This window comes from Diaphorobacter sp. JS3050 (assembly GCF_013154915.1).
GTDB lineage: Bacteria > Pseudomonadota > Gammaproteobacteria > Burkholderiales > Burkholderiaceae_C > Diaphorobacter > Diaphorobacter nitroreducens.
Genome location: NZ_CP053553.1, coordinates 2,513,706 through 2,568,766, shown reverse-complemented (window position 1 = coordinate 2,568,766; position 55,061 = coordinate 2,513,706). Strand labels below are relative to the sequence as shown.

Annotated in this window: 57 protein-coding genes and 1 tRNA gene (2 of these 58 cut by a window edge); 18 read left to right on the top strand and 40 right to left on the bottom strand. The window is 65.5% G+C overall.

The features are described from left to right. Positions 1–1,285: the 3' portion of an MFS transporter gene (locus HND92_RS12365; protein WP_172207275.1), read on the top strand. 47 nt of this gene lie to the left of the window's left edge; 1,285 of the gene's 1,332 nt are visible here — the last part of the coding sequence; its start codon lies off the left edge, out of view; its stop codon occupies positions 1,283–1,285. A 122-nt stretch (positions 1,286–1,407) separates the two neighbouring features. Here HND92_RS12365 and tolA read toward each other — a convergent pair whose 3' ends face one another. From tolA to HND92_RS12310, 11 genes are all read right to left on the bottom strand, one after another. Continuing rightward, the gene (gene tolA / locus HND92_RS12360) at positions 1,408–2,454 is read right to left on the bottom strand and encodes a cell envelope integrity protein TolA (RefSeq protein ID WP_172207273.1); all 1,047 of its coding nucleotides are present in this window, start codon (positions 2,452–2,454) and stop codon (positions 1,408–1,410) included. 21 nt (positions 2,455–2,475) lie between these two features. Beyond that, positions 2,476–2,901 (bottom strand): biopolymer transporter ExbD, encoded by a 426-nt coding sequence (locus tag HND92_RS12355; protein WP_011805928.1) that lies wholly within the window; start codon positions 2,899–2,901, stop codon positions 2,476–2,478. Between the two features lie 179 nt (positions 2,902–3,080). Then, the gene (gene tolQ, locus HND92_RS12350; protein ID WP_011805927.1) at positions 3,081–3,782 is read right to left on the bottom strand and encodes a protein TolQ; all 702 of its coding nucleotides are present in this window, start codon (positions 3,780–3,782) and stop codon (positions 3,081–3,083) included. Next, a complete protein-coding gene (locus HND92_RS12345; RefSeq protein ID WP_172207271.1) occupies positions 3,779–4,204 on the bottom strand; it encodes a YbgC/FadM family acyl-CoA thioesterase in 426 nt (141 codons plus the stop codon). The genes tolQ and HND92_RS12345 overlap by 4 nt, the downstream gene beginning before the upstream one ends. A 19-nt stretch (positions 4,205–4,223) precedes the next feature. Then, positions 4,224–5,408 carry a pyridoxal phosphate-dependent aminotransferase gene (locus tag HND92_RS12340; protein ID WP_172207269.1) on the bottom strand — a complete coding sequence of 395 codons (1,185 nt, stop codon included), beginning with the start codon at positions 5,406–5,408 and terminating at the stop codon, positions 4,224–4,226. 93 nt (positions 5,409–5,501) lie between these two features. Beyond that, a complete protein-coding gene (nusB, locus tag HND92_RS12335; RefSeq protein WP_011805924.1) occupies positions 5,502–6,035 on the bottom strand; it encodes a transcription antitermination factor NusB in 534 nt (177 codons plus the stop codon). After that, positions 6,032–6,496 carry a 6,7-dimethyl-8-ribityllumazine synthase gene (ribH, locus tag HND92_RS12330; RefSeq protein ID WP_172207267.1) on the bottom strand — a complete coding sequence of 155 codons (465 nt, stop codon included), beginning with the start codon at positions 6,494–6,496 and terminating at the stop codon, positions 6,032–6,034. Before ribH ends, nusB begins: the two co-directional genes overlap by 4 nt. Before the next feature lie 3 nt (positions 6,497–6,499). Continuing rightward, the gene (ribBA, locus tag HND92_RS12325; RefSeq protein ID WP_172207265.1) at positions 6,500–7,621 is read right to left on the bottom strand and encodes a bifunctional 3,4-dihydroxy-2-butanone-4-phosphate synthase/GTP cyclohydrolase II; all 1,122 of its coding nucleotides are present in this window, start codon (positions 7,619–7,621) and stop codon (positions 6,500–6,502) included. Between the two features lie 259 nt (positions 7,622–7,880). Then, positions 7,881–8,174, bottom strand: a complete 294-nt coding sequence (locus HND92_RS12320) for a 2Fe-2S iron-sulfur cluster binding domain-containing protein (protein ID WP_135148413.1) — start codon at positions 8,172–8,174, stop codon at positions 7,881–7,883. Between the two features lie 81 nt (positions 8,175–8,255). Then, the gene (locus HND92_RS12315; protein ID WP_011805920.1) at positions 8,256–9,170 is read right to left on the bottom strand and encodes an SPFH domain-containing protein; all 915 of its coding nucleotides are present in this window, start codon (positions 9,168–9,170) and stop codon (positions 8,256–8,258) included. 78 nt (positions 9,171–9,248) lie between these two features. Next, complete coding sequence (locus HND92_RS12310) at positions 9,249–9,680, bottom strand: NfeD family protein (RefSeq protein WP_172207263.1); 432 nt, start codon at positions 9,678–9,680, stop codon at positions 9,249–9,251. Between the two features lie 170 nt (positions 9,681–9,850). On the opposite strand from HND92_RS12310, the gene HND92_RS12305 reads away from it, so the two are divergent. Continuing rightward, on the top strand, positions 9,851–12,220 hold the full coding sequence (locus tag HND92_RS12305) for an arginine/lysine/ornithine decarboxylase (RefSeq protein WP_172207261.1): 2,370 nt from the start codon (positions 9,851–9,853) through the stop codon (positions 12,218–12,220). A 109-nt stretch (positions 12,221–12,329) separates the two neighbouring features. Here the strand turns inward: HND92_RS12305 and HND92_RS12300 are convergent, their stop codons facing one another. The 6 genes from HND92_RS12300 to HND92_RS12275 all read right to left on the bottom strand — a co-directional run bounded on the left by HND92_RS12300 (position 12,330) and on the right by HND92_RS12275 (position 16,666). Then, positions 12,330–13,319, bottom strand: coding sequence for a DNA ligase (locus HND92_RS12300; RefSeq protein WP_172207259.1), 990 nt, complete (start codon positions 13,317–13,319; stop codon positions 12,330–12,332). A 239-nt stretch (positions 13,320–13,558) separates the two neighbouring features. Continuing rightward, on the bottom strand, positions 13,559–13,720 hold the full coding sequence (locus HND92_RS12295; RefSeq protein WP_172207257.1) for a hypothetical protein: 162 nt from the start codon (positions 13,718–13,720) through the stop codon (positions 13,559–13,561). A gap of 208 nt (positions 13,721–13,928) precedes the next feature. Beyond that, a complete protein-coding gene (locus HND92_RS12290; RefSeq protein WP_172207255.1) occupies positions 13,929–14,144 on the bottom strand; it encodes an AbrB/MazE/SpoVT family DNA-binding domain-containing protein in 216 nt (71 codons plus the stop codon). A 117-nt stretch (positions 14,145–14,261) separates the two neighbouring features. Beyond that, positions 14,262–15,542: a hypothetical protein gene (locus HND92_RS12285; RefSeq protein WP_172207253.1), complete on the bottom strand. Its 1,281-nt coding sequence runs from the start codon at positions 15,540–15,542 to the stop codon at positions 14,262–14,264. 84 nt (positions 15,543–15,626) lie between these two features. Next, positions 15,627–16,121 (bottom strand): hypothetical protein, encoded by a 495-nt coding sequence (locus HND92_RS12280; protein ID WP_172207251.1) that lies wholly within the window; start codon positions 16,119–16,121, stop codon positions 15,627–15,629. Then, entirely contained in the window at positions 16,118–16,666 is a 549-nt protein-coding gene (locus HND92_RS12275) for a hypothetical protein (protein WP_172207249.1), read from the bottom strand. Before HND92_RS12275 ends, HND92_RS12280 begins: the two co-directional genes overlap by 4 nt. Before the next feature lie 509 nt (positions 16,667–17,175). Between HND92_RS12275 and HND92_RS12270 the strand changes: the two genes are divergently transcribed. Beyond that, on the top strand, positions 17,176–18,294 hold the full coding sequence (locus tag HND92_RS12270) for a phospholipase D family protein (protein WP_216662895.1): 1,119 nt from the start codon (positions 17,176–17,178) through the stop codon (positions 18,292–18,294). Position 18,295: 1 nt separating this feature from the next. On the opposite strand, the gene HND92_RS12265 is transcribed toward HND92_RS12270, so the two are convergent. The 5 genes from HND92_RS12265 to HND92_RS12245 all read right to left on the bottom strand — a co-directional run bounded on the left by HND92_RS12265 (position 18,296) and on the right by HND92_RS12245 (position 23,916). Further along, complete coding sequence (locus HND92_RS12265) at positions 18,296–21,274, bottom strand: DNA methyltransferase (protein WP_172207245.1); 2,979 nt, start codon at positions 21,272–21,274, stop codon at positions 18,296–18,298. A gap of 61 nt (positions 21,275–21,335) precedes the next feature. Then, on the bottom strand, positions 21,336–22,250 hold the full coding sequence (locus HND92_RS12260; RefSeq protein ID WP_172207243.1) for a site-specific integrase: 915 nt from the start codon (positions 22,248–22,250) through the stop codon (positions 21,336–21,338). Next, the gene (locus HND92_RS12255; RefSeq protein ID WP_172207241.1) at positions 22,243–22,596 is read right to left on the bottom strand and encodes a hypothetical protein; all 354 of its coding nucleotides are present in this window, start codon (positions 22,594–22,596) and stop codon (positions 22,243–22,245) included. Before HND92_RS12255 ends, HND92_RS12260 begins: the two co-directional genes overlap by 8 nt. A gap of 1 nt (position 22,597) precedes the next feature. After that, positions 22,598–22,957, bottom strand: coding sequence for a hypothetical protein (locus tag HND92_RS12250; RefSeq protein ID WP_253940021.1), 360 nt, complete (start codon positions 22,955–22,957; stop codon positions 22,598–22,600). Positions 22,958–23,220: 263 nt separating this feature from the next. Then, a complete protein-coding gene (locus tag HND92_RS12245) occupies positions 23,221–23,916 on the bottom strand; it encodes an alpha/beta hydrolase (RefSeq protein ID WP_253940150.1) in 696 nt (231 codons plus the stop codon). 76 nt (positions 23,917–23,992) lie between these two features. Between HND92_RS12245 and HND92_RS19605 the strand changes: the two genes are divergently transcribed. Next, positions 23,993–24,079 carry a hypothetical protein gene (locus HND92_RS19605; RefSeq protein ID WP_371814894.1) on the top strand — a complete coding sequence of 29 codons (87 nt, stop codon included), beginning with the start codon at positions 23,993–23,995 and terminating at the stop codon, positions 24,077–24,079. Between the two features lie 124 nt (positions 24,080–24,203). Further along, complete coding sequence (locus HND92_RS12235; protein WP_172207235.1) at positions 24,204–24,494, top strand: helix-turn-helix domain-containing protein; 291 nt, start codon at positions 24,204–24,206, stop codon at positions 24,492–24,494. On the opposite strand, the gene HND92_RS12230 is transcribed toward HND92_RS12235, so the two are convergent. Continuing rightward, a complete protein-coding gene (locus HND92_RS12230; RefSeq protein WP_172207233.1) occupies positions 24,491–24,814 on the bottom strand; it encodes a hypothetical protein in 324 nt (107 codons plus the stop codon). The genes HND92_RS12235 and HND92_RS12230 overlap by 4 nt on opposite strands. 166 nt (positions 24,815–24,980) lie before the next feature. Further along, positions 24,981–25,478 carry a hypothetical protein gene (locus HND92_RS12225; RefSeq protein WP_172207231.1) on the bottom strand — a complete coding sequence of 166 codons (498 nt, stop codon included), beginning with the start codon at positions 25,476–25,478 and terminating at the stop codon, positions 24,981–24,983. 544 nt (positions 25,479–26,022) lie between these two features. Here HND92_RS12225 and HND92_RS12220 point away from each other — a divergent pair. Then, entirely contained in the window at positions 26,023–27,165 is a 1,143-nt protein-coding gene (locus HND92_RS12220; RefSeq protein ID WP_172207229.1) for a site-specific integrase, read from the top strand. An 85-nt stretch (positions 27,166–27,250) separates the two neighbouring features. On the opposite strand, the gene HND92_RS12215 is transcribed toward HND92_RS12220, so the two are convergent. The 6 genes from HND92_RS12215 to HND92_RS12190 all read right to left on the bottom strand — a co-directional run bounded on the left by HND92_RS12215 (position 27,251) and on the right by HND92_RS12190 (position 34,559). After that, positions 27,251–27,326: transfer RNA gene (locus tag HND92_RS12215), tRNA-Thr, on the bottom strand. An 11-nt stretch (positions 27,327–27,337) separates the two neighbouring features. Beyond that, positions 27,338–28,357: a class 1 fructose-bisphosphatase gene (locus HND92_RS12210; protein WP_015913677.1), complete on the bottom strand. Its 1,020-nt coding sequence runs from the start codon at positions 28,355–28,357 to the stop codon at positions 27,338–27,340. Between the two features lie 11 nt (positions 28,358–28,368). Beyond that, positions 28,369–31,068, bottom strand: a complete 2,700-nt coding sequence (pepN, locus tag HND92_RS12205) for an aminopeptidase N (RefSeq protein ID WP_041836338.1) — start codon at positions 31,066–31,068, stop codon at positions 28,369–28,371. Positions 31,069–31,116: 48 nt separating this feature from the next. Beyond that, a protein-coding gene (gene prfB, locus HND92_RS12200) for a peptide chain release factor 2 (RefSeq protein ID WP_172207228.1) occupies positions 31,117–32,221 on the bottom strand; the annotation gives its coding sequence in 2 pieces (ribosomal slippage) (positions 31,117–32,139 and positions 32,141–32,221; 1,104 coding nt in all). A 186-nt stretch (positions 32,222–32,407) separates the two neighbouring features. Further along, positions 32,408–33,415, bottom strand: a complete 1,008-nt coding sequence (locus HND92_RS12195) for a diaminopimelate dehydrogenase (protein ID WP_172207226.1) — start codon at positions 33,413–33,415, stop codon at positions 32,408–32,410. Between the two features lie 208 nt (positions 33,416–33,623). Beyond that, entirely contained in the window at positions 33,624–34,559 is a 936-nt protein-coding gene (locus HND92_RS12190; RefSeq protein WP_172207224.1) for an alpha/beta fold hydrolase, read from the bottom strand. Positions 34,560–34,686: 127 nt separating this feature from the next. On the opposite strand from HND92_RS12190, the gene HND92_RS12185 reads away from it, so the two are divergent. The 3 genes from HND92_RS12185 to plsY all read left to right on the top strand — a co-directional run bounded on the left by HND92_RS12185 (position 34,687) and on the right by plsY (position 36,995). After that, entirely contained in the window at positions 34,687–35,748 is a 1,062-nt protein-coding gene (locus tag HND92_RS12185; RefSeq protein ID WP_011805911.1) for an aldo/keto reductase, read from the top strand. Between the two features lie 65 nt (positions 35,749–35,813). Continuing rightward, a complete protein-coding gene (gene ybaK, locus HND92_RS12180) occupies positions 35,814–36,314 on the top strand; it encodes a Cys-tRNA(Pro) deacylase (protein WP_047350456.1) in 501 nt (166 codons plus the stop codon). Between the two features lie 45 nt (positions 36,315–36,359). Then, the gene (plsY, locus tag HND92_RS12175) at positions 36,360–36,995 is read left to right on the top strand and encodes a glycerol-3-phosphate 1-O-acyltransferase PlsY (RefSeq protein WP_103738426.1); all 636 of its coding nucleotides are present in this window, start codon (positions 36,360–36,362) and stop codon (positions 36,993–36,995) included. A 78-nt stretch (positions 36,996–37,073) separates the two neighbouring features. On the opposite strand, the gene HND92_RS12170 is transcribed toward plsY, so the two are convergent. The 3 genes from HND92_RS12170 to HND92_RS12160 are packed head-to-tail and all read right to left on the bottom strand — an operon-like array spanning position 37,074 to position 39,244. Further along, a complete protein-coding gene (locus HND92_RS12170; RefSeq protein WP_011805908.1) occupies positions 37,074–38,075 on the bottom strand; it encodes an HD-GYP domain-containing protein in 1,002 nt (333 codons plus the stop codon). A 22-nt stretch (positions 38,076–38,097) separates the two neighbouring features. Continuing rightward, entirely contained in the window at positions 38,098–38,742 is a 645-nt protein-coding gene (locus tag HND92_RS12165) for a TIGR02281 family clan AA aspartic protease (RefSeq protein ID WP_011805907.1), read from the bottom strand. Between the two features lie 16 nt (positions 38,743–38,758). Further along, complete coding sequence (locus tag HND92_RS12160) at positions 38,759–39,244, bottom strand: YajQ family cyclic di-GMP-binding protein (protein ID WP_047350459.1); 486 nt, start codon at positions 39,242–39,244, stop codon at positions 38,759–38,761. Between the two features lie 67 nt (positions 39,245–39,311). On the opposite strand from HND92_RS12160, the gene murB reads away from it, so the two are divergent. Further along, on the top strand, positions 39,312–40,388 hold the full coding sequence (murB, locus tag HND92_RS12155) for a UDP-N-acetylmuramate dehydrogenase (protein WP_172207222.1): 1,077 nt from the start codon (positions 39,312–39,314) through the stop codon (positions 40,386–40,388). Between the two features lie 105 nt (positions 40,389–40,493). On the opposite strand, the gene HND92_RS12150 is transcribed toward murB, so the two are convergent. The 3 genes from HND92_RS12150 to HND92_RS12140 all read right to left on the bottom strand — a co-directional run bounded on the left by HND92_RS12150 (position 40,494) and on the right by HND92_RS12140 (position 43,570). Further along, positions 40,494–42,020, bottom strand: a complete 1,527-nt coding sequence (locus HND92_RS12150; protein WP_371814893.1) for a DASS family sodium-coupled anion symporter — start codon at positions 42,018–42,020, stop codon at positions 40,494–40,496. Positions 42,021–42,219: 199 nt separating this feature from the next. Then, on the bottom strand, positions 42,220–42,675 hold the full coding sequence (locus tag HND92_RS12145) for a carboxymuconolactone decarboxylase family protein (protein WP_011805903.1): 456 nt from the start codon (positions 42,673–42,675) through the stop codon (positions 42,220–42,222). A gap of 82 nt (positions 42,676–42,757) precedes the next feature. Then, positions 42,758–43,570 (bottom strand): sigma factor-like helix-turn-helix DNA-binding protein, encoded by an 813-nt coding sequence (locus HND92_RS12140; protein ID WP_172207220.1) that lies wholly within the window; start codon positions 43,568–43,570, stop codon positions 42,758–42,760. A 346-nt stretch (positions 43,571–43,916) separates the two neighbouring features. On the opposite strand from HND92_RS12140, the gene HND92_RS12135 reads away from it, so the two are divergent. Both HND92_RS12135 and queC read left to right on the top strand, forming a co-directional pair. Continuing rightward, positions 43,917–44,585 (top strand): 7-cyano-7-deazaguanine/7-aminomethyl-7-deazaguanine transporter, encoded by a 669-nt coding sequence (locus tag HND92_RS12135; RefSeq protein ID WP_015913664.1) that lies wholly within the window; start codon positions 43,917–43,919, stop codon positions 44,583–44,585. Then, the gene (gene queC, locus HND92_RS12130; protein WP_088886460.1) at positions 44,582–45,301 is read left to right on the top strand and encodes a 7-cyano-7-deazaguanine synthase QueC; all 720 of its coding nucleotides are present in this window, start codon (positions 44,582–44,584) and stop codon (positions 45,299–45,301) included. Before HND92_RS12135 ends, queC begins: the two co-directional genes overlap by 4 nt. A gap of 90 nt (positions 45,302–45,391) precedes the next feature. On the opposite strand, the gene argG is transcribed toward queC, so the two are convergent. The 4 genes from argG to HND92_RS12110 form a co-directional block, all read right to left on the bottom strand. After that, positions 45,392–46,738, bottom strand: coding sequence for an argininosuccinate synthase (gene argG / locus HND92_RS12125; protein ID WP_172207218.1), 1,347 nt, complete (start codon positions 46,736–46,738; stop codon positions 45,392–45,394). Positions 46,739–46,804: 66 nt separating this feature from the next. Further along, complete coding sequence (locus HND92_RS12120; RefSeq protein ID WP_011805898.1) at positions 46,805–47,122, bottom strand: pyrimidine/purine nucleoside phosphorylase; 318 nt, start codon at positions 47,120–47,122, stop codon at positions 46,805–46,807. Between the two features lie 169 nt (positions 47,123–47,291). Next, the gene (locus HND92_RS12115; RefSeq protein ID WP_172207217.1) at positions 47,292–47,972 is read right to left on the bottom strand and encodes a glycine zipper 2TM domain-containing protein; all 681 of its coding nucleotides are present in this window, start codon (positions 47,970–47,972) and stop codon (positions 47,292–47,294) included. A 113-nt stretch (positions 47,973–48,085) separates the two neighbouring features. After that, positions 48,086–48,472: an ArsC family reductase gene (locus HND92_RS12110; RefSeq protein ID WP_015913663.1), complete on the bottom strand. Its 387-nt coding sequence runs from the start codon at positions 48,470–48,472 to the stop codon at positions 48,086–48,088. A 47-nt stretch (positions 48,473–48,519) separates the two neighbouring features. On the opposite strand from HND92_RS12110, the gene folC reads away from it, so the two are divergent. From folC to gltX, 6 genes are all read left to right on the top strand, one after another. Then, positions 48,520–49,845 (top strand): bifunctional tetrahydrofolate synthase/dihydrofolate synthase, encoded by a 1,326-nt coding sequence (gene folC, locus HND92_RS12105; protein ID WP_172207215.1) that lies wholly within the window; start codon positions 48,520–48,522, stop codon positions 49,843–49,845. A 14-nt stretch (positions 49,846–49,859) separates the two neighbouring features. Beyond that, positions 49,860–50,702, top strand: a complete 843-nt coding sequence (locus HND92_RS12100) for an SPOR domain-containing protein (protein ID WP_172207213.1) — start codon at positions 49,860–49,862, stop codon at positions 50,700–50,702. 40 nt (positions 50,703–50,742) lie between these two features. Continuing rightward, positions 50,743–51,231: a CvpA family protein gene (locus tag HND92_RS12095; RefSeq protein WP_011805893.1), complete on the top strand. Its 489-nt coding sequence runs from the start codon at positions 50,743–50,745 to the stop codon at positions 51,229–51,231. 77 nt (positions 51,232–51,308) lie between these two features. After that, on the top strand, positions 51,309–52,817 hold the full coding sequence (purF, locus tag HND92_RS12090) for an amidophosphoribosyltransferase (RefSeq protein ID WP_011805892.1): 1,509 nt from the start codon (positions 51,309–51,311) through the stop codon (positions 52,815–52,817). A gap of 130 nt (positions 52,818–52,947) precedes the next feature. Next, complete coding sequence (locus HND92_RS12085; RefSeq protein ID WP_172207212.1) at positions 52,948–54,162, top strand: O-succinylhomoserine sulfhydrylase; 1,215 nt, start codon at positions 52,948–52,950, stop codon at positions 54,160–54,162. After that, a protein-coding gene (gene gltX, locus HND92_RS12080) for a glutamate--tRNA ligase (RefSeq protein ID WP_088886466.1) crosses the window boundary here: on the top strand, positions 54,159–55,061 show its 5' portion. It continues 507 nt past the right edge of the window; the window shows 903 of its 1,410 coding nt (coding positions 1–903); its start codon is at positions 54,159–54,161; the stop codon falls past the right edge of the window. Before HND92_RS12085 ends, gltX begins: the two co-directional genes overlap by 4 nt.

Here is a 55,061-nt window from a genome sequence, read left to right as displayed (position 1 = left end):
GGCATCGCTGTCGCGCGCGCACACCGACGAAGACGTCACCCCGGGCGAGATCGCCGTGGGCGTGATCATCGGGCGCGCGTCGGAGTATTTCGACTTCTTCGTATTCGGGATCGCCTGCGTGCTGGTCTTCCCGTCGCTGTTGTTCCCCTTCATGTCGCGGCTGGACGGCACGCTCATGGCCTTTGCCATCTTTGCCATCGCCTTCATCGCCCGGCCGCTGGGCACCGCCATCTCCATGGCCGTGCAGCGGCGCTGGGGGCGCGGCACCAAGCTGACGCTGGCGCTGTTCCTGCTGGGCGGCTGTACGGTGAGCATGGCCTTCCTGCCCAGCTACCACGTGGCGGGGCTGGCAGCCGCCGGGGCGCTGGCGGTGCTGCGCTTCGGCCAGGGGCTGGCGCTGGGCGGCTCCTGGGACGGGCTGCCGTCGCTGTTGGCGATGGCTGCACCGCCGGAGCGCCGGGGCTGGTATTCCATGGTGGGGCAACTGGGCGCGCCCGTGGGGTTTGCATTGGCCGCCGGGTTGTTCGCCTACCTGTACGGCAGTCTCTCCAGCGAAGAATTCCTGGCCTGGGGCTGGCGCTACCCGTTCTGCGTGGCCTTTGCGATCAACGTGGTGGCGCTGTTTGCGCGGCTGCGCCTGGTGGTGGGGCAGTCCTATGCCGAATTGCTGCAAGAGAAGGAACTGGAGCCCGTGGGCGTGGCCCGCGTGATGCGCGAAGAGGGGAGCAATGTGGTGCTGGGCGCCTTTGCGGCACTGGCCAGCTTCGCACTCTTTCACGTGGTGACGGTGTTCCCGCTGTCGTGGTTCGCCCTGTTCTCCGACCGCTCCATGGCCGAGGTGCTGTGCGTGCAGATCGCCGGCGCATTCCTGGCCATCGGCGCGGTGGTGGCGTCGGGGCGGTTGGCCGACCGCATGGGCCGGCGCAACCTGCTGGGCTCCATGGCCGTGCTGATTGGCCTGTTCAGCCTGGCCACGCCCTGGCTGCTGGGCGGTGGCGCGGTGGGCGGCACGGTGTTCCTGCTGCTGGGCTTCGTGCTGCTGGGCCTGTCGTACGGCCAGGCATCGGGCACGGTGACGGCCAACTTCTCCACCCAGCACCGCTACACCGGGGCGGCACTGTCGTCCGACCTGGCCTGGCTGATCGGCGCGGCCTTCGCGCCGTTGGTGGCCTTGGGGCTGTCGGCACGTTTCGGGCTGGGGGCGGTGACGCTGTATCTGCTGTCGGGCGTGGTCTGCACACTCGGCGCGTTGCGTATCAATCGCCTCATCGAGCAGCGCAGCTGAGTTCGATTGGCTGTCGGTTGTTATCGAAAATGATAGCTGCCGGCGCTTGACTCAAATAGGTTTCACAGTGTTTTCAATTTGAAACCATTGAGGGACAAGCGCAGGCAGCTCTCTTTTTTGCTTCAGTCGCGCGGGCGGAAGCCGATCACCAGGGACGACGGCACGCGGCCGTCCACGTCGCGCGGCAGGGTTTCCGTGCGGTGCAGCGCACGAATCACCGCGTCGTCCCACGCCTTGTTGCCGCTGGACTGGGTGATGCGCGCGCCGACGATGGTGCCGTCCGGAGCGGCGCGCACCTCGACCTCGGCGCGCGGGTTGCCCGAGATGGTGTCGGGATAGACGATGTTGGGGCGTACCTTGGCGGCCACCTTGCCACCGTAGCTGCCCGAGGGGCCGGAGCTGCGCTGCGCGGTGCCCGTGGCGGTCTCGCCGCCCGTGGCGCCTGGCAGCCCCTGCATCATGCGGCGCAGGTTCTCCTGGCGGAGCGCTTCGGCCTCCTTGGCTTCACGGGCTTCCTCGGCCTTGCGGCGCTTGTCCTCGGCCAGCTTCTTCTGTTTGTCCTGCTCGGCCTTGGCGGCCTTCTCCTTCTCGGCCTTGGCGGCCTTCTCCTTCTCGGCCTTGGCGGCCTTCTCCTTCTCGGCCTTGGCGGCCTTCTCCTTCTCGGCCTTTTCGCGTTCGGCTTTCTCGCGCTCGGCCTTCTGCTGCGCCAGCAGGCGTTCCTTCTTTTCCTGCTCCAGCCGCTCGCGGCGCTCTTCTTCCTTGCGCTCGCGTTCGCGTTTCTCGCGCTCCAGTTGCTGTTCGCGCTTTTTCTTTTCTTCTTCCAGGCGCTTCTTCTGCTGCTGCAGGGCGATGTCGGCCTCGCGCGTGTCGGCTTGCTCCGGACGCGGTGGTGGCGGTGGAGGCGGCGATGCGGGCGCGGGCTCAGGTGCGGGGGTAGGGGCCGGAGCAGGGGGTGGGGGCGCCTCCACGGCGCGCAGCGCCGCTTGCTGGGGGACGGCGGACCAGAGTTCGGCCTCCACCGCCGGTTGGTCGGAACTGCTCTTCCAGTTCACGCCCCAGGTCAGCGCGCCGATCAGCGCGGCATGGGCGAGTACCGCCAGGGCGATGGCCCGCATGCGTCCGGGCGGGCGGGGCGGGGCAAACTGGTCGCGGTCGTTCGTGGCGTGCATTAGATCGTGTGAAAGTTCTCGTCAGCCGCCGCTCTTCACCGCCAGGGCGACGCGTGCCACGCCCGCCTGTTGCAGCGCAGACATGGCCTTCATCACCGCGTCGTACGACACGTTCTTGTCGGCGCTGATGAGCACGGGTGTGTCCTCTGGCTGGTCCTTGAGCCAGTTCTTGGCGGTGGCGCCCAGGTTTTGCAGCGGCACGGTGCGTTCGTTGCCGTCGGCCTTGAAGCGGATGCTGCCGTCCTTGTCGACGATGACGTCCGCGCGCGTCTTGGGCACCTTGGCGCCTTTGCCCACGGAAGGCACGTTCACCGAACTGGGCGTGAGCATGGGCGCGGTCACCATGAAGATGATGAGCAGCACCAGCATCACGTCGATGAACGGCACCATGTTGATTTCGTTCATGGAGCGGCGGCGGGTGCCGCTGCGTGAGGCCATGGCAGGCATTTCAGTTCTCCATTGCGCTGAGCAGTGCGCGCTGTGGATAAAACGGACGTGTCCGATGCCAGCAGACGCCGCGCAAGGGCCGTCCCGCCGCGCTGAGCAATCGATCCCCTTTCCCGCAGTGGGTAGCGCTGCGAGAGAAGGGGGAAGCCGCGCAGCGGCTCAGGGGGATGTCCTTCATCTCAATGCCCCGAGGGGGATGCGGGGTGTGCGCCCAGGTTGCGCTGCAGGATGTTGGAGAACTCCTCGATGAAGGTCTCCTGGTGCGTCGCCACGCGGTCGATGTCGCGTGCGAAGCGGTTGTACGCAATCACGGCGGGAATGGCGGCGAACAGGCCGATGGCGGTGGCCACCAGCGCTTCGGCGATGCCGGGCGCCACCGTGGCGAGCGTTACCTGCTCCATGCCGGCGAAACCGGTAAAGGCGTGCATGATGCCCCAGACGGTGCCGAACAGGCCCACATAGGGCGACACCGAGGCCACCGAGCCGAGGAACGAGAGGCTGGACTCGATCACGTCCATCTCGCGCTGGAAGCTTGCGCGCATGGCGCGGCGCGCGCCGTCCAGCAGTGTGCCGGGGTCGCTGATGCGGCGTTCCCGCAGCTTCTGGTATTCGCGCATGCCGCTGGCGAAGATGCGCTCCATCGGGCCGGCGCTCTTGGCGTTGTGCGTGGCGCTGGCGTACAGGTCGTTCAGGCTGGTGCCCGACCAGAAATCGCGCTCGAAGTCTTCGTTCAGAGCCTTCACGCGCTTGAGCGCGAACAGCTTGCGGAAGATGGCGGCCCAGCTGGCCACGGAAACCGCGAGCAGCAGCAGCATCACCAGCTGCACCACCCAGCTGGCATTGAGCACCAGGCTCAAGATGGACATGTCTTGGGAATTCATGATGAGGAGAGTCGTTCCAAAAGGGACCCCGGAATGCGTGCAGGGCGCATGGTGGCGGCATCCACCCAGCCAATGCGGATGGTGCCTTCGCACAGCAGTGCGGGGGGAGAGTCGGGGATCATCTGCTCTGGTTTCAAGAGCGCCTGCTGCTCGATTGTGAGCGAAGCGCGGCCCCCTACGCGCAGGCTGGCGGTAACAATCAGTTCATCGTCCAGGCGGGCGGGGCGCAGGTAGCGCAGGCGTGCGTCGGTTACGACAAACATGCCGCCCGTGAGTTCCCGCAATCGTTGCTGGCCCAGGTCCCGCGAGCGCAGCCACTCGGTGCGCGCGCGCTCGAAGAACTTGAGATAGTTGGCATAGAACACGATGCCGCCGGCATCGGTGTCTTCCCAGTAAATGCGAACGGGCCACTCGAAAGCCATGCTGGCACGCCTGGAGGGGTCAGCCGATCAGGCGCTGCAGGCGCGCCACCGCTTCCTGCAACTGCGCCATGGAGTTGGCCGTGGAAAAGCGCACGAAGCGTTGGGTGTCGGCCGTGCCGAAGTCGCGCCCCGGCGTGATGGCCAGGTGGGCACGGCGCATCAGCTCGTAGGCGAAGTCCCAGCTGCCGGCGACGCCCAGGCGCTCGGCGGCCTGCGTGCAGTCGGCCCAGGCGTAGAAGGCGCCATCGGGCTGCACCGGCACCGTGAGGCCCAGGGCATCGAGTGCGGGGATGAAGTAGTCTCGCCGCGCCTTGAACTCCGCGCGGCGGCGTTCGTACTCGGCGATGCTGTCCGGCTCGAAGCAGGCCAGCGCCGCATGCTGCGACACCGTGCTGGCGCAGATGAACAGGTTCTGCGCCAGACGCTCCACCACGGGCACCATGGCTTCGGGCACCACCATCCAGCCCAGGCGCCAGCCGGTCATGTTGAAGTACTTGCTGAAGCTGTTGATGCTGATGATGTCCTCGCCCAGCGCCAGCGCCGTCTGGCCGAAGGCGTCGTCATAGGACAGGCCGAGGTAGATCTCGTCGATGATCGTGAGCCCACCCTTGCCGCGCACCACATCATGGATGCGGCGCAGTTCGTTCGGCGCAATCGAGGTGCCCGTGGGGTTGGAGGGCGATGCCAGCAGCACGCCGCGTGTCTTGGTACCCCATGCGGCCTCGACCTTGGCGGCGCTGAGCTGGAAGCGCTCCTCGGCCGTGGTGGGGATCAGCACCGCTTTGCCTTCCGCCGCGCTCACGAAGTGGCGGTTGCATGGGTAGCTGGGGTCGGGCATCAGGATCTCGTCACCCGCGTCGATCAGCGCCAGGCAGGCCAGCTGCAGCGCGGCCGATGCGCCGGCCGTGACCACGATGCGCCGCGCCGGCACATCCACGCCAAAGCGCTCGGCATACCAGCCGCTGATGCGCTCGCGCAGCGCCTCCAGGCCCAGGGCGTTGGTGTACTGCGTGACCCCGCTGCGCACCGCGCGGTCGGCCGCCTCCACCACCAGCGGGGGCGCGGTGAAGTCGGGCTCGCCGATGTTCAGGAAGATCATCGGCTCGCGGGTGCCGGCGACCTCGCGCGCCAGGGCCTGGGCGGCCTTGGCCACTTCCATCACGTAAAAGGGTTCGATGCGCTCGGCGCGGGTGGAAAACTTCATGGCGATGCAACGTGCAGGCACCCGCCGGCTGAGGCCAGCGGCGGGTGCGCTGAGGGAACGAACAATGCGAAGAGGCGCAAGAGGGCGGGGCCTTCAGCCGCGGGCGGCGGCCTTGTCGGCCGCGACCTCGGTGGCGCGCAATTGCGGCGCCAGGCCGTTGAGCACGCCGTTGACGTACTTGTGGCCGTCGGTGCCGCCGAACTCCTTGGCCAGCTCGATGCACTCGTTGATGACCACGCGCCAGGGCACGTCCTGGCAATGTTGGAATTCGTATACGCCGATCCACATCACCGCATGCTCGATGGGCGAGATCTCGCTCATCTTGCGGTCCAGCTGGGGCGCGATCAGCTCGTCCATGTACTGGGCGGTGGTGATGCAGCCGTGCAGGAGCGCGTCGTAGTGCGCCGCGTCGGCCTTGTGAAAGCCCGACAGGTCGCGCGTGAACACGTCGATGGCGGTGGCGTCGTTGCCTCCCACCAGGTGCTGGTAGAGCGCCTGCAGGGCGAATTCGCGCGCGCGGCTGCGGCCCGACTTGGAGCCGGCCTTGCGCGCGCCGGTGCCGGTGGTGCCGGTGCGCGGCTGGCGCGGCGGCCGCGCGGATGGCGTGGGGTGGGTGGAATCGGTCACGACAGCTCCTCCAGCAAGTTGGCCATTTCCACGGCCACGCGGGCCGCGTCCACGCCCTTTTCTGTCTGGCGGGCGAGGGCCTGTTCCAGGTTTTCGGTGGTGATGATGGCGTTGGCGATCGGTACCTGGTAGTCCAGGGCCAGGCGGGTCACGCCCGCGCCGGATTCGTTGGCCACCAGCTCGAAGTGGTAGGTCTCGCCGCGGATGATGCAGCCCAGCGCGATCAGCGCGTCGTACTCGTCGCGCTCGGCCAGGGCCTGCAGCGCCACGGGCACTTCCAGCGCGCCGGGCACCAGCACATGGCGGATGTGCTTTTCCTGCACGCCCAGGCGCAGCAGCTCTGCACGGCAGGCCGCGGCGAGGGTGTTGGTGATGCTCTCGTTGAAGCGGGCCTGCACGATGCCGATGTGCAGCTTCTTGCCATCGAGCTTGTCCGCGGTTCCTTTGTCTGCGCCAAACATGTCTTATTCCTTGGGGATGTAGCCGGTGATTTCGAGTCCATAGCCCACCATGCTGGGCATGCGGCGCGGCTGGCCCATGAGCTGCATCTTGGCCACGCCCACTTCGCGCAGGATCTGGGCGCCCACGCCGTAGGTGCGCAGGTCCATGCGACCGCGCTCGGGCGCCTGGGCGGCGCGGGCCGTGCCTTCGAACTGCTCCAGCAGTTGCTCGGCACTCTCGCCGCAGTTCAGCAGCACGGCCACGCCCTGGCCGTGGAGGTGGATGTATTGCAGGCTGGCGTCCAGGCTCCACGAGTGCATGCCGCGGCCCACTTCCAGCAGGTCCAGCACCGACAAGGGCTCGTGCACGCGCACGGGCACGCTCTCTGCGGCGTCCCACTGGCCCTTGACCAGGGCCAGGTGCACGGCCTGGCTCGGCTCGTCGCGGAAGGCGTGCATCGTGAACTCGCCGAACGCCGTGGTGATCTGGCGCGAAGCCACTTTGTGCACCAGCGACTCGGTGCGGCTGCGGTATTCGATCAGGTCGGCGATCGTGCCGATCTTGATGCCGTGCTCGGCCGCAAACAGCTGCAGGTCGGGCAGGCGGGCCATGGTGCCGTCGTCCTTCATCACCTCGCAGATCACGGAGGAGGGGCTGCAGCCGGCCATGGCGGCCAGGTCGCAGCCGGCCTCGGTGTGGCCGGCGCGCATGAGCACGCCGCCATCCACCGCCTGCAGCGGGAAGATGTGGCCGGGCTGCACCAGGTCGGCAGCCTGGGCGTTGGCGGCCACGGCGGCCTGCACGGTGCGCGCGCGGTCGGCAGCGCTGATGCCGGTGGTCACGCCCTCGGCCGCCTCGATGGAGACGGTGAAGGCGGTGCCCATCTTGGTGCCGTTGCGCGCCACCATGGGCGGCAGGCGCAGGCGCTCGCAGCGTTCGCGCGTGAGGGTCAGGCAGATCAGGCCGCGGCCGAAGCGCGCCATGAAGTTGATGGCCTCGGGCGTGACATGGTCCGCGGCGATCACGAGGTCGCCTTCGTTCTCGCGGTCTTCCTCATCGACGAGGATCACGATGCGGCCGGCGCGCAACTCGGCCACGATGTCCTGGACGGGCGAGATGGGCGCGGGCGTGAGGGGGGTGGTCATGCAGGGCTTTCGGATGGGCCATGCGGGCCGGGGCGGTGTGCGTTCCCCGGCGGGCGGGCAACGGGCGTGCCCCCAAAGAACGGCGATGCGGCCCCTGCCGCACGGAGGAGGGACGCGCGGTCCCGAAGCGGCCAATTCTAGTCGCGCCGCCGGGCCGTTGTCCGCGCGCCGCCGCGGTAAGTCTGCCGCAGGTGGGGGCAAGCGGGCCGCAGGTTGCGCTGCCTCAACCGTACCGGTGCGCGGAGCGCGGCACAGGGGCTCAGATGGCGGGGGCCTCCAGCTTCACGTCGCCCACGGGATAGGCCACGCAGGGCAGCACGCAGCCCTCGGCCTTTTCTTCTGCCGTCAGGCCCGGCCAGTCGATGGCGTAGCGCACCTCGCCCTCCGCCAGCACGCCGATGCAGGTGCGGCAGGTGCCGTTGCGGCAGGAGCTGGGCCAGTCGATACCGCCTTGCTCCAGCGACAGCAGCAGCGGCTGCTCGGGCCAGGCATCGCACTGGGTGCCGTCGTCGCCCACGCGGGCCGTGAAGAAGGGGGCTACGGGGGAATTCATGCGAAGTTCTAAGCAAAAAGTGGCTCCAGCGCTTGTGGGGTGAGCGCTGGTAGCTATAAAAAAAAGAGCGAAAGCGTTGGGTCAGCTGCGCTGCTGCGTCTGGATCATCTTCATGGCCGAACTGACGAGTGCGGATACCTCGGTCATGTTGCTGGGCACGATGAGCGTGGTGGTGGCGTCCGCGGCCACCTTGCCATACGCCTCCACGGCCTTTTCGGCGACCTTGAGCTGCACGGCCTGCTCGCCGCCCGGCTGGCGGATGGCGGCGGCAATGCGCTCGATGGCCTGGGCGGTGGCGTCGGCCACGGCGGTGATGGCGGCGGCCTCGCCCTGGGCGTTGTTGATGGCGGCTTGCTTTTCACCTTCGGAGCGGGCGATGAAGGCCTCACGCTCGCCGGTGGCGATGTTGATCTGTTCCTGGCGGCGGCCTTCCGAAGCGGCGATCAACGCGCGCTTTTCACGCTCGGCGGTGATCTGGGCCTGCATGGCGCGCAGGATTTCGGCGGGCGGCGTCAGATCCTTGATCTCGTAGCGCAGCACCTTCACGCCCCAGTTCAGCGCCGCCTCGTCGATGGCCTGCACCACCTGGGCGTTGATCATGTCGCGCTCTTCGAACGTCTTGTCCAGCTCCAGCTTGCCGATCACGCTGCGCAGCGTGGTCTGGGCCAGCTGCGAGATGGCGGTGATGTAGTTGGACGAACCGTAGCTGGCGCGCATGGGGTCGGTCACCTGGAAGTACAGGATGCCGTCCACCTGCAGCTGGGTGTTGTCCTTGGTGATGCAGACCTGGCTGGGCACGTCCAGGGGGATTTCCTTCAGGCTGTGCTTGTAGGCGATGCGGTCGACGAAGGGGATGATGAACTTCGGCCCGGGTGTGAGCGTGCCGGCGTACTTGCCCAGGCGCTCCTTCACCCAGGCATGCTGCTGCGGCACGATCTTGACGGCGCGCGCGATGAAGATCACCGCGATGACGAAGAGGATGATGGCGATTTCCATGAGGTTTTTCTTTCTGTGCCGCGTGCGGCGGTGAAGGGCAGGGCGGATGGTAGCGAGGCCGCCCCCGGTTCCGGATGACTACAGTGGATCCACCAGCAGGCGGTTGCCCACCAGTTCGGCCACGCGGTGCGGGCCTGTGGCGGGCGTGATGCCCGGGCGGTGGATGGCGGTCCAGCTCGCGCCGCGGTACTTCACGACGGCCGTGCCGTCGGGCTGCCAGGCGTCGATGAACACCGTCTCGCCCACGTCCAGGTTCACGCTGCGGTCGGCCCGCGCGGACGGCTCGCCCGGCCGGCTGCGGCGCTTGACGTAGGCCCCCAGCACGGTGCCGGCCCCGACCAGTGCGCTCACCAGGATCTGCGCCGTGTTGCCCAGGCCCGCGTGGGCCGCGAGTGCGCCGGCCGCCAGGCCCACGGCCAGCATCAGCAGGTAAAAGGTGCCGGTGAGCAGCTCGGCCACCACGGCCGCCCCGGCCATGAGCCACCAGAGCGTCGATGCGTCCAGATTCATGTGTGTTTTCTCCTTCCCTCTCTGTCGGGTGCGCGCTGGCGGGCGGCGCGGTGTTGTTTCCAGGTCGATGGATTCTGGGCGAAATGCTGCGGTGTTCATAGGGATAGCACGCATATTCCTTACACTGCGCGCCTCTTTCGTTTTTTTGGCCCGGTCATCGGAGGCAGCGCATGAAATTTCGCTTTCCCATCGTCATCATCGACGAGGACTATCGTTCAGAGAACACCTCCGGCCTGGGGATCCGGGCGCTGGCGCAGGCCATCGAGGCGGAAGGGTTCGAGGTCCTGGGCGTGACCAGCTACGGCGACCTGTCGCAGTTCGCCCAGCAGCAAAGCCGCGCCAGCGCGTTCATCCTGTCGATCGACGACGAGGAATTCACGCTGGGCACGGGCCAGGATCCCATCGTGCACAGCCTGCGCACCTTCATCGAAGAGGTACGCCGCAAGAACGCCGACGTGCCGATCTACGTGCACGGCGAGACCAAGACCGCGCGCCACCTGCCCAACGACATCCTGCGCGAGCTGCACGGCTTCATCCACATGTTCGAGGACACGCCCGAGTTCGTGGCCAAGCACATCATCCGCGAGGCCAAGAGCTACCTGGAGGGCGTGCAGCCGCCATTCTTCAAGGCGCTGCTGGACTACGCGGAAGACGGCTCCTACAGCTGGCACTGCCCGGGCCACTCGGGCGGCGTGGCGTTCCTCAAGAGCCCCGTGGGCCAGATGTACCACCAGTTCTATGGTGAGAACATGCTGCGCGCGGACGTCTGCAATGCCGTGGAAGAACTGGGCCAGCTGCTGGACCACAACGGCGCCATCGGCGAGAGCGAGCGCAATGCCGCGCGCATCTTCAACGCCGACCACTGCTTCTTCGTGACCAACGGCACGTCCACCTCCAACAAGATGGTGTGGCACCACACCGTGGCGCCGGGCGACGTGGTGGTGGTGGACCGCAACTGCCACAAGTCCATCCTGCACAGCATCATCATGACCGGGGCGATCCCCGTGTTCCTGAAACCCACGCGCAACCACTTCGGCATCATCGGGCCCATTCCGCAAAGCGAATTCGAGCCCGCGACCATCCAGGCGAAGATCAAGGCCAACCCGCTGCTCAAGGGCGTGGACGCCAAGAAGGTCAAGCCGCGCGTGCTGACCCTCACGCAGTCGACCTACGACGGCGTGCTCTACAACACCGAGACCATCAAGGGCATGCTCGACGGCTACGTCGAGAACCTGCACTTCGACGAGGCCTGGCTGCCCCACGCGGCCTTCCACCCGTTCTACGGCAGCTACCACGCCATGGGCAAGAAGCGCGCGCGGCCCAAGCAGTCGGTGGTGTACGCCACGCAGTCCATCCACAAGCTGCTGGCCGGCATCAGCCAGGCCAGCCATGTGCTGGTGCAGGACAGCCAGACCACCAAGCTGGACCGTCACCTGTTCAACGAGGCGTACCTGATGCACACCTCGACCAGCCCGCAGTACAGCATCATCGCCAGCTGCGACGTGGCTGCGGCCATGATGGAGCCGCCCGGCGGCACCGCCCTGGTGGAGGAAAGCCTGGTCGAAGCGCTGGACTTTCGCCGCGCCATGCGCAAGGTGGAGGGCGAGTTCGGCAAGGACGACTGGTGGTTCAAGGTCTGGGGCCCCGACAAGCTCGCCGACGAGGGTGTGGGCCGCGCAGACGACTGGATCATCCGCGGCGACGCCAAGGGCAAGAAGAACGGCCCGAGCAAGTGGCATGGCTTCGGCGCGCTGGCCGACGGCTTCAACATGCTGGACCCGATCAAGTCCACCATCGTCACGCCCGGCCTGAACCTGGACGGCAAGTTCGACAAGACCGGCATTCCGGCCAGCATCGTCACCAAATACCTGTCCGAGCACGGCGTGGTGGTGGAGAAGACGGGCCTGTACTCGTTCTTCATCATGTTCACCATCGGCATCACCAAGGGCCGCTGGAACACGCTGCTGGCCGCGCTGCAGCAGTTCAAGGACGACTACGAGAAGAACCAGCCCATGTGGCGCATCCTTCCCGAGTTCTGCCAGCAGCACAAGCGCTACGAGCGCATGGGCCTGAAGGACCTCTGCCAGCATGTGCACCAGCTGTACGCCAAGTACGACATCGCCCGCCTGACGACCGAGATGTATCTCTCGGACCTCACGCCGGCCATGAAGCCCAGCGACGCCTATGCCCACATCGCGCAGCGCAAGACCGAGCGCGTGGAGATCGACCACCTGGAAGGCCGCATCACCACCAGCCTGATCACGCCGTACCCGCCGGGCATTCCGCTGCTGATTCCCGGCGAGGTGTTCAACAAGAAGATCGTGGACTATCTCAAGTTCTCGCGCGAGTTCTCCAAGCTCTGCCCGGGGTTCGAGACCGACATCCACGGCCTGGTGGAGATCGAGGACGACAACGGCAACGTGCGTTATTACGCCGACTGCGTGACGCAGGGCACGGGCGGCAGCCGCAAGCCCCGCGCCAACGACCCTGAGTCGCTGGTGCAGGTGGGCAGCGACGGCCCGTTTGGCCGCACCATCTGAAGTGCCGGCAGCGCCTCTCGCAGGAGGGGCGGGCTGAAAAGGGGCGGACGACCGCCCCTTTTGCTTTTGTTTGATAGCTGGCAGCGCTTGCTGGGCGTGCGCTAGGGCCTCATTTACCTCTGTTTCTTGCTGGGGCGGGCTCCAGACTGGCCTGCCCGCCGGCAGCGGCTGCGTTGGCCGCGGAGGGCGCGGAGGGCGCGTCGGCGCGCACTCGCCAGAAGCGCGCAAACCGCGGCAAGCCGCTTGCGTGGGTGCCGTTGAAGCGGTAGGTCACCACGGTGCCCACCGGCGGTGGATTGCGCCGCACCGCATCCGGCAGGCCGCTGCCCAAGCGCAGGCGCCGGCCGTCGGGCAGCGCCACCAGCAGCGCGCCGGTCTGGCCCGCGTATTTGCCGCGTCCGGGCACGTGCCCTACCACCACGGCTTCCGCGTCCTCGAAGGTCTTGAGCTTGAGCAGATCGTCGCTGCGCCCGCCACGGTAGGGCGCGTCGTCCCGGCGCAGCATCAGTCCCTCGGCGCCGGCCTTCTCCAGCCGGTGCAGCTGCCCCACCAGTTCCGTGTGGCTGGACACCCTCCATTGCGCGGCAGGCTGGACCCACGGCTGGCCCAGATGGGCCACGGTGCGGCGCAGCAGGGGCAGGCGCTCGCCGAAACCGCCCGGCGCGCGCGGCAGGTCGAACACCATGTACCGCAGCGCGCGCCACCGGGCATCGTCGGGCGTGGCCTGCGCCACGGCCGCCTGCGCGGCGGCAAACTGGCCGCGGCCGGCCCACAGTTCGCCATCCATCGGTACCGGCGGCCAGCCGGCGGTGAACCACGCTGGCGCCCGGATGGGCAGGCCCTGCCGGCTGATCAGTTGCTGACCGGTCCAGAGGGCGCGCACACCGTCGTATTTTTCGCTCACCCAATAGTCCGCGACCACCACGCCCGGGTGGTAATGCTGCGCCAGCGTGGGCGAGGGCGCCGCCGGGTCCGCGGAGGAGGGCGACTCCAGGGCAGCAGCCGGCTGCGCGTTCGCTGCTCCTACACAAGCAGCGACGATCAGCACCCAGGCCTGGCGCCGGAGGGCCAACAGTGCGAAGTGCGTTGCAGGGAGCATGGCAGGGTCCGGGTTCAGGGACTCTGGATTGTCGGTGCTGGAAGCAATATGCAAAAAAGATAGCGGCCAGCGCTTGCTGGATGGTCGCTAGAGGTCGAAGGGGTCTTTACGTCGGCTTTGCGGTGCGGCGGGTGGATGGCAGAGAAGCCGCAACGCATGGTTCAAAGCTCCCGAGAGCGGCGGACCTCCCATGCATTCCGCCAAAGCAAAAGCCCCTGACTCTTGCGAATCAGGGGCTTTCATTTGGTGCCGGAGACATGAATCGAACACGCGACCTTCTCATTACGAATCAGCCCCGGCGCAACCGGAGCGAAGAGTGGTGAAAGGTCAGGAACAATGAAATCAACGACTTCCGTGATCCGAGCCGCTGTCATTTGTCGCCAACGTTCTTGGATCTTCATGGTCGATGTGCCGTCAGTGTGCCATGGCACAGTCGCCGGATCAAAGGTCTGAAAACTTTCACTGCGGCCCATCACCAGCAAGCCCGGCAGGCGGTCAGTAGAACCGTGCGGAAGAGCAGATTCAGTACGTCGAGCGCAGCCTGATTCCGCGACTGGCCTATGACCCAAAGCCGTGTCGGCGGCTCCTCGAACAGGGATGCGGGTAACCTCACCATTGCGTGGGCTCCTCGGGCTCGGCCGGTGCCGCTCCCACGGTTGGCATGCCGTCCGCAGGCACTGGCTTGACGGGCCTGATGTGGATGGTGTGGTCCGGGCCGACGAAGATGCGCAGCCCGTCACCCTTCTTGATCGAGAGGGCCTCGACCACATTCTTGGGCAGGCGCACCGAGAGCGAGCCGCCCCATTGGCCTACGCGATTGGCCATGTCTTTCCCCTTGGTTGTCAATGATCGATGAAATTGATCGAAGCATTGACGCAGGGGACGCCGAACGCGGCGCACGGCTTTCAGTGCCAGCAGCCATGCCACCGCTGGCGCCGATGCTCAGGCTGCCGTCCCGCCCAGTCCCGAGGGCGGGCGAAGCCAGTCGCTCAGGTAGGGATCACGGTTGCGCGTCAAGAAGACGCCCTGGCGGCGCTCCATCTCGCGCATGTCGTGGGCGGCCTGGCTGAACGTGCGGGTCAGCCGGTCGATCTCCTTGTTGATGTGCGCGTTGAGGCCGTGCAAGTGGGCGTCCGTCAGCATCAGCGGGTGGTACTGCTGTGGTGGCTCCCAGCGGTTCGCCAAGCCGATCTGCTTCCCGATGGTGCCGCTCAGTTCCATGCGATGGTCGCGCAGGGATACCCCCGTTTCGATACCCACGTCGCGCAGCAGGGCCGAGTGACGGCTTCGGGTCGAGGGCGTCAGTAATTCGCGCAGGTCTTCACCCGCGAAGTAATGCTGGAGGGTGTCGCGCACGCACTGCGATAGGCCGGTCTGATCAACCTGCTCGATAGATCGCACGAACGGCGTCGACAACCCGGCTTGCGCAAAGACATCTTCGATGGCACCAGCGACGCGGCCCGGATCGAAGCCGTGCGGGGTGTCCATGCCGTGCTTGATGAGCATCTGCCGACCGAGCACTGGCTCAATGCGCAGATGGGTGTACACGGCCTGCCGGAGTTCCGGCACAAACGGCACCATGTTCTTGGACACGAAGCCGACCATGCGTGCCTTGCGCTGCGTTGGGCGGGCCAGCAGGCTCTTGATGTATGTGCGCAGCACGGCGTCCTCGACATGCGCGTAGGTCGTCATCGCCTTGTTGGTCCGAATGGCGTGGGCCTTCCAGAGGCTGTATGCAGTGGTGCGCACCTCCGCCAAGCATTCGAGGTGTCGCAGCAACCGCTTCTGCGCGTGCTGCGCGGCTCTGAGGCTCGCGGGCGCGACGTGGTACGACAGCTCCATATCCTCGAACCGGGCCGTGTCGATGAAGTACTGGGCCTCGGCCGGTGTGAACCCGAAGACGAGCAGAAACCAGCGCAGAAATCGGGCGAGCGTGTGCAGGATCGGCGGCATCATCCACTGATCTCCCACGAGGTAGTTCTGACCGCGCAGGATGGCGTTGATCGGCAGCCAGAAGTGAAGACGCCAGTAGATGTCTCCACGATGCCGCTCTTGCTCCGGCGTCATCGTGAACTGCGCACCCGTGAAAGGGCTGCGGTAGTAGCCGACAGTCGGCTTGAACGTTGTGCCGTGTTCTTGCAGGAAAGCAACCTGCTGAAAGCGGCCACCGTCAGTGACTTTCACCTGCCGGGCAAGGCCGGAGATGGTTGTTGAGTCGAACATGGCTGCAATCTTGTTGACTATTGTGGCAAGCGACCAGCTGGCGAACCGGCTGGCGCTGGCCACGTTGTTGAACGAAGTTTCCGGTCAGCAAGGAGTGCAGCCGCAGTTCCGACCGCGCCACGGGGAGAGATTGGCCTTGTTCTGCTTGCAGCACGGCATATAGGTCGTCAGCCAACCCAAGCCACGGTCATCCCAGAGGGAGCAATCGGGAAGGTCGATGACCAAGTGCCCCTCGTACAGGTAGATGTAGATCACGCCGTCGTCCAACTTGTCCCGTGCGCAAACGTACACCGGCATGTCAACGGCCCACGGGTCCACCTCCTGCAATTTGCGGCCTCGCATCAGTTGCGACAGCTTGTTCTTGGGCAGTTGCTGGACCTCGCTGAGTGCAGACAGTGCGATTTCCAGTGCTTCCTGCTCTTCCAGATCATCGAAGACCTTGAACAGCATGCCGTCCACGTCGTGGTCAGCGCCGGAGCCCCACGGTGCAGCTTTCGACTTGGGCCAGTCAGGCGGCGGATGACCACCGGCTCCGCCGGCCTCGAACAGGGAGAGCTGGGCAGTGTGACGGGCGTTCATTGCATACCCCCTTGGCCTTGCGCCATCCAGCGATCCAGTTCCTCGACCAGGAGGTACACATTGCGCGAGCCGGGCTGGCGCACCACGCACTTCTCGAAGCCGAAGGACGGCAGCGATGCGTCGGGATAGCGGGCTTGGCGCGACGACTGGTGGATCAGATGGCGAAACGCCTGCTCGGATTTCGGATAGAGGGCAGCGGCTTCCTTGACGGTGATCCACTTGCGCTCAAGGAGAGGCAACGGGGCGATGACCGTGGCGGCCTTGCGGGCCTTTCGCTTCGGCTTCGATTCGGGAGTCGCAAGGGCGGCCAGCGCGACCGGGATGGAGGCGTTGGTTCCTTCCGCAGGTCGCGGCGGCGTTGCCTCATGCTTGTTGATCCCGATGACCAGGGTCACCTGCTCGGTCGGCGTCTTCTTGACCGAGGGGAGGTCAATTCCGACACGGAGAGCCTTGTGAAGGCGCTTCGTCTTATAGGTGAGGGGCGGCAGGGTGACCTGCGATCGGGTCCGCTTGATCGCGGCAGGGATGACGGGAGTGCTGGACATGATGTGTTCCTTGTTGAGCTGATTGGCTCGACACGGAAGCACAGCACTCGGAGATCACGGGCAGGCCTTTGCCTGACTGTGCGCGCACGGCAACCTTGTCGAGCCCCATGGTTGAGGTACGACTGACAAGTGTTTTCCGTTCACGCTTTGGTGACCGTTGGAGGGTGTGGTCACGGCATCAATCGCATCGGTGGCGTCTGATCTGTGACCTGATGAGCTGCAAAGAAGGTCTGCAGTCCATGGCGAAGATCATACCGGATGGGCCCGGTGGCCCGGCTTGGCGTCGGCGGCGGGTGCCGTTCGGCACGCTGCGGCTGACTATCGACAAGTGCGTGTTATCGCTAGCTGCGACGTGACTGGCTTCTGTTAGCAGCAGAGCTACGCAGTGTCAGAATCACGGCATGCCTACGTTCTCAATCATCTCGCCGTTAGATCAACCAACGGGCAAGCGCCGCCTCCTTGAGGACCTAAAGAGGCACTTGGCTTCAAAGGATCTGACAGCATTCGGTATGTCCGTCGCCTTTGCGAAGGTAGGCCCTCTGTATCGACTGCAGGACCACATCACAAACTGGCGAACCGCAGGCAAGCAGAGCTCTGCCATCTTTGGCATCGACCACAACGGCACAAGCAAGCAAGCCCTTGAGTTCGCGCTGAAGCACCTCGATAACGTCTACTACACCCAGTATCGAGGGCATAGCTTTCACCCAAAGATCTACTGGTTTGAAGGCGCTGCACGTGGTGTTGTCTTCATCGGCTCGAACAACCTCACTGTTGGCGGCACAGAACTGAATTTCGAGGCAGGCGTCGAACTGACCTTCAAGCTCCCCGAAGAGGCTGCGGAGTTCGCCGAGGCCAAATCGGCCTTCTTAGCACTTCTCCATGTCGACTGCTTCGCCACGAGGCCGCTTACAGATGCCTCCCTGAAGGCACTTGATGCTGACGGTCTCTTGCTTGACGAAACCAAGAAGCCCAAGCCTGGCTCCGGCTGGTCGCCAAAGGTTGCTCATCCCCCACAACCAGGCAGCAAGATGCCGTTCAAGCCGCAAAGCAGCTTGCCGGCTGGCGCTGCATTCGGCAAGCCAGAAAAGAAAGCCGTGCTCGCCAAGAAGGCGGAGGCCATCGCTGCTCAGGCAAAGACCGTCGATGTGACGAAGCCGCTAGTGCCGGTTGCGGGGGTTGCCATGCAGATACGCCCTCATCACAACGGTGAGATCTTCCTAAGCAAGACAGCCGCTCAGCAAAACCCAGCGTTCTTCGGCATGCCCTTTACTGGGAAAACCATTCCCAAGATTGCTGGCAATGCGGCCTATCCGCAGAGAGTCCCCGATCCCATCTGCAACATCAGGGTGTTCGGCAAAAAGAACGAAGTTAAGCACGCCATCGAGAAGTACCCACTGAACACCGTCTTCTACGAGAGTAAAGCGGAGATTCGTGTTACCGCATCTCCACTCGTTCCGCACGTTCCCGAGTATTCCATTCTTGTGATCAGGCCCTCCGCGGATCCGGGAGTGGACTACGACATGCAGATCTTCACTCAAGAGAGCCCTGACTTTGATTCTTGGCTAGCCGTTTGCGATCAAGAAATGCCCGGTGGCGGTAAAGCTCCTCGAAAGTTCGGTTGGTTCTAGCTCAGTGCTTCTTGAAGCACAGTACTGCGTTCTCCGTGATGGCGTGCCGGATGTGCTTCATGTTTTCGGTAGTTACGGAAATGTCGAGGAGCTTAGTCGATTCAAGTCCGACAGATTCTGCGATCCTTAGCAGCCATGACGTGGTGCGAATCGGGAACCACTCGCCTGCAACCTCTGTCTTGCTGTCACCTACGACGTAGTAGGCTTTGCCGCCACTCTTCAAGACGGTGGCCACGTTTTGCAAGTTGGCAGCCATGTCATTGAAGTAGCGAAACAGAAGTGCAGGCATGTTCAGCTTCCGGAACCCCGCTCCGTCCGCGATGTTCCTCTTGTGAATGGTTCGTAGTTCAGTAATCAATCCTTCAGGCAGTTGTTCTCTGGCGGCTTGCGAAAACAGAATTTCCTCCACCTTCGCCCTCGTTGAACTTCCGATTTCACGAGATCCTGTAAGCTGTTCTTCAAACACCCGCCGTTTTGCAGATGGCATATCCAAGATTGCCATGAGTGACAGGCGATCGGTGTCGATGTACGGAAGAGCTGTGGCGTACGGCGGGCTGGTTACCACGACGTCTACAGAATTGGCAGCCAAGCCAAGAGAGGACAGAGTCTCAATTTCGCGGCTATTGCCGTGCCTAATGTGGCAGTTCTGAAAGGCCGCAGGTCGACGACTTGCAACTGACCAGAAGTGACGCAAGCGAGAGTGTTGCAACTCTAGTCGCCGGGTAAACGCCTCCACGATTGGCGCATCTTCAATAGGTTCTGCTCGACGACGGATACGTAGATCGGTGGGCTCCTGTTGGGAGGCCTCACGTATGCAGTCGCTGAGAATGACTTCAAGGAAGTTGACGATTCGCGCATCCCCAAACAGACGGATCTGTCCTAGAAGCCAGTTCAGTTTGAAAACCACAGGCGCAGGAAACCAACTGAACAACTCTTCTTCGACACTAGAGTCGAACTGAGCCGTTGACTTTGGGAAAACGCTTGGTGGAGCACTCAATGAGTCCCGAAGGGCCGAGAGTGCTTGATCAACCACTCGCGCCGGAAGCGAAAGCACCTCGGTCTTCGCACGCCCAATCTTTACTGCCAACGGATGCACATCACAGCCGTACGACTCGACGCCGTTGAGGTAGCCTTCGAGCAACACAGTTCCGCTCCCGCAGAATGGGTCGAGCACAACCCCTCCCGGCTGGACGCCTGAGATATTGAGCAGAGACTTTGCAAGCTGGGGGTAGAACTTCCCCTTGTAGGCGTGAATGCCATGAGTGACGTACTTCGGCTCCTTTCTTCTGGAAAGGTCGCTGTCTCCGTTCTCCAGCAGCTTCTGCCATGTACGCTCCAGCAGCCCGTCTGATGTCGAGTAGGCGCTTGAAAACGTAAGGCGACCGAGCTTCCATCGATCCACATGGCCAATTTCAACCGCGCTCCACGCATCCTTTGCTAGTGGGCGTACACGTTTCTTGCCGAACAGGGCCGTAAGCTCCTGCTCGCGCAGAAGTTCCTCATAGTCCCAAAGGCGATAGTTCGGTGCGCTTAGGTCAAAGTGCACAAGACGGTCGGGCTTACGAAGCACCAACAGTCGCTCGCTTCGGGCTCGACGAGCTGCAGACACGAATGATCGACGTGTTGCATGAATGGGCCGCTCGACGGTCGCTACATGTTCAAACCCGATTTGATGCGCGACTTGCTGCAACTTGTCTGCTGTGTTGGTGATTTCGCCACCGAACATAGCGTCGCCAACAACAAACACCGCAAAGCGCCCAGCACTGAGTACCTTGAAACAGTGCGTCATGACCTCACGCATGTCCTCTGCGTACTCATCAAAGCCTGACTGCTTCCGCTGATGCTTCAGATGGGAACCAATCTCGATACTTCCTAGATCTCTGGGATCGTGACCTAGCCAGAAGATGCGGAAGCGGTGATACAGGTGATAGTCGGTTGCGTTCGGGTAAGGCGGAGAAGACACGATCAGGCCGACAGACTCCGGCTTGACCTGTTCGGCCATTACCTGGCGACTGTCTGAAGTGTGAAACTGCGCCGCGCCTTGAGCCTCTATGGCAGCGAACTGTTCGGCCTTTCGTTGAATCGCACCCAATGCATCCAGAAAGGCCCGAAATGCAACACGAGGAGCGATTTGCTTGTCCTTGGCGACGTATCTAGTTTCTGAGTCCTGATTCGAGACCCGAACAATGATGCGCGAAAGCGCCAACGAGGCAATGTCGTGGGCTCTGCCATCTGTGAGCTCAGCTATCAAGCGCCTGATGCACGCAAGTTCAACCACGACATTTGGCTGGAACCACTTTTCGACGTTCGGTATTTCCGGCACCCATTCCTTTAGGCGCTCCGCATCCGGGGCGGGCGTGGCCTCAATGAGGTACGTTTGCACTGAGGTGGCCAACCTAGCAAGTTGAACGCGATCCTCTGCAGCGATGCCGGAGGTCTTTACTCTCCCAATCAGTGTTGCCAGAGGATTCGCATCTACTGACACGGCACGCCTCCCCAGCCGAACCGCCTCCGTTGCTGTGGTGCCGCTGCCGCCGAAGGGATCCAACACCAGCTCACCAGGACAGGACAGCCGGCGAATCAGGTTGGCGGGGATCTGCGGGATGTACTTCGCAGGGTAGGGGTGGACGTCATGAGTAAGGAACGCCGTTTCGGAGTCGACGAATGACCAGTCCGCAGACGCAAGCTCGTTAGCAACTTGAATCGGATCCGCAAGATTCCCGGGATGGCCAGCCTCGTCAAGCACATAGGTGATGGGATCGACCTGCTCAGCAGACAGAGTCGCTGCGAGCTGTTCCTCGAACCAATCCGTGAAGCTCTTGCCAGCGGGTTCTAGTGCAGCGGCCAGCGCCGCTTTCTCCGCCTCTGTTGTCTCGAAAACCAGTCGGGTCACGCTTTGCAATCTGCATTTATGTACATATTTGCAGTATACAATGTGCGGGCGGGCGGCTAAAGGAAGGTTGCAGGCGATTGTGCGCAAGCCTCGCTGCCAGTCCGTACCGCTACACCAGTAAGGCCGGGCTTGTTGCCTTAGCCACTTCCTACAGGATGCTTGGTGTACGCCGACGGGCCTGCGGCCTGATGTACTTCGCCAGTGTGGCGCTCGACCTGTGGCCTGTCTGGTCCATGATGACGTGGGTCGGTATCGCAGCGGCGGCGGCCTCGGTGCAGTACCCGGCGCGCAAGCTGTGTCCAGCGACCAACTGTGCGGCACTCGCACCCTTGGCGGTCGCCGTAATCGCTTTCAGCATCAAGGCGATTGACTGTGCAGTGAGCGCCTCGCTGGAGGCCACCTGATCGTGCCGGTTGATGCGACGAAACACGGCACCAGAGTCAATGCCACTAAGGGTCAGCCAGTGCTTGAGCGCCCTGACCGGGCACCTCGAAGACTTTGCGCAGGGGATGAACACCGTATGTCCGGCCTCCTGTTGAGTTTTCGTGCGCCGGATGTGTATCTCGAAGCCATGATCGAACTCGATGATGTCCTCTCGCTGGATGCTGACCAGTTCTGATCGACGGAATGCACCTGCAAAGCCGACCAGGATCAGCGCGATATCGCGCGCTGCCTTGATTGGCTTTTGCTTCTCCGCTGTCAGCACCAATTCGATGATGTCGTCTTTGACCAGAGCCTTGACCCGCCGCTGGGCTGTCCCCCGTTTGCGTCTTATGCCCTGCATGGTCCGCTTCACCAGCGGGTCCATCGCCGGCGACGGCTGACCGGAATCCAGATGAGCGCGATGGATGGCGATGATTCGATGCTGAAGCGTTGCCACGGCTAACGTCATCGCATTGCTGGCCAAGTACTCGGCCAGCTGAATCGCAGTGCAGGGAATCGTGCCGCCAGCTGCCTTGAAGTGCATCAGGTCTGCCCGATAGCTGCGATGAGTGTTCTCAGCCAGGGCGGCCTGGGTGTAAAGGTTGACTTGCGCGGACGGGGCCGCTGACTTCTTAGCCATGGCGTGCTCCGGTGAAGTCTGCTGTTGCCTGCCGGCACGGTGCCGCCAGTTCGACGCAGGCGGCGGCCGCATCACCGAGTTCGGCCAGCAGCCATCCGAGAGCCTCAACCGTGCCTTGATCCAGTTCGCCGGTTTCCACCTGAACAGACGCATGGGCCAGCAGTTGCCCGGTCGCAGAGATGCCCAGTTGGAAGATGCGTTGCAGCAATTCGGCGGCCTCGGCCAGTTGCACCAGCACGGTGGCATCGCAGGCGTCGAAGTCGGGCTCATGCCGGGCGTTGACCAGCAGCCGGGGCAGCAGTGTCATCAAGGCCCGTGTGGGCCGTGGCGTGTCGGATGCCAGCATCTCAGTACTCCGAAGGCAGCAAGATGCAGGAACTGTCGCGCCGGCCCGATTCGTCGTTCACGGCCTCGGTTATGACGTAGAGGCGAATTCCGTCCACGCGGTAGACAGACAACAGGCGGCCGCCCGTCAACAGGGCGCGGTCGTTGGCGTCCTTGTCGTCGGCGCACAGTTCACCGGTGTCGCACCAGTCGCCGTGCTGGTGTCGCTGGAGTAGCCGAACCGGATTGCATTGGGCTGTGGCAAGGGTGTTCAGGGCGCCGGGTGTGGCGACCACGCGCCCCAGTCCAAACAACGGGCGATGTGTGAGTCGGCGTAGACCGACCTCGCGGGGGCTGGAATAGGTGAGGGGATAGTCGTGCATCGGGAGTTCTCCGCCAAGAAGGACAGGCTCCGGCGCACGCAGCCGGCATCGCTCGGGGCCATGCGTGCATGCCCGAGGTGCTCGGCGTAAGGGGGAAGGATGAGGCGATGCCGCGCGGCAGCACGCCGGAGAAGGATGGGGCGGGATGTGTGAACTATCCCGCCATGGCCGCCGTGAGCCGGCGGTGTGCCGATTGTGCAAGGGCACTTTCGACGACGGCAAGCGGCCGATAACTTCGCTGCCCCGCACCGGGGGCACAACGCTCAGTTGGAAGGCGACTTGATCCAACTGGCAATCTGGTCAACTGCCTCGCGCTCCATGCCGATGAAGCCGTGCCAGTGCTGGCCCGCGCATTCGTCCCCGCTCGGGTTGCCCCCGCCATCAACCACCATCAACTTCTTGACAGCCGCGTTGGTGAGTCCCTTGATGATGAGTGGCGCTTCGCTGGCCTGGCAGTGCTTGCAGGCATCCTTTGCATGGTGAAAGACCAGTACCGGCAGGGTGATGGCCTTGAGGTCTTGGCGCGGGACTGCACCCGGTGTGGCATAACGCACCACACTGGAGGTCAGCACCAGCCCAGCGATGGCCGGATCATGGACGTTTATCGCCATCGCAGTGGCTGAGACGGTGCCGCGACTGGTGCCCACAATCCACACGGGTAGGCTACTTTTTTGCTTCACGAACTCCAGCACCTTGGCAACGTCGGTCATGTGCTTGGGTTCGGTTCGCTCCGTCCAGCCCAGCTCGTCCATGTCGTTGGGGCGTCCAAAGATCGCGACGTTGAAGCCGTTCGCAAGGAAGTACGGCGCTGACCGCACGAGGAAGTTACCTCCAGTGGCCTTGCCGTCCTCGAACTTGCCGAAGCCCCCGCCGCCACCAGGGAACAGGAGCGCCGTCGCTTTGGCGTCGGGAGTGGCTTCCCAAAACAACGTGGTCACGACTCCATCGCGGGTCGGCACCTTGAACAAAGATCCCTCCGCATGCGCTGTACAGGCGGCGAGAACGAGTGCCAGTAGAACAAGGACTCGGCTGAGCATGTATCTCCCTTCCATTGGTTTCAGCGTTACAGGGTCACTCAAGCTCAGCCACCAAGTCTGCGTTTTCGCAGGTTTCTTTTTCTGATCTTTTGGACACGTAGAACCTCCTTTTATGAGAACAACTATCCGTTTAGTTGATGGTGTGAGTTTGCCTTAAACAAACGGATAGTTTGTGGATTGATTGGGTGTGAATAAACAGACTACCCGGCATGGTCCGGGTGCTCGTCAACAAGCCGCAACCGCTCGAAGCACGCTTCGTGCAGGAGCGCGACCGGGTGCAGGCTGCATTCGGCAGCAGGCTGCGGGAGTTCCGGATCGAGCGGCAGATGACGCTGGAAATGCTGGCCGAGAAGGCTGACCTGCACGCCAACTACGTAGGCGCTGTGGAACGGGGCGAGCGCAATCTGACCCTGTACAACATCTGGCGGATTGCTCAGGGGCTTGGCCTGACAGCGGACGAGCTGATGCAGGAACTGCCGACGCGCAAGGGCAAGCGTTAGCCAGCCCGATCCGCCTCTGCTGGCAGGAACTGCAGGCGGTTGTGTTTAGCGATGCGGGACAGCCGCAGCTGCCTTCTGCCCTTGAAACGGAAAGCCAATAGCCAATCGTCGGCGTCTTCGGTTTTGACCATTTGCGGCGCTTCGGCCAGAACCTCGCCCACCGGGTATGGCGCTGATACAACGTGGTGCGACCAATGCGCTCCCGCTGTGATCGGCAGCCAGTCCTCCAAGTCTTCGACTTCGCACAGGATGGCCCGAAATGGCAGGGCGGCGGTGGTGTCGCCCCATTGGCCGAAGCTGCTGCCGTGGGGGTAGAGCAAGTACCGCACAGGGCAATAGCACAGCAGGGCGTGGCGTTCGCATTGCAGGGCGACGGCACCGAATGACAGTGACCCAGCCGTGGGGACGGTGGCGGCATCACACACGCGCAGGGCCGTGACCTTCTGACCTCGCAGCATGGGAAACAGGTACGGCCCGCGCATGGGCTCACTTTGCCGTTGTCTTGGCCATCTGGCTGACTCCGATGAACCACGCCGGAGTCAGCGCGGTGAGGTCGGCGCCGGTGCGCAGATGCAGCTTGGCATCGGCATGGGGATACGGGTCAATCACGTAGGGCTGCGTCGTCTTTCCGTCGCTGGAGGTGTTGCGGTGATAGAGCACGCAGCGTGAGACATCCCAGTCCGAATTCGCATCCACACCGGCGATTGCGACCTCCGGCAGATCCTTGTAGCCGGTGCAGTCCTTCCATACGGTCGCCACGAGGCCATGAGCCGCGAGCAGCTTGGCGATCAAGTCACCGTCGATCCACGGGTAGTACGGCCCGGATTTCGGCAGCCCCAAGCCCTCCGCTTGGCGGAAGATGTCTTGCAGGGTCTTGCCGGTCAGCATGGCGATCACGGCGAAGGTGTCGGCGTGCCGGTCGTCGCCTTGGGACACGCGCTTGAACGCGGGCTGAACGGTGGTGGGGTTGGTGGTCGTTGCCATGTCGATTGCTCCTGTGCAGAAGTGAAATGCGCACAGCAGCGCCGGCCTCTGCGGCGGGAGCCGATCAGAGACTTGGCAGTCAGCGGGTGGGATGGGTCAGCCCGGCCGATGATGGGGCTGCTGTGCGTGGTGATGCCGTGCGCTGCGCGGCGAACCGGAGCGACGGCTTTTTCACCGTAGCATGGGGCTGGTCAGCGGATCGAGCACCGAAAAACTTCGCAGCCCTGCACGTAGAAGGCGAGGCGCTGTGCAGGAAACGCTTCCAAGCATTGCGAATCGTGCGCTAGAATGGGAAGCTCTGTGCGACACGTTGTGTTGCCTGATGCCGGTGTAGCTCAGTTGGTAGAGCAGCTCATTCGTAATGCACTGCTCACACCCTGAAAAAAGTCATCGGCATCAACAACTTAAGCGCCACCCACGTGGCGCTTTTTTGTTGCTTGGCACACTCGTGGCACAACGCCCATGCGGTGCCAGGAAACCCCAGGACTGTCGATCTCGACACGCCTCGTCTCCCCTGCATCAGCGCGCATGAGGGGGACCACACATGGCAAGCATTCGAGAACGCATCGACGCCTCCGGCAAGAAGAAGTACCACGTCCAGATCCGTCTGAAAGGCTTCCCGCCGCAGACCGAGACCTTCAACAGCAAGACCATCGCCAAGCAGTGGGCGCAGCGCGTCGAGACCGAATTGCGCGAAGGCCGCTACATGCCGCACGCTCTGGCCCAGCGCCGTACCGTCAAGGAGATGCTGGAGTCCTACCGCGACCGCGTGCTGATCCCAACCAAGCCCAAACGGGTGCGCGACCAGGGCCAGCAGTTGCAATGGTGGATCGACAAGATTGGCCGCTACAGCCTGGCCGACATCACCCCCGCCATCATCGGCCAGTACCGGGACGAGTTGCTGGCCACCACGTTCGGCAAGGCCAACCCCAAGAAGCTTGCTCCGGCGACCGTGGTCCGCTACTTGGCGATCCTGTCGCACGCCTTCAGCGTGGCCGTCAAGGAATGGGAATGGCTCCCCGAGTCGCCCATGCCCAAGGTGAAGAAGCCCAAGGTGTCGAACGGCCGCGTGCGCTACCTAAGCGCGGATGAGTTGGCCCGGCTTCGTGCGGCAGCGGCGGCCTCAGAAAACAAGTTCCTGCCTACCGTCATCGAGGTGGCCGTCGCCACGGGCATGCGGTACAGCGAGATCATGAATCTGCGCTGGCGCGACGTGCTGACTGATGCGCAGGGCCGTTGCAGCTTGGCCGTCCTGGAGGAAACCAAGAACGGCGAGCGGCGCGGCGTGCCCTTGCTGGGCACCGCACAGGTGGCGCTCGATGCGCTTCGACTGGCTCACAAGCAAGCCAACGGTGACAAGGTCAGCCTGGATACCTTGCTGTTCCCGAGCGCCGCGAAGAAGGACGCGCCTGTCGAGTTGCGCAAGTCATGGGAGACGGCGCTCAAGCGCGCCAAGATTGAAGACTTCCGTTTCCACGACCTGCGGCACACCGCAGCCTCATTCATGGTGCAGTCGGGCGCCACAGCCCCGGAGATCGCCGAAGTGTTGGGACACAAAGACCTGCAGATGGTCAAACGGTATGCCCACCTGAGCAAGGACCACATCGCGGGCGTCTTGAGCCGCATGAACCAGGCCATGCTCGCTGGCCCGCCTGTCACCGCTGAAGCCAGCAGGGACGGTTCCTGACGGTGCTGGCACACCGTGGCACAGCCCCGAAAAGCAAAACGCCGCACGAGGCGGCTTCTTAACTTGTTGATTTCTCTAGGATTTTTGGTGCCGGAGAGAGGAGTCGAACCCCCGACCTTCTCATTACGAATGAGCTGCTCTACCGACTGAGCTACTCCGGCGAAGACTCACATTATATACCGGAGTGGTAACTTGTCACGCGATCGACCTCATTCTTTGAGCCCAGGATCACGCTCACGCGTTCGTGCAACTGGGCGGGCTGGATGTCCAGGATGCGCTGGCGGCCGTTGGTGGCGGCGCCGCCGGCCTGCTCGACCAGCCAGCCCATGGGGTTGGCCTCATACATCAGGCGCAGCTTGCCGGGCTTGTTTGGCTCGCGCTTGTCCCAGGGGTACATGAAGATGCCGCCGCGCATCAGGATGCGGTGCACGTCGGCGACCATGCTGGCGATCCAGCGCATGTTGAAGTCCTTGCCGCGCGGGCCTTCCTTGCCCTGCAGGCATTCGTCGATGTAGCGGCGCACGGGCGCATCCCAGTGGCGCATATTGCTCATGTTGATCGCGAATTCCTTGGTGTCCTCGGGAATACGGATGTTCTCGCGCGTGAGCACGAAGGAGCCCTGTTCGCGGTCCAGCGTGAACATGGCCACGCCGTCGCCCACGGTGAGTACCAGCGTGGTCTGCGGACCATAGATGCAGTAGCCCGCGGCGACCTGCTGGTGGCCGGGTTGCAAGAAGTCGGCTTCGGTGACGGGTTCGTCGGTGGTGGGATCGTCATGGTGCTTGTGCAGCACCGAGAAAATGGTGCCAATGCTCACGTTGACGTCGATGTTGGACGAACCGTCCAGGGGGTCGAACATCAGCAGGTACTCGCCCTGGGGAAAGCGGTTGGGCACCACATAGATCCCATCCATTTCCTCAGACGCCATCGCAGCCAGATGCCCGCCCCATTCGTTGGCTTCGATCAACACCTCGTTCGCAATGATGTCCAGCTTCTTCTGCACCTCACCCTGAACGTTCTCGGTTCCGGCGGTGCCCATCACGTCGCCGAGATCGCCCTTGTTCACGGCGAAGCTGATGCGCTTGCAGGCGCGCGCAACCACCTCCACCAGCAGGCGCAGCTGCGGGGGGATGCGGCCATGGACGCGCTGCTGCTCGACAAGGTAGCGGGTGAGGCTGATACGTTCGGTCATGGAGGCCTTTCTTAATCGGCAAGGGCGCGGGTGACGACTTCGCGCACGTCGTTGGAGAGGTCGGTCTTGGCGGCCACGCGGGAGATGGCTTCGTGGGCGGCCGTGCGGTAAGGCTCGGCGAGCTTCTTCCAGCGGTCCAGCGCGCGCGCCAGGCGGGCGGCCACCTGGGGGTTGAGACTGTCCAGCTCCAGCACGCGGTCGGCCCAGAAGACGTAGCCGGCGGCGTCGGTGCGGTGAAAGCCCCCGGGGTTGCCGTTGCAGTAACTGAAGATCACGCTGCGCGCGCGGTTGGGGTTCTTGAGCTGGAAGTCCGGGTGCTTCATGAGCTGGCGCACGGCGGGCAGCACGTCGCCGCCACGGTCCGGGGCGCTGGCCTGCAGGGCGAACCACTTGTCGATGACCAGCGCGTCGTCCCTGAAGAGCTGATGGAAGCGTGCCAGCGCGGGCTTGGCAAGCTCGTGGCCGCTGCTGACCAGGGCGGACAGCGCGTTGAAGCGGTCCGTCATGTTGCCTGCGTCCTTGAAGCGCTGGTAGGTCTTGCCGGGCCAGACCGTGTCGCCAATTTGTCGCGCGGCCAGGCACAGCATGGACAGCGCCGTGCCGGCCAGGGCACGCCGGGCGCTGCTGGCGACGTCGGGACGGTAGGCTCCAGTGGCGTGGTGCGTTTCCCAGGCCCAGATCCAGTCCTCGCGTAGCGCGGTAGCCAGCTCCATGCGCAGCGCTTCGCGTACGGCGTGCACGCGCTGCGGATCGACCACGTCGAGCTGCTCGGCGATGTAGCTCTCCGATGGCAGCGTGAGCACCAGGTCCTTGAAGGCAGCGTCCAACTGCGGATGGCGCAGCACGTCGCGCATGGCCTGCACGACCCGGGGATTCAAGAGATTTTGGCCTCCAGCGCTTGCCAGGTCAGCGCTGGCAGCTATTGCATTGATAGCAATGCGCAGCAGCAGGCGCTGGCCGGCCTCCCAGCGGTTGAACGCGTCGGTGTCGTGGGCCAGCAGCGTGAGCAGCTGCGCGTCCGTGTAGTCACATTCCAGAATCACCGGCGCGCTGAAGCCGCGCAGCAGCGAGGGCACGGGTTCGCTCGCCACGTTGACGAAGGTGAGCGTCATGGTGGACTCGGTCAGCACCACGGTGCGGTCGGGCGCGCCGGGTGCGGCCTCGCCCTGCAGTTGCAGCGGCAGCGGTGTGCCGTCCGCACCGACGAGGCCCAGCGCGACGGGGATCACGAAGGGCAGCTTTTCCGGCTGGCCCGGGGTGGGGGGGCAGCTTTGAGAGAGAGTGAGCGTGTAAGTCTGCGCGGCTGCGTCGTAGCTTCCCGCGGCCTTGACGCGCGGTGTGCCTGCCTGCGAATACCAGCGCTTGAACTGGTCCAGGCGCTCGCTCAGTTCGCTGCCAGGGTTGGCGTCGGCAATCGCCTGGGCGAAGTCGTCGCAGGTCACGGCCTGGCCGTCATGGCGTTCGAAGTAGAGCTTCATGCCGTGCGCGAAGCCTTCGCGGCCCACGAGGTTGTGCTGCATGCGCACCACCTCGGCACCCTTTTCGTAGATGGTGACGGTGTAGAAGTTGTTGATCTCGACATAGCTGTCGGGCCGCACGGGGTGGGCCATGGGGCCCGCATCCTCGGGGAACTGCACGGTGCGCAGCACGCGCACGTCCTCGATGCGCTTGACGGCGCGCGCGGACGGGCTGCCCGCCATGTCCATGCTGAATTCCTGGTCGCGAAAGACGGTGAGGCCTTCCTTGAGCGACAGCTGGAACCAGTCGCGGCAGGTGACGCGGTTGCCTGTCCAGTTGTGGAAGTACTCGTGGCCCACCACGGACTCGATGTTGGCGAAGTCCACGTCCGTCGCCGTGGCCTGGCTGGCCAGAACGTACTTCGTGTTGAAGATGTTCAGGCCCTTGTTTTCCATGGCGCCCATGTTGAAGTCGCTGGTGGCGACGATCATGAAGCGGTCCAGGTCCAGGCTCAGGCCGAAGCGCGCCTCATCCCACGCGATGCTGGCCATGAGGGAGTTCATGGCGTGCTCGGTCTTCTCCAGGTCGCCTGGGCGCACGTACACCTGCAGCAGATGCTCGCGCCCCGCGCGGCTCTTGATCTTCTGCTCGCGCGCGACCAGCTTGCCGGCCACCAGGGCGAACAGGTAGCTGGGCTTCTTGTGCGGGTCCACCCACTTGGCGAAGTGGCGGCCGTCTTCCAGCTCGCCGCTGTCCACCAGGTTGCCGTTGGACAGCAGCACGGGGTAGTCGGCCTTGCTGGCGCGCAGCAGCACGCTGTAGCTGGCCATGACGTCGGGGCGGTCCAGGAAGTAGGTGATGCGCCGAAAGCCCTCGGCCTCGCACTGCGTGAAGAAGGTGCCCTGGCTCACGTACAGGCCCGACAGCTGGGTGTTCTTGGCGGGTGCGCAGGTGGTGAAAATCTCCAGCTCGAAGGGCTCGGTGCCCTCCGGCAGGTTTTCCAGCACCAGCTGGCCGCCGTCCAGCTTGAACGAGGTGCCGGCGCCGTTGACCATCACGCGCGCCAGGTTCAGCTCGTCGCCATCCAGGCGCAGCGGCTGCGCGGGTACGTCGGCATTGCGGCGCACGCGCAGGCGGCTCAGCACGCGGGTCTTGGCCGGGTCCAGGTCAAAGGTGAGATCCACCGTGTCGATCCAGTACGCGGGGGCCGCGTAGTCGGCACGGTGGATGGCGATGGCTTGTCCTTCTCTCATCATGGCGATGGGCTTTCCAATCTGTGCGGGCGCGTTTGCACGCCCTGTTTAGACACCCTGCTTGAGCGAGGCTTCGATGAAGGCGTCGAGGTCACCGTCCAGCACCTTTTGCGTGGCGGAAATCTCGACGTTGGTGCGCAGATCCTTGATGCGGCTGTTGTCCAGCACGTAGCTGCGGATCTGGTGGCCCCAGCCCACGTCGGTCTTGGTGTCTTCCAGCTTCTGCTGCTCTTCCATGCGCTTGCGCATTTCGAAGTCATACAGGCGCGAGCGCAGGCGCTGCCAGGCCACGTCGCGGTTGCTGTGCTGGCTGCGGCCATCCTGGCACTGCACCACGATCCCCGTGGGGATGTGTGTCAGACGGACGGCCGAATCGGTCTTGTTGATGTGCTGGCCGCCCGCGCCCGAGGCTCGGTAGGTGTCGGTGCGCACGTCGGACGGGTTGATGTTGATCTCGATGGAGTCATCGATCTCGGGGTAGACGAACAGCGAGGCGAACGATGTGTGGCGCCCGCCCGACGAGTCGAACGGCGACTTGCGCACCAGGCGGTGCACGCCGGTCTCGGTGCGCAGCAGGCCGTAGGCGTACTCGCCCTCGATCTTGATCGTGGCGCTCTTGATGCCGGCCACGTCGCCCGGGGTTTCTTCTTCCACCGTGGCCTTGAAGCCCTTGCGCTCGGCGTACTTCAGGTACTGGCGCAGCAGCATGCTGGCCCAGTCACAGGCCTCGGTGCCGCCCGCGCCGGCCTGGATGTCCACGAAGCAGTTCAGCGGGTCTGCCTCATTGCTGAACATGCGGCGGAATTCCAGTTCCTCGATGAGCGGGCGCAGCTTCTCGGCCTCGGCCTCGATGGTCGTCAGGCCGGCCTCGTCGCCTTCTTCCTTGCTCATTTCGTAGAGCTCGGCGTTGTCGGCCAGCTCGGTGGTGAGCTTTTGCAGCGTCAGCACCACGGCGTCGAGCGACTTCTTTTCCTTGCCGAGCTCCTGGGCCTTCTTGGGGTCGTTCCAGACAGCCGGGTCTTCTAGCGATGCGTTGACCGTGCGCAGGCGTTCGAACTTGGCATCGTAGTCAAAGATACCTCCGTAGCTCTTGGGTCCGCTCGGTCAGGTCTTCGAGGGTGGTGCCGATGAGGTTGATGCGTTCTGCTTCCATGGTGCGGGTGTCCTGGTGGTGTCTTGTGAATAACGCGCGATTTTCTCATGGCGGGCTGATGCCCCCGCTAACGCACCCTGCAGCGCCGGGAACCGGCTGGGGTTATATGCGGTTGCTATATTTATGATAGCTATCTGCGCTTGATGGGTGGGCGCTAAAGGCTGTTTTGCCTGATGCCCGCGGGGCTTACAGGAACTGCTCGCGCAGTTCCGCCGCACTCCTGGCCGACAGCAGGGCGGGCGCCACGTCCAGCACGGTCTTGCAACCGAACTGACCCGCCGCGTGCATGCGGTGCACCGCGCGTGCATAGGCCACCAGCACGCTGGCGGTGAACTCGGGGTTGCTGTCCAGCTGCAGTCGGTATTCGATGACTTGCTTGCTGGGCGCCGAGGTGTTGCCGCTGCGGATCACGAACCCGCCGTGCGGCATGGCGCCATGGTCGCGCGCCAGTTCCTCGGCGCTGATGAACTGCACCGTGGTGTCGTACTGGTCAAAGTAGTGCGGCATGCCGACGATGGCCCGGCGCACCGCGTCAGCGTCGGCACCGTCCTGCAGCACCACGAAGCACTCGCGCCGGTGCTTTTCGCGTGTGGACAGCTCGGGCCGCACGCCGCTGCGCACCTTGTCCACTGCCTCGGGCACGGGGATGGTGTACTGCACGCCACCCGCCACGCCGGGCACGCGGCGCACCGCGTCGGAGTGGCCCTGGCTCAGGCCCTTGCCCCAAAAAGTGTAGGTGGCCCCGTCGGGCAGCAGGGCCTCGCCCATCACGCGGTTGATGGAGAACAGGCCCGGGTCCCAGCCGGCCGAGATCAGTGCGGTGGTCTGGCCAGCCTGGGCCGCGGCGTCCACGGCGGCGAAATGCCCGGGGATGCGCGCATGGGTGTCGAAGCTGTCCACCAGATTGAAATGCGCGGCCAGCTCGGGGCTTTGCCGGGGCAGGTCGTCCTTGGAACCACCGCACAGCACCAGCACATCGATAGCGCCCTTGTGGCGCAACAGGCTGTCCATGGCGTGCACCGGAACGCTTGCGCCCAGCGGCTGGAGCTGCGCGGGGTCGCGGCGCGTGAAGATGCCGGCGATCGCCATGTCGGGGTTCTTGGTGATTGCGGCCTCGACGCCGCGCCCCAGATTGCCGTAGCCGACGATGCCGATGCGGGTGGCGGGAGGGTGGGCGTCGCGGTTCTGGTCCATGCGGTGGGGCTACCTTTCGAGGGCTGACAACAAAGCGGCAAAGCGCGGTTGCCCGATTGTCGGCCACGGGCGGCAGCGCCTGCCACGACACCGCGCTGCGCGGCGGGGATATCTGCAGTGGGGCCGCCGCGTGGGCAGCGGCCGCGCCCGTTGCACGACGCTCAGGCGAGCGTGGGCAGCGCGAGCGCCGCGTGCGCAAGGCGTCGACTCAGGCTGCGGGCGCCGGCCCGGCCACGAACGCCTCGATCAGCGCTGCCACGGCCTGCGGCTGGTCGTGGTGCAGCATGTGGCCTGCGTTCTCGACGACGGCATGCCGCACGTCGCGCACCTGGGTCAGGCGCTGGTGGTATTCCTGCAGCGTGTAGCGGCCCTTCCACCACTGGCCCAGGCTGTCGTCGCTGGCATGCACCGAGAGCACCGGCGCAGTGATGGCCTGGTACAGCGCCAGCACCTCGTCCACCCGGTACAGCTGCGGGTTCACGATCTTGTGCGCCGCGTCGCCCTGGATGTGCCAGCGGCCCTGGGCATCTTGCGCCGCCCAATGGCGGGCGAGCCATGCGGCCTTGTCGGAGGGCAGGCGCGGGTTGGTCTTCATCAGCCGCAGGGCCACGCCATCGGCGCTGTCGTAGTGCTTCAGGGCCAGGTCGCCGCGCTCGAACTGGCGGATCTCGTCCATCCACTGCGCCAGCCGCTGGGGGGCCTGCGCCGGCTGGGTGGCGGGCAGGCCGAAGCCCTCCAGGTTCACCAGGCGGCGGATGCGCGATGGCCGCGCGCCGGCATACAGCATGGCCACGTTGCCGCCCATGCTGTGGCCCACCAGGTCCACCGGCTGCTCGCCGGCATAGTGGTCCAGCAGCTGGTCCAGGTCGGCCAGGTAGTCCACGAAGTGGTAGCCGTCGCTCGGTGCGGGCGTGCGCGTGTGGCCGAAGCCGCGCCAGTCCGGCGCGATGATCTGGCGGCCCGCGGCAAAGGCGGCGCTGAAGGCGTCCACCACGAACTGGTAGGACGCGCCCACGTCCATCCAGCCATGCAGCAGCACGAGGGGCGGCGCATCGGCGGGGCGCTCGCCCCAGACCCGCACGTGGTAGTGCAGCGTGCGAACGGGAACGGTCTCGGTGCGGCAAGGGCGTTGGGCTTGGTACATGGGTGGATTATTTCGCGGTGAACCGTCCGCGGCGCGTCGTGGCCGCGACAACTCGGCGGAGTGGGTGCGGCCTGCGCGATGTGACGCGAATCCGTAAACTCGTGCGCAACTGTCTTTCGGAGCCTGCATGCATACCCTTCCCCTTGGCCACAGCGACCTGCACGTCACGCCGATCTGCCTGGGCACCATGACCTTTGGCGAGCAAGTGGCGGAGCCGGCGGCGCACGCCATCCTCGACCGCGCGCTGGAGCGCGGCGTGAACTTCATCGACACGGCCGAGATGTATGCCGTGCCCGCGCGCGAGGCCACCTGTGGCGCCACCGAATCCATCATCGGCCGCTGGTTTGCCAGCCGCCCGGGCATGCGCGGCAAGGTGGTGCTGGCCACCAAGGTGGCGGGCCCGTCGCGCGGCATGCCGTGGATCCGCAAGGGCCAGGGCATGACGGCGGCGGACATCGTCGCCTCGTGTGAGGGCAGCCTGCGCCGGCTGCAGACCGACGTGATCGACCTGTACCAGATCCACTGGCCCGAGCGGCACGTGCCCGCGTTCGGCACGCTGTACTACGACCCGTCCAAGGAAGCCAGCACCACGCCCATCCACGACCAGTTGGAGGCACTGGCCGGCCTGGTGCGTGCGGGCAAGGTGCGCTATGTCGGCCTGTCCAATGAGACGCCCTACGGCGTGCACGAGTTCGTGCGCCTGGCGGAGCAGCACGGGCTGCCGCGCGTGGCGTCGGTCCAGAACCCGTACTGCCTGCTCAACCGCAGCTGGGAAAACGCCATGGACGAGACATGCCACCGCCTGGGCGTGTCGCTGCTTGCGTATTCGCCGCTGGCGTTCGGCCTGCTCACCGGCAAGTTCGACCAGTACGCGCCCGCCGACGCGGGTGCGCCGCAACAGGCGCGCATCGCGCGCTATGAGTCGGTGCGCAAGCAGCGTTGGGGCCGTCCCGAGGCGCTGGCTGCGGCGCGCCGCTACAACCAGCTCGCGCGTGACCACGGCCTGTCGCCCACGCAGATGGCGCTGGCCTTCTGCTACCACCAATGGCGCGTGAGCAGCACCATCATCGGCGTGACATCCCTTGCGCAACTGGACGAAGACCTGGATGCGTGGGACACCCGCTTGTCGCCCGAACTGCTGGCCGCCATCGATGCGGTGCGCTGGGAGATGCGCGATCCGGCGCAATGAGTTTTGGATCGAATCGGCCTGTAACGCTTGACTGGTAAGCGCGGGCAGCTATTGTTTTTGAGTTTATGGCCAAGAAGGACAAGACCGCCCACGTGAGCGAAACCCCTGCCACGCAACTGCTGCGCGCGCACAAGGTCGCCTTCACGGAGCACCCGTACGACTACGTGGAGCATGGCGGCACCGAGGAGTCGGCGCGCCAGCTGGGATTGGACGAACACGTGGTGGTCAAGACGCTGGTGATGCAGGACCAGGACGCCAAGCCGTTGATCGTGCTCATGCACGGCGACTGCAAGGTGTCCACCAAGAACCTTGCGCGCCAGATCGGCGCCAAGAGCGTGGAGCCCTGCAAGCCCGAGGTGGCCAACCGCCACAGCGGCTACCTGGTGGGCGGCACTTCGCCGTTCGGCACGCGCAAGCAGATGCCGGTGTTCATCGAGGAGAGCATCCTGCAGCTGCCGCGCATCGCCATCAACGGCGGGCGCCGCGGCTTCCTGGTGCAGCTGGACCCGCAGGTCTGCGTGCAGCTGCTGGGTGCGCGGCCGGTGCAGTGCGCGCTGGCAGAATAGGGCGGTTTTGCTTTTGTCATTCACCTTCCCTGAGCGCCCCTTGTCGTGAGCACTGTCCTTCTGCCCCTTGCCGCTGCCGTGGCCGCCTACCTGCTGGGCTCCCTGTCGTTTGCCGTCATCGTCAGCCGCGTGATGGGGCTGTCCGACCCGCGCACCTACGGCAGCAAGAACCCCGGCGCCACCAACGTGCTGCGCTCGGGCTCCAAGGCGGCGGCGGCCGTCACGCTGCTGTTCGATGCGCTCAAGGGCTGGCTGCCCGTGGTGCTGGTGCGCTGGTTCGGCGCGCCCTACGGGCTGGAGGAGGGCACCATGGCGCTGGTCGGCCTGGCGGCGTTCCTCGGCCACCTGTGGCCGGTGTTCTTCCGCTTTGAAGGCGGCAAGGGCGTGGCCACGGCGCTGGGAGTGCTCATGGGCATCAGCGGCTGGCTGGGGCTGGCGACGCTGCTCACCTGGGTGATCATTGCGTTCTTCTTCCGCTACTCGTCGCTGGCCTCGCTGGTGGCCGCGGTGTTCGCGCCGTTCTTCTACGTGCTGGGCGGTGGCGTGGCCTGGTACACCGATGCGCGCGTGGGCATGGCCATCGCCGTGATGTCGGGCCTGCTGGCCTGGCGCCACAAGGAAAACATCCAGCGCCTGCTGCAGGGCAAGGAATCGCGCCTGGGCTCCAAGAAGAAAGCCTAAAAGCCGGATACGCGCCTGTCCGCACCCGGCAGGCGGCGCGCAGTGCCGTGTGTTTCCTGATGCGGCAGGCCCGGTTTTTCAGCGGGACAGGGTCTGTGTGCGCTGGGCCGCATAAAGCCCCAGGCGCACCATGGTGCGGTTGTGCAGTTCCACCGTCACCGCCGACCGCGCCAGCGCCGACTGGATGCGCGGCTGTCCGCGCACCGTGTGGTAGAGCGCGGGCGAGGCCAGCGGCTCGCCCTTGGCATCCAGCACGCTGGCCACCAGCGGGAAGTTCGCCCGCTCGCTGCGGCGCAGCACGACGGCCGTCTCGCCATTGTCCAGGCGCACGAACGTGCCCGGCGGGCACAGGCCCACGGTGCGCACCAGCATGAGGCTGGCTTCGTCGCGCGCGTCGCTGTCCTGGCCCACGATGGCGCGTACCGAGTCGGTGGCGCTGCGGCCGGCGCGGGACTTGCGCGGGCTGATCAGGGCCGCGTAGCGGTCGATGGTGCTCAGGATGCGCGTGAGCCGCTCCCGAACGGGCAGGCTCGCCAGGGGCACGGCCGCGTCGGACGAGGGCGCATGGTGCGTCGCCACGATCTCCAGCCACAGGTCGTTGGTGACCTGCAGATCTTCCAGCATGTCCAGTCCAAGCCGAGGGTGGCTGGCCACGACCTGCTGCTGCTCGGCCGTGAGCGGCTCGCGCTGCACCGCCAGCGCATCCTGCAGCGCCGTCATGCCGATGTTCATGGTGAACGCCGCGCGCACCAGGCTGTCGCGCTCCTGCGGCGGCAACTGCAACTCCTGCGCCAGGATGTGGCACAGCGTGCCGCACACCAGCGCATGCGATGCGCTGTAGCCCACGGTGGAGGTGGCGGCGAGCTGGAACATGAGGTACAGCGCGGCGTCGATGTCGTGCGCCACCAGGTCCTGAAGCCAGCGGTCGCACTGGCGCACCTTGGCCACGAAGTCGCGCGCCTGCCGTGGCCGCGCGAGCAGCGCCGACAGGGCGGACTCCAGGTCGGACCACTGGCCCAGCAGGTCTTCGTAGTCGCTGCCCGACGGATCGGTGCCACTGGGTTGGGGCTGTGCGGACATGGGGGCCTGAGGGCGACGCGCGTCAGCGGCGGCGTTGCAGCACCATCTCGTCGCCGCTGCGGTTCATGTGGAATTCGCGCAGGAAGCTGTTGCCCAGCAGCACATAGGGCATGGCCTCCGCGGTGACGATGGCGTCCACGCTGCGCAGTTCCACATCGCCCACCCGCACGGACTCCAGCCGCATGCGCCAGCCCTGCGCCGTGCCGTTGGCGGTGTTCATCATCACGGGCTGGCCCTGTTCGAACTTCAGGCCCATGCGCTGCGCGTCGGGCCGGCCGATGGCCACGGTGGTGGCGCCCGTGTCCACCATGTACTGCATCACGCGACCGTTGATGAAGCCGCTGTTGATGAAATGCCCGCGCGCGTCGGCCTTGAGCACGATACGCTGGCCGGCCGCGCTGCCGCCAATGCTCACGGGCGACTCGCCCAGCTGAATCGCGCGCTGCGCGCCCGCGACCTCCAGCACCACGCCGTCGCGGCCCACCGAGACCACGCGCACGCCCATGTGCGAGCCGCCCGGTGCCACGCTGCGCGGCGCGCTGCCGTCCACCACCAGCAGGGCCTTGCCGCCCAGGATGCCGGCCAGCGCCACGCTTTGCGCGTAGGCGGCGGGCAGGCCGGTGGCTGCCAGCAGGGCGGCGGCCAGGCGCAGGGTCAGGCGGTGCATGGGCGGCGGGCAGTCATCAGTCGCGGAAGTTGTCGAACGTGAGCGGCAGGTCGGCGATGTCCTTGCGGATCAGCGCCATGGCGGCCTGCAGGTCGTCGCGCTTGGCGCCGGTGACGCGCACCTTGTCTTCCTGGATGGCCGCCTGCAGTTTGAGCTTGCTGTCCTTGATCAGGCGCTGGATCTTCTTGGCCTGCTCGCTGTCAATGCCGTTCTTGACCTTCACCACCTGCTTGAGCTTGTCGCCGCCGATCTTCTGGGGCTTTTGCACGTCCAGGAAGCGCACGTCCACGTTGCGCTTGGTGAGCTTGTTGCGCAGGATGTCCTCGACCTGCTGCAGCTGGAAGTCGGCGTCGCCGTACAGCGTGATTTCCTTGTCTTTCAGCTCGACGGCGGCAGAGGTGCCCTTGAAGTCGAAGCGCGTGCCGATCTCCTTGGCGGTGTTCTCCACGGCGTTTTTCACTTCAACGAAGTTGGCTTCACAGACGGTATCAAAAGAAGGCATGGCATCACTCGCGGCTAACTCGGTACAAACCCGCGCCCGCCTGGGGGCGGGTGCGACAATCCGGTCGATGTTAGTCGAGAAAAATGTTCCCCTGCAGACTTACAACACCTTCGGCATCGCCGCGCGTGCGCACACCCTGGTGCGCGTGCGCTCGGCCAAGGACGTGCACGACCTGCTGGGCGACCACCGCTTGGAGCGCCAGCCGGTGTTCGTGCTGGGGGGCGGCAGCAACATCGTGCTGACCGGCGACGTCAAGCCCCTCGTGCTGAAGATGGAGATCAAGGGCCTGCGCCTGCTGGAAGACACCGACAAGGCCTGGATCGTGGAGGCCGGCGCGGGCGAGGTCTGGCACGAGGCCGTGGCCTGGACGCTGGCCCAGGGCTACCCCGGCCTGGAGAACCTGGCGCTGATTCCCGGCACCGTGGGCGCGGCGCCCGTGCAGAACATCGGCGCCTACGGCGTGGAACTGCAGGACCGCTTTCATTCCCTGGTGGCCATCGACCTGGCCACGGGCCGCCCCTTCACGCTGGACGCAGCCCAGTGCGCCTTCGGCTACCGCGACTCGGTGTTCAAGCATGCCGCGCCCCAGGCGCCGCACGAGGGCGGGGGGCTGCACCGTGGCATGGGGCTGGCCGGGCGCGCGGTCATCACCCATGTGCGCTTTCTGCTGCGCAAGGACTGGGCGCCTGAGCTGGGCTACCTGGACCTGGAGCGCAAGCGCCAGGAGGCGGGCGTGGACCGGCCCACGGCGCAGCAGATCTTTGACTGGGTGTGCGAGATCCGCCGTGCCAAGCTGCCCGACCCGGCCGTGATCGGCAACGCCGGCAGCTTCTTCAAGAACCCCACGGTCACGCCCGAGCAGTGCCAGGACATCATCGCGCGCGACCCGAAGATCGTGCACTACCCCATGCCCGACGGCACCATCAAGCTGGCGGCGGGCTGGCTCATCGACGCCTGCGGTTGGAAGGGCAAGACGGTGGGCAAGGCCGGCGTGTACGACAAGCAGGCGCTGGTGCTGGTCAACCGCGGCACGCCCGACGACAGCGTGACCGGCGGCGAGGTGATGACGCTGGCGCGCGCCATCCAGACCAGCGTGTACGAGCGCTTCGGCATCCGGCTGGAGCCGGAGCCGGTGGTGGTCTAGCAGGCGGTAGCTGCTAACCTTTTGATAGCTGCTACCGCTTATCAGTAAAAGGCTACAGGCCAAAAATGCCTGTAATCGCATGGGCCACCGGCCGGCGATGGGGCCTCAGCGCGCCGGCAGGGTCATGTAGCCCATCCAGGGCCAGTAGGTCAGCGCAAACACCACCAGCAGCGCGATGGCCACGGCGGTGAGCACCAGGCCCGTGCGCACATAGTCCTTGATGTCGAAGGTGTCGGTGCCGTAGGCCAGCATGCCCTGGGGCGAGTTCACCGGCAGGATGAAGCCGATGCTGACCACGAACTGCAGCAGCATGGTCATGCCGATGGGGTTGATGCCCGGCGTCTGCACCGCCTGCAGCACGCTGATGATGATCGGGATCATGGTGGAGGCCAGGCCTGTGGCGCTGGCAAAACCCAGGTGGATCACGATCAGGAACAGGGCCAGCAGCATGAAGATGGCAAATGCCGTGGCGTTGGCCAGGCCGAGGCTGTCCACGATCAGGCGGGCCAGCCAGGGCGCGGCCTCGGTCTTGAGCAGGGCCGCACCCATGGCGATGCCCACGGCGAACAGCAGCACCGTGCCCCAGGGAAAGCCCCTTTGCGACTCCTTCCAGCCCATCACGCCCAGGCGCGGCAGCAGCATCAGTGCGATGGCCACGATGGTGGAGGTGGTGGTGTCCACGTCGTGCAGCACGCCCTCGGTCGCCCAGAAGCCCAGCAGCACCAGCGTGATGCCCAGCAGCTTCCACTGGTTGGCGGTCATGGCGCCCAGTTCTGCCAACTGGCGCTGGATGGCCTCGCGCCCACCGACGATATGGTCCATCTCGGGCTTGAGCATGCGCGTCATGATGAAGTACAGCGCAAAGGTCAGCACGATGGAATACGGCGCGCCAGCCACGAACCACTCGCCCCAGGTGATGGTCTGGCCGAACTGCTTTTCAATGAAGCCGATGGCCACCATGTTCTGTGCGGCGGCCGTCTTGATGCCGATGTTCCATACGCTGGCGGTCTGCGCGGCGGTGATCACCAACAGGGCTGCGAACTTACTGCGCCGGTCCGCGCCGAAGGCCGACAGAAAGCCCAGCATGATCGGCATGAGGCAGGCCACACGTGCCGTGGCGCTGGGCACGATGAACGACAGCAGAAAGCCCACCAGGATCGCGCCCATCGCCACGTGGTTGGCGCGTGCGGGCACGTACGAGAGCACCTGCAGCGCGATGCGCTTGTCCAACTGCGTGGCCGTCATGGCCGCGGCGATGAAGCAAGCCGCCGCCACCAGCACCACGGCGCTGTTGCTGAAGCCCCCCAGGGCATAGGGCAGCGCGGCGCGCGTGCCCATCATGGCGCCTGCCGCCTCCTTGCCTGGCACGGGGCTGATGGCCAGCAGGACGATCATCAGCGCGCCGATAACGACGGCGCTCACCGCATAGTCGAGAGCTTCCGTCATCCACAGGATCACCGCGAAAGCGAGGATGGCCAGCATCATCTGCCCGGCCTGCGGCAGGCCCGGCAGGGCGGGCATGAACGCGATGGCCAGCAGCACCGCGATGGCGGCCCATAGACCTATGCGCTGCGTGAACGTGAAGCCCCCAGCAGCGGGTGCAGGAGCGGGGGGGATGAGGCCGGGGACGATGGCATGGCAGCTTCCTTTCTCTTTGTTAGGCCCCGGCCGGGCCGAGGCTCGCGGTCATTGTGCGCCGCTGTTGCCAGGCTGCTGATGACAGTTCGCGGGTCTGTGGCGGAAGCATGACATGCGTCAAGATTTTCGGGTCCTTAGGCGGCGGCGCCCCCATGCTTGCCCTGGCGCGTTGTCAGGGTTTCCGCTCGCATGCTCAGGCTGGCGTGTGGATCCCGGGCGGGGTGCGAAAGGCGACGCTGAGCCGGTTCCACCCGTTGATCGCGACGATGGCCATCGACAGCTCCACGATCTCCGCTTCGCTGAACTGCGCGCGCACCTCGTCGTACACGGCGTCGGACACCTGCGACTGCTCCAGGCGCGTGAGGGCCTCGGTCCAGGCCAGTGCGGCACATTCGCGCGCATCGAACACGCCGCTCTCGCGGCAGGCGCTGAGCAGGTGCAGCCGCCGGTCGCTTTCGCCATGCTCGCGCGCCTCGCGGGCGTGCATGTCGATGCAGAACGCGCAGCCATTGATTTGCGAGGCGCGCATCTTCACCAGCTCGTGCAACTGGACGGGTAGTTGCCCCGCATCGACGTGTTTTTGCAGGCCGTACATGGCGGCATAGCTTGCGGCGTGGCGAGGGAGGTTGATGCGGGGGGCTGAGGACATGGAAGGCCCCTTGCAGGGGGGTGAGAGAAAAGGGGTGAACGCGGCGCCGCCGCGCAGACGGTGCCGGGCGAAGCGCGCAGGCCTACAGGCCGCGCAGCTTGTCGGGGTTGAGGACGGAATACACCGCGTGGATATGTACGCCGTCGGTCTCGAAGGCCATGACGGCGCGCACGCCGCCCGCGTCGCGCAGCAGCAGCCCGGGGCCGCCGTTGACGTCCACCGCTTCCATGGTCTGGTGGCTCAGGTAGAGGCGCCACACCGACGCGGCCAGGCGTGCGATCGCACGCGGCCCGTGCAGCAGCTTGGCGGCGGCGCGCACCTTGCCGCCGCCGTCGGCGGTCCACTGCGCATCCTCGGCGAACAGCGCCAGCAGCGCCGCATGGTCCTGCGTGCGCATGGCCTGCACGAAGCGCTCCACCAGCGCACGCGACGCCTCGGGTGTGGCCGTGAAGCGCACCCTGGGCTGGCGCACCTGGGTGCGCGCGCGGTGCACCAGCTGGCGGCAGGCGGCCTCGCCCTTGCCCAGCACGCTCGCCACCTCGGGGTAGTCGCTGTCGAACACGTCGTGCAGCAGGAAGGCGGCGCGCTCGTCGGGCGTGAGGCGCTCCAGCACCACGAGCAGCGCCACGGACAGGTCGCTGGCCAGTTCGGCGCGTGCATCGGCGGCCGGGGCGCTGTCGCCGGGGATCCACGGTTCCGGCAGCCAGGGGCCGTCATAGGCCGTGCGTTCTATGCGCGCGGCGCGCAGCCGGTCCACGCACAGCCGGGTGACGGTGGTGATCACCCAGGCATCCTGCAGCACGTCCTCGGCATCGGTGCGGCTGCCCAGCATGCGGTAGGCCACGCCCGCCAGGCGTGGGCGGTGCTGCTGAAAGGCGGCGAGGTGCTGGTCCATGGCGAGTGAGGTTGTCGCGTTCACGCCCCTAAGACGTGCGGTGCATGCATTGTGTGACGGGTGCCTTGAAAAAAATACGCGGCGCAACCCTGTGCGCGGGTGGGATGCGCAAATGTGCCTACAATCGCGCCCCGGCTCTGTTGCCACCATGGGTTCCCTCGCCCCCATCCAGGAACCTCCGCAACACCTGTAGTGCCGCACGCATCTGTGGGCTCGGTGGCCTGCGTCGATGCAAATCCTCGGGGTGGCCCTGCCACCGCTGTGGTTTGCGCTTCGCGTCCCATACCGATTTGCAGCGTGCTGATCCCTACAGGTATTGCAGAGGTCCCATCCAAAAAGGACTGCCATGACCTCGCTGAAGGCACCATCGCGCGTGCCGTTGTACCTCTCCCTCCTGGTGGCGTTCCATATCGCCATCGTCATCGCCAGCAACTACCTGGTGCAACTGCCCATCAATTTGCTGGGCTTTCACAGCACCTGGGGGGCGTTCAGCTTCCCGTTCATCTTTCTGGCCACCGACCTGACGGTGCGGCTCATCGGCAAGGCCGAGGCGCGCCGCGTCATCACCCGCGCCATGCTGCCGGCGCTGGTGGCGTCGTATGTGGTGGGCGTGCTGTTCCATGAAGGCCGCTTCAACGGCTGGGCGGCGCTGGGTGACTTCAACACCTTCGTGTTCCGCATCGCCTTTGCCAGCTTTGCCGCCTACGTGCTGGGGCAACTGCTGGACATCCAGGTGTTCGACCGTATCCGCCAGAGCAGCCGCTCGTGGTGGCTGGCGCCTGCGGCGGCGTCGGTGTTCGGCCAGGCGCTGGATACGGCGGCGTTCTTCTCCATCGCCTTCTGGCGCAGCCCCGACGCGTTCATGGCCGCCCACTGGGGCGAAATCGCCGTGGTGGACTATGTCATCAAGCTGGCCGTGAGCCTGTTGTTCTTCGTGCCGGCCTACGGAGTGGCGCTGGCCGCCATCGTGCGCAGCATGCGCGAGGGCGCGGCCCCGCTCGCGACCGCGCCATGAGCCGCCTGCCGCAGCGGCGCGCGCTGGTGCTGCTGTCGGGCGGGCAGGACTCCGCGACCTGCCTGGCCTGGGCGCTGGCGCGCTATGGGCATGTGGAAACCCTGGGCTTTGACTACGGACAGCGCCACCGCGTCGAGCTGGACTGCCGGCAGCGGCTGATCGACGGGGTGCGCGCCCTGCCGTGGCCGGGACAGTTGGGGCCGGACCACATGCTGACGGTGGACGTGCTCGCGCAGTTGGGTGGCAGCGCCATGACCGAAGACGTGGCCATCGCCATGCAGGCGGACGGTTTGCCCAACACCTTTGTGCCGGGGCGCAACCTGCTGTTCTTCACCCTGGCGGCGGCGCTGGCCTATCGGCGCGGGCTGGATGTGCTGGTGGGCGGCATGTCCGAGACCGACTATTCCGGCTACCCCGACTGCCGCGACAGCACGCTGAAGGCGCTGCAGGTGGCGCTGAGTCTGGGCGTGGACCGCCCGCTGACGCTGGAAACTCCGCTGATGTGGCGCAGCAAGGCCGACACCTGGGCCCTGGCGCAGCGGCTGGGCGGCGACGCCCTGGTCGAACTGATCCGGTGTGAGTCACACACCTGCTACCTGGGCCAGCGCGGCGACCTGCACGCCTGGGGCCACGGCTGCGGCGGCTGCCCCGCCTGCGAACTGCGCGCACAGGGGTGGGAGCAGTGGACCGCGCAGCGCTCTTTGAACGGCGCATAAAAAAACCACCCGGCATGCCTGCCGGGTGGTAGCTTCTGTTTTTGTAGCTGTTAGCGCCCGTCCATCAAGCGCTAGAGGCCTGTTTGATGCTTATTTTTTCTTCGCGCCGCCGTCTTCCAGCTGCGCCAGCGCGGCATTGCCGCCCAGCGACAGCAGGCCGGCGCGTGCATACACGCCCAGCTTGCCGCGCGTGTCGGAGATGTCCAGGTTGCGCATGGTCAACTGGCCGATGCGGTCCAGCGGGCTGAACGGCGCGTCTTCCACCTTTTCCATCGACAGGCGCTCGGGCGCGTAGGTCAGGTTGGGCGACTCGGTGTTCAGGATGGAGTAGTCGTTGCCGCGACGCAGTTCGAGCGTCACGGTGCCGGTCACGGCGCGCGCCACCCAGCGCTGGGCGGTCTCGCGCAGCATGATGGCCTGCGGGTCGAACCAGCGGCCCTGGTACAGCAGGCGGCCGAGCTTCAGGCCGTTCAGGCGGTACTGCTCGATGGTGTCTTCGTTGTGGATGCCGGTGACCAGGCGCTCGTAGGCGATGTGCAGCAGCGCCATGCCGGGGGCTTCGTAGATGCCGCGGCTCTTGGCTTCGATGATGCGGTTCTCGATCTGGTCGCTCATCCCTAAGCCGTGGCGGCCGCCGATGCGGTTCAATTCCAGGAACAGCTCCACAGGGTCGGCGATCTCCTTGCCGTTCACGGCCACGGGTTGCCCCTCGTCGAAGGTGATCGACACTTCTTCGGCCGGCACGTCGACTTCGGGCTTCCAGAACGCCACGCCCATGATGGGATTGACGATGCGGATGCCGCTGCTGAGGAACTCCAGGTCCTTCGCTTCGTGCGTGGCGCCCAGCATGTTGCTGTCGGTGCTGTACGCCTTTTCGGCGCTCATCTTGTAGCCGAAGCCTTCCTTGGTCATGAAGGCCGACATCTCGGCGCGCCCGCCCAGCTCGTCGATGAACTTCTGGTCCAGCCAGGGCTTGTAGATCTTCAGCGCGGGGTTGGTGAGCAGGCCGTAGCGGTAGAAGCGCTCGATGTCGTTGCCCTTGAAGGTGGAGCCGTCGCCCCAGATGTGGACGTCGTCTTCCTTCATCGCGGCCACCAGCATGGTGCCCGTCACGGCGCGGCCCAGCGGCGTGGTGTTGAAATAGGTGATGCCACCGGTGCTGATGTGGAAAGCTCCGGCCTGGATGGCGGCAATGCCCTCGTGCGCCAGCTGCGTGCGGCAGTCGATCAGGCGGGCCTTCTCGGCGCCGTATTCCATGGCCTTGCGGGGGATCTCGTCGTAGTCGGCTTCGTCAGGCTGGCCCAGGTTGGCGGTGTAGGCGTAGGGCAGGGCGCCCTTGTTCTTCATCCAGCGCAGCGCGGCGCTGGTGTCGAGGCCGCCCGAGAAGGCGATGCCGACCTTCTGGCCGACGGGGAGGTGTTGCAGGATGGTTGCCATGGGATTCTCTTGAAAATTGATAGCTGCCCGCGCTTGTGTGGTAAGCGTTGGAGGCTTAAAACATGCTCAGCCGTAGTGGCAGATGTAGTGGAAGGCCTCGGTCACGCGGATGTTGAATTTGGAATTGCCCGGCACGCTGAACTTCTCGCCCGCGCCCACCTTGACCCAGGCGTCGGTGCCGTCCAGCTGGTATTCGCAGGATCCGCCCACGCATTCCATGATCTCGGGTGCGCCCGTGCCGAACGTTAACGTGGCCGGCAGCACCACACCCACCGACTTCTTCGTGCCATCGGGGTACGTGAGGTTGTGGCTCACGCACTTGCCGTCAAAGTACACATTGGCCTGGGTGGTGACGGAAACACCGTCGATTTTTTCGGTGGTCATGGATGGGGACGCAGAGGATGGGACAAACCATCGATTCTAGAGCCTGCGCGTGCCGGCGCGCCCCGTGCGGGCGCGGGGCGACGTTGGCCCCGCAGCAACGAAAAAGGGCTCCGAAGAGCCCTCTGGCATGTGCCGTCTGCGTGCTGGCCGCCAGGCCGTGGCGCTCTGCTCAGCGCCAGTAACGGTCGTGGTAGCGGGGCGGGCGGTAGGGATGGCCATAGTTGTCGCGGTATTCGATCACGGTGACGGGCGGCTCCACGATGTAGGCCGGCGGGCCCGGCTGGGTGGACACCACCACGCCCGGCTGGGCATAGCCGCCGGAATAGGTGGGAGAGTAGGTGGGGGCGTAGGTGGGCGGGTATCCGGCGGGAGCGCGCGACACTCCCGGCACCGTCGGCTGCACGGTGAGTGGAATCCACGCGCCTGGGTCCGTCTGCGTGCGCGTGTTGTAGTGCCGGCCGGCGTATTCGTAGACCACGTCGTAGCCGACGATCTGGTTGTCGTAGTAGGTTTCGGTCGTGCAGCGCTGCACATTCTGGTAGCCGGGGCGACCGCCCTCGATCTGGTTGCCCAGCACCGCGCCACCAATCACACCCAGGGCCGTGGCCGCGGCGCGGCCGCTGCCGCCGCCAATGGCGTTGCCCGCGGCGCCGCCGGCAATCGCGCCCAGCACCGCGCCCGCGCCGGAGGTGGGGCGGGCGCCGCTGTAGATGGTTTCGTTGCCGCAGACCTGCTGCGGAATCGCGATCTGCTCGGTGATGGGCGTGGCCGACAGCACGCGGCCCTGTTCCTGTGCCTGGGCGGCCAGCGCGGCCGTGGCCAGGGTCGCGAGGACAAAAATCTTGTTCATGGGCAAAAAGCTCCTTTCGGTCGGCCTACAACGCGCCGAACCTGCGGGAAGTTTCAGCCCGGCGCGTCAACACACCCGCGCCGACCCGTAAATCTGCGTAAAGATGTGTTGCCTCATGCCTTGGAGTGGCTGGCCGCGCGTGCGTTCCATGCCTCGGGGCTGAAGCCCACCGTCACGTCACCCGCGGGGCTGCCCTGCCACTCGACCACGGGCCGCTTGATGACCGAGGGCTGCTCGCACATCAGCGTGGCCGCGCTGGGGGCGTCCGTCACGCCGGCCTGCACGGTCGCGTCCAGCTTGCGCCAGGTCGTGCCCTGGCGGTTGAGCAGCTTCTCCCAGCCCACGGCAGCCATCCACGCGGGCAGGCGCTCTGCGGGCACGCCTTGCTTCTTGAAGTCGTGGAACTGGTAGGCCAAGCCTTGCTCCTGCAGCCAGGCGCGGGCCTTCTTGACGGTGTCGCAGTTGGGAATGCCGTAGACGATGATCGTGGGGGTACTCATGGCCCGGGATCATCGCGCAAGCCCGGCTCGGCGACAATTCACGGGCTATGCACATTCCTCCGCAGACACTGGAAGGCTGGCTTCGCCACTGCGAGCAGCTGCACCCCAAGAACATCGACATGGGCCTGGAGCGCGTGGGCGAGGTGGCGCGCCGCCTGGGGCTGCGCTTCAACTGCCCCGTGATCACCGTGGCGGGCACCAACGGCAAGGGCTCGACCTGCGCCATGCTGGAGGCCGTGGCCCTGCAGGCTGGCTACCGTACGGGGGTCTATACATCGCCCCATCTGGTGCATTTTGAGGAGCGTTGCCGCATCCGTGGCGAGATCGTCGATGCCGCGTCGTTGGTGGCCAGCTTCGAGACGGTGGAGCGGGCGCGCACGCAGAACGGCAACGAGGTCATGCTGACCTACTTCGAATTCACCACGCTCGCCATCCTGCGGCACATGAGCCTGTCGCTGCTGGACGTGGCCATCCTGGAGGTGGGGCTGGGCGGGCGGCTGGATGCCACCAACATCATCGACGCCGACTGCGCGGTGATCACCAGCGTGGACATCGACCATGTGGAGTTCCTCGGGCCTGACCGCGAGACCATCGGCCGCGAGAAGGCCGGCATCATGCGCACCGGCCGCCCCGTGGTGGTGAGCGACCCCATGCCGCCGCAGAGCGTGATCGACCATGCGCGCGAGATCGGCGCCGACCTGTGGCGCTTCGGGCAGGACTTCAATTTCTCGGGGGACAAGCAGCAGTGGGCCTGGGCCGGGCGCGGGCGCCGCTATGCCGGCCTGGCGTATCCGGCGCTGCGGGGCGCCAACCAACTGGTCAATGCCTCGGGCGCACTCGCTGCGCTGGAGGCAGTGCGTGAACGCCTGCCCATCAATGCGCAGGCGGTGCGCGCCGGCCTGGCGCTGGTGGAACTGCCGGGGCGCTTCCAGATCGTGCCGGGCCAGCCCACGCTGGTGCTGGACGTGGCGCACAACCCGCACTCGGTGGCGGCGCTCACGGCCAATCTGGACGCCATGGGCTACTTCCCGACCACGCACGCGGTGTTTGGCGCCATGGCCGACAAGGATCTGGCGCCCATGCTGGCCAAGGTCGGGCCGGTGATCGACCGCTGGTATTTCACCGACCTGCCCACGCCGCGCGCCGAGACGGCCGCCAGCCTGCAGCAGAAATGGAATGCGCTGCAGATGGTGGCCGGAGGGCGCCGTGAGGTCGCCACCAGCCTGCACGCCAACCCCGAGGAGGCGCTGCGCGCGGCCGTTGAGGCCGCGGACCCCGCTGATAGAATTGTGGTCTTTGGCTCGTTCTACACGGTGGGTGGCGTGCTCCAGCATGGGGTGCCGCGCCTGCAGGCCAAGCATCTGGGCGCATAACGAGTCCGCACTCCATGGCATTTTTCAAGTTTCGTTGGCCTGGCCGGCAGGAGCCGTCGGGCGACACCAACAAACCCGCCAAGCGCTCACGCACTCCGCAGGCCGAGAGCATCGAGGAAATGCGCCGACGCGCGCGCCACCGCCTGCTGGGCGCGGCAGTACTGGTGCTGGTGGGCGTGGTGGGCTTCCCCCTGCTGTTCGACACCCAGCCGCGGCCGGTCCCGGTGAATGTGGCGATGGACATTCCCGATCGCCACAAGGTGGCTCCGCTGGTGGTGCCGCAGCAAGAGGCCAACACCCCCCGCGCCGCGGAGCCGGCGACTTCCGGCCTGGATGCGGGCGAGGAAGTGGTGGCGTCCCGCCCACGCAGTGCGCCAGCGGCCTCGCAGCCCACTGCGCGCGTCGAGCCCAAAGTGCCGGCTAAGGCGGAAACCCCGGCGGAATCCAAGCCCGAGCCCAAACCGGAACCCAAGCCCGCGCCCAAGGCAGAGGCCAAACCGGAATCCAAACCAGAACCCCGGCCCGATCCCAAGCCTGCGCGCCAGGACGATGCTGCGCGCGCCCGCGCACTGCTCGAAGGCCGCAACCCGCAACCCAGCGCCGCGCCCGCCGCTGCGCGCGAGGAGCAGGGCCGCTTCATCGTGCAGGTAGGCGCCTTCGCGGACGCCGACAAGGCGCGCGAGGTGCGCGATCGGTTGGAGCGCTCTGGCCTCAAGACCTATACCCAGGTGGTGGACACCAAGGATGGCAAGCGCACGCGCGTGCGAGTGGGTCCGTTCACCAGCCGTGCGGACGCCGACAAGGCGGCCGGCCGCGTCAAGGGCGCGGGGCTGTCCGCGTCGGTGTTGGCGCTGTAGGCCGGCTGGCGGCGCGGGACGGCGGTTTCAAAGGTTGCGCATGGCGGCGCTGGACTGGATCTTCCTGGTGGTGCTGTGCGCGTCGCTGCTGATCGGTGCATGGCGCGGGCTGGTGTTCGAGTTGCTGTCGCTGGCCGGCTGGGTGGTGGCGTTCTTTGCCGCGCAATGGTTCGCGGACGATATGGGCGCGCTGCTGCCCATGGGGCAGGCGGATGCCACCTGGCGCCATGTGGCGGGCTTCGCGGTGGTGTTCGTCGGTGCGGTGTTTGCGTGTGGGCTGGTGGCGTGGCTGCTCAAGAAACTGGTCGAGGCGGTGGGCCTGCGGCCCGCGGACCGGGCGCTAGGGGCACTGTTTGGCGTGCTGCGCGGCCTGGTGCTGCTGCTGGCCGTGGTGCTGGTGGCCGGCTGGACGCCGATGCAGGATGCGCCGTGGTGGAAGGAATCGCAAGCCGCCCCCCTGTTGCAGGGAGCGCTCAAGGGGTTGAGGCCCGCGCTGCCGGATGAACTGGGCCGCCATCTGCCTTCCTAGCGGGCCTGGCGGCGCGGCCGCGGTGAGTGATGTGTGTGATCGGCGGGAAACCCCGCCGCCAAAACTGGAACGAAACTATGTGTGGAATTGTCGGCGTGGTCAGCACGGCCCCCGTGAATCAGCTGATCTATGACGCCTTGCTGCTGCTGCAGCACCGGGGACAGGACGCCGCGGGCATCGTCACGCAGGAAGGGCGCAAGTTCTTCATGCACAAGGCCAAGGGCATGGTGCGCGACGTGTTTCGCACGCGCAACATGCGCGCACTGCCCGGCACCATCGGCCTGGGGCAGGTGCGCTATCCCACGGCGGGCAATGCCTCCAGCGAGGAGGAGGCCCAGCCGTTCTACGTGAACGCGCCGTTCGGCATCGTGATGGTGCACAACGGCAACCTCACCAACGCCAAGCAGCTGCGCGGCGAACTGGCCGACACCGACCACCGCCACACCAACACCGAGAGCGACTCCGAAGTGCTGCTCAATGTGCTGGCGCATGAGCTGGCGCGCGCCACCAGCGGCGCGCCGCTGCAGTCCGAGGACGTATTCAAGGCCGTGCGCGCGGTGCACAAGCGCGTCAAGGGCTCCTACGCCGTGATCGCGCTGATCGCCGGCTATGGCCTGCTGGCGTTCCGCGACCCGTTCGGCATCCGCCCGCTGTGCATGGGCCGCGGCGCGGACGGCACCGTGATGCTGGCGAGCGAATCCGTGGCGCTGGAGGGCACGACCCAGGTGCTGGACCGTGACGTCGCGCCCGGCGAGGCCGTGTTCGTGCACGCTGACGGCCGCGTGGAAACCCAGCAGTGCGCCGAGAACCCGCACCTCAACCCCTGCGTGTTCGAGTACGTGTATTTGGCGCGTCCCGACTCGGTGATGGACGGCATCTCGGTCTATCAGGCGCGGTTGAACATGGGCGAGACGCTGGCCAAGCGCGTGATCTCCACCGTGCCTCCCAGCGAGATCGACGCCATCATCCCCATCCCCGAATCCAGCCGCCCCAGCGCCATGCAGCTCGCGCAGCTGCTGGGCATTCCGTACCGCGAGGGCTTCGTCAAGAACCGCTACGTGGGCCGCACCTTCATCATGCCGGGGCAGGGCGTGCGCAAGAAGTCGGTGCGCCAGAAGCTCAACGCTATCGGCAGCGAGTTCAAGGGCCGCAAGGTGCTGCTGGTAGACGACTCCATCGTGCGCGGCACCACCTCCAAGGAGATCGTGCAGATGGCGCGCGACGCCGGCGCGGTGAAGGTCTACCTGGCTTCTGCCGCGCCGCCGGTGCGCCACCCCAATGTCTATGGCATCGACATGCCCACGCGCTCCGAGCTGGTCGCGCACGGCCGCACGGTGGAGGAGATCCGCCAGCTGATCGGCGCCGACGCACTGATTTACCAAGACGTCGAGGCCATGAAGCAGGCCGTGGGCAAGATCAACCGCAAGGTGGAGGGGTTCGAGGCCTCGTGCTTCGACGGCGTGTACATCACCGGCGACATCTCCGACGAGGAAGTGACGGCGCTCAACGAGGGCCGCAACCGGGGTGGTGAAGAGGAGCAGGAAGACACCTCCCGGCTGTCCCTGCCCAACGCCCAGGAGGCGTGAGTACACTCGCGCTCATCAAAAAGATGAGCGCCTTGCGCTTGTTGGTACTGGGTTTCAGGGTAAAAAATGCCTGAAGTCCAGGTACAGCAAGCGCTATCAGCTCCTATTTTTTAGAACAAGGACCGCCACCGTGACCGATCAACCCCTGCCCGAGGGGCTGCGCCCTGAGACCCTCGCCGTTCGCGAGGCCGTCGCGCGCAGCCAGTGGGGCGAGCACAGCGAGGCGCTGTACATGACCAGCAGCTTCGTGCAGAGCGACTGCGAAAGCGCCGCACGCCGCTTCGCCAACGAAGAGCCGGGCTACACCTACACCCGCACCGCCAACCCCACGGTCAGCAGCTTCGAGCGCCGCCTGGCGGCCATGGAGGGCACGGAATGCGCGGTGGCCACCAGCACCGGCATGTCGGCCATCCTGCTGATGGCGCTCACCGTGCTCAAGAGCGGCGACCACGTGGTGGCGTCGCAGTCCATGTTCGGCTCCACGCTCAAGCTGCTCGGGTCGGAGATGGCGCGCTTCGGCGTAGAGACGACCTTTGTCTCGCAGACCGACCTGCAGTCGTGGGAGGCGGCCATCCGCCCGAATACCCGCTTGCTGTTTGCCGAGACACCGACCAACCCGCTGGGCGATCTGTGCGACATCACCGCACTGGCGCAGATCGCGCATGCGCGCGGCCTGCTGTTGGCGGTGGACAACAGCTTCTGCTCGCCCGCGCTGCAGCGCCCGGCGCAATTGGGCGCTGACCTGGTGGTCTACTCGGGCACCAAACTGCTGGACGGCCAGGGCCGCGTGATGGCGGGCGCCGTGTGCGGCACCACCGCGCTGGTGGACAAGGTCATGGGCACCTTCATGCGCAGCGCGGGGCTGAACCTGTCGCCGTTCAATGCATGGGTCGTGCTCAAGGGGCTGGAGACGCTGTCGCTGCGCGTGCGCGCGCAAAGCGCCGCGGCTTTGGAACTGGCGACCTGGCTGGCCACACATCCCAAGGTGGCGCGCGTGCACTATTCGGGCCTGGCCAGCCATCCGCAGCATGCATTGGCCATGCGCCAGCAGGGCGGCATGGGCGGCCCGGTGCTGGCGTTCGACGTGGTGGGGCAAGGCGCGGCGCAGCTGCGCGCGAATGCCTTCCACGTCATCGACAGCACGCGCGTGTGCTCCATCACCGCCAACCTGGGCGACGTGAAGACCACCATCACCCATCCGGCCAGCACCTCGCACGGGCGCCTCACGGAAGAGCAGCGCCAGGCGGCCGGCATCGGCCAGGGGCTGATCCGCGTGTCCGTGGGCCTGGAACATCTCGACGACCTGAAGACCGACCTCTGCCGAGGCCTGGACACCCTGCCATGACACAACAACAAGTACGCACCCGTTTCGCCCCGTCGCCCACGGGCTTCATCCACCTGGGCAACATCCGCTCCGCGCTCTATCCCTGGGCCTTCGCGCGTGCCAACGACGGCGTGTTCATCCTGCGCATTGAGGACACTGATCTGGAGCGTTCCACCCAGGCCTCGGTCGACGTCATCCTGGAGGGCATGTCCTGGCTGCAGCTCGACCATGACGAGGGCCCGTACTACCAGATGCAGCGCATGGAGCGCTACAAGGAAGTCCTGGCCCAACTGCAGGCTGCAGGCCATGTCTATCCCTGCTACATGAGCGTGGAAGAGCTCGATGCCTTGCGTGAACGCCAGATGGCCGCGAAGGAAAAGCCCCGCTATGACGGCACTTGGCGCCCCGAGCCCGGCAAGGTGCTGCCGCCCGTGCCGGAAGGTGTCAAGCCCGTGCTGCGCTTCAAGACGCCCCAGGACGGCGTGGTCGGCTGGGACGACAAGTGCAAGGGTCGCATCGAGTTCCAGAACAGCGAGCTGGACGACCTGGTCATCGCGCGCCCGGACGGCACGCCCACCTACAACTTCTGCGTTTGTGTGGACGACATGGACATGCGCATCACCCACGTGATTCGCGGGGACGACCATGTGAACAACACACCACGCCAGATCCACATCTTCGAGGCCCTGGGCGCCACGGTGCCCGTGTTTGCCCATCTGCCCACCGTGCTCAACGAGCAGGGTGAGAAGATGAGCAAGCGCAACGGTGCCAAGGCCGTGACACAGTACCGCGACGAGGGCTATCTGCCCGACGCCATGGTCAACTACCTGGCCCGATTGGGCTGGAGCCATGGCGATGACGAGATCTTCAGCCGCGCGCAATTCCTGGAATGGTTCAACCTGGATCACCTGGGCCGCAGC

Bases quoted from the DNA above. Each gene is read 5' to 3' on its own strand.
- tolA (WP_172207273.1), bottom strand. From the start codon at position 2,454: ATGCACGCCACGAACGACCGCGACCAGTTTGCCCCGCCCCGCCCGCCC.
- HND92_RS12355 (WP_011805928.1), bottom strand. From the start codon at position 2,901: ATGCCTGCCATGGCCTCACGCAGCGGCACCCGCCGCCGCTCCATGAAC.
- tolQ (WP_011805927.1), bottom strand. From the start codon at position 3,782: ATGAATTCCCAAGACATGTCCATCTTGAGCCTGGTGCTCAATGCCAGC.
- HND92_RS12345 (WP_172207271.1), bottom strand. From the start codon at position 4,204: ATGGCTTTCGAGTGGCCCGTTCGCATTTACTGGGAAGACACCGATGCC.
- HND92_RS12340 (WP_172207269.1), bottom strand. From the start codon at position 5,408: ATGAAGTTTTCCACCCGCGCCGAGCGCATCGAACCCTTTTACGTGATG.
- ribH (WP_172207267.1), bottom strand. From the start codon at position 6,496: ATGTTTGGCGCAGACAAAGGAACCGCGGACAAGCTCGATGGCAAGAAG.
- ribBA (WP_172207265.1), bottom strand. From the start codon at position 7,621: ATGACCACCCCCCTCACGCCCGCGCCCATCTCGCCCGTCCAGGACATC.
- HND92_RS12320 (WP_135148413.1), bottom strand. From the start codon at position 8,174: ATGAATTCCCCCGTAGCCCCCTTCTTCACGGCCCGCGTGGGCGACGAC.
- HND92_RS12315 (WP_011805920.1), bottom strand. From the start codon at position 9,170: ATGGAAATCGCCATCATCCTCTTCGTCATCGCGGTGATCTTCATCGCG.
- HND92_RS12310 (WP_172207263.1), bottom strand. From the start codon at position 9,680: ATGAATCTGGACGCATCGACGCTCTGGTGGCTCATGGCCGGGGCGGCC.
- HND92_RS12305 (WP_172207261.1), top strand. From the start codon at position 9,851: ATGAAATTTCGCTTTCCCATCGTCATCATCGACGAGGACTATCGTTCA.
- HND92_RS12300 (WP_172207259.1), bottom strand. From the start codon at position 13,319: ATGCTCCCTGCAACGCACTTCGCACTGTTGGCCCTCCGGCGCCAGGCC.
- HND92_RS12295 (WP_172207257.1), bottom strand. From the start codon at position 13,720: ATGAAGATCCAAGAACGTTGGCGACAAATGACAGCGGCTCGGATCACG.
- HND92_RS12290 (WP_172207255.1), bottom strand. From the start codon at position 14,144: ATGGCCAATCGCGTAGGCCAATGGGGCGGCTCGCTCTCGGTGCGCCTG.
- HND92_RS12285 (WP_172207253.1), bottom strand. From the start codon at position 15,542: ATGTTCGACTCAACAACCATCTCCGGCCTTGCCCGGCAGGTGAAAGTC.
- HND92_RS12280 (WP_172207251.1), bottom strand. From the start codon at position 16,121: ATGAACGCCCGTCACACTGCCCAGCTCTCCCTGTTCGAGGCCGGCGGA.
- HND92_RS12275 (WP_172207249.1), bottom strand. From the start codon at position 16,666: ATGTCCAGCACTCCCGTCATCCCTGCCGCGATCAAGCGGACCCGATCG.
- HND92_RS12270 (WP_216662895.1), top strand. From the start codon at position 17,176: ATGTCCGTCGCCTTTGCGAAGGTAGGCCCTCTGTATCGACTGCAGGAC.
- HND92_RS12260 (WP_172207243.1), bottom strand. From the start codon at position 22,250: ATGGCTAAGAAGTCAGCGGCCCCGTCCGCGCAAGTCAACCTTTACACC.
- HND92_RS12255 (WP_172207241.1), bottom strand. From the start codon at position 22,596: ATGCTGGCATCCGACACGCCACGGCCCACACGGGCCTTGATGACACTG.
- HND92_RS12250 (WP_253940021.1), bottom strand. From the start codon at position 22,957: ATGCACGACTATCCCCTCACCTATTCCAGCCCCCGCGAGGTCGGTCTA.
- HND92_RS19605 (WP_371814894.1), top strand. From the start codon at position 23,993: ATGTATCTCCCTTCCATTGGTTTCAGCGTTACAGGGTCACTCAAGCTC.
- HND92_RS12235 (WP_172207235.1), top strand. From the start codon at position 24,204: ATGGTCCGGGTGCTCGTCAACAAGCCGCAACCGCTCGAAGCACGCTTC.
- HND92_RS12225 (WP_172207231.1), bottom strand. From the start codon at position 25,478: ATGGCAACGACCACCAACCCCACCACCGTTCAGCCCGCGTTCAAGCGC.
- HND92_RS12220 (WP_172207229.1), top strand. From the start codon at position 26,023: ATGGCAAGCATTCGAGAACGCATCGACGCCTCCGGCAAGAAGAAGTAC.
- HND92_RS12210 (WP_015913677.1), bottom strand. From the start codon at position 28,357: ATGACCGAACGTATCAGCCTCACCCGCTACCTTGTCGAGCAGCAGCGC.
- pepN (WP_041836338.1), bottom strand. From the start codon at position 31,068: ATGAGAGAAGGACAAGCCATCGCCATCCACCGTGCCGACTACGCGGCC.
- HND92_RS12195 (WP_172207226.1), bottom strand. From the start codon at position 33,415: ATGGACCAGAACCGCGACGCCCACCCTCCCGCCACCCGCATCGGCATC.
- HND92_RS12190 (WP_172207224.1), bottom strand. From the start codon at position 34,559: ATGTACCAAGCCCAACGCCCTTGCCGCACCGAGACCGTTCCCGTTCGC.
- HND92_RS12185 (WP_011805911.1), top strand. From the start codon at position 34,687: ATGCATACCCTTCCCCTTGGCCACAGCGACCTGCACGTCACGCCGATC.
- ybaK (WP_047350456.1), top strand. From the start codon at position 35,814: ATGGCCAAGAAGGACAAGACCGCCCACGTGAGCGAAACCCCTGCCACG.
- HND92_RS12170 (WP_011805908.1), bottom strand. From the start codon at position 38,075: ATGTCCGCACAGCCCCAACCCAGTGGCACCGATCCGTCGGGCAGCGAC.
- HND92_RS12165 (WP_011805907.1), bottom strand. From the start codon at position 38,742: ATGCACCGCCTGACCCTGCGCCTGGCCGCCGCCCTGCTGGCAGCCACC.
- HND92_RS12160 (WP_047350459.1), bottom strand. From the start codon at position 39,244: ATGCCTTCTTTTGATACCGTCTGTGAAGCCAACTTCGTTGAAGTGAAA.
- murB (WP_172207222.1), top strand. From the start codon at position 39,312: ATGTTAGTCGAGAAAAATGTTCCCCTGCAGACTTACAACACCTTCGGC.
- HND92_RS12145 (WP_011805903.1), bottom strand. From the start codon at position 42,675: ATGTCCTCAGCCCCCCGCATCAACCTCCCTCGCCACGCCGCAAGCTAT.
- HND92_RS12140 (WP_172207220.1), bottom strand. From the start codon at position 43,570: ATGGACCAGCACCTCGCCGCCTTTCAGCAGCACCGCCCACGCCTGGCG.
- HND92_RS12135 (WP_015913664.1), top strand. From the start codon at position 43,917: ATGACCTCGCTGAAGGCACCATCGCGCGTGCCGTTGTACCTCTCCCTC.
- queC (WP_088886460.1), top strand. From the start codon at position 44,582: ATGAGCCGCCTGCCGCAGCGGCGCGCGCTGGTGCTGCTGTCGGGCGGG.
- argG (WP_172207218.1), bottom strand. From the start codon at position 46,738: ATGGCAACCATCCTGCAACACCTCCCCGTCGGCCAGAAGGTCGGCATC.
- HND92_RS12120 (WP_011805898.1), bottom strand. From the start codon at position 47,122: ATGACCACCGAAAAAATCGACGGTGTTTCCGTCACCACCCAGGCCAAT.
- HND92_RS12115 (WP_172207217.1), bottom strand. From the start codon at position 47,972: ATGAACAAGATTTTTGTCCTCGCGACCCTGGCCACGGCCGCGCTGGCC.
- HND92_RS12110 (WP_015913663.1), bottom strand. From the start codon at position 48,472: ATGAGTACCCCCACGATCATCGTCTACGGCATTCCCAACTGCGACACC.
- folC (WP_172207215.1), top strand. From the start codon at position 48,520: ATGCACATTCCTCCGCAGACACTGGAAGGCTGGCTTCGCCACTGCGAG.
- HND92_RS12100 (WP_172207213.1), top strand. From the start codon at position 49,860: ATGGCATTTTTCAAGTTTCGTTGGCCTGGCCGGCAGGAGCCGTCGGGC.
- HND92_RS12095 (WP_011805893.1), top strand. From the start codon at position 50,743: ATGGCGGCGCTGGACTGGATCTTCCTGGTGGTGCTGTGCGCGTCGCTG.
- purF (WP_011805892.1), top strand. From the start codon at position 51,309: ATGTGTGGAATTGTCGGCGTGGTCAGCACGGCCCCCGTGAATCAGCTG.